The 57671-nt window shown below is 60.2% G+C and carries 37 protein-coding genes, 1 tRNA gene and 2 pseudogenes (1 of these 40 only partly in view); 24 read left to right on the top strand and 16 right to left on the bottom strand.

What is annotated here, in order from left to right:
* The 7 genes from HMPREF1022_RS06455 to HMPREF1022_RS17185 form a co-directional block, all read left to right on the top strand.
* A protein-coding gene (locus tag HMPREF1022_RS06455; protein ID WP_008684438.1) for a radical SAM protein crosses the window boundary here: on the top strand, nucleotides 1-1187 show its 3' portion. It extends 160 nt beyond the left edge of the window; only the last 1187 of its 1347 coding nucleotides appear in the window; the start codon falls outside the window, past its left edge; it ends in the stop codon at nucleotides 1185-1187.
* Nucleotides 1184-2194 (top strand): radical SAM/SPASM domain-containing protein, encoded by a 1011-nt coding sequence (locus HMPREF1022_RS17200; protein WP_008684439.1) that lies wholly within the window; start codon nucleotides 1184-1186, stop codon nucleotides 2192-2194. The genes HMPREF1022_RS06455 and HMPREF1022_RS17200 overlap by 4 nt, the downstream gene beginning before the upstream one ends.
* A complete protein-coding gene (locus tag HMPREF1022_RS17195; protein ID WP_008684441.1) occupies nucleotides 2187-2975 on the top strand; it encodes a TylF/MycF/NovP-related O-methyltransferase in 789 nt (262 codons plus the stop codon). Before HMPREF1022_RS17200 ends, HMPREF1022_RS17195 begins: the two co-directional genes overlap by 8 nt.
* Nucleotides 2976-3075: 100 nt before the next feature.
* Entirely contained in the window at nucleotides 3076-3936 is an 861-nt protein-coding gene (locus HMPREF1022_RS06445; protein WP_198005326.1) for a class I SAM-dependent methyltransferase, read from the top strand.
* A 123-nt stretch (nucleotides 3937-4059) separates the two neighbouring features.
* Nucleotides 4060-5262: a class I SAM-dependent methyltransferase gene (locus HMPREF1022_RS06440; protein ID WP_008684444.1), complete on the top strand. Its 1203-nt coding sequence runs from the start codon at nucleotides 4060-4062 to the stop codon at nucleotides 5260-5262.
* A 134-nt stretch (nucleotides 5263-5396) separates the two neighbouring features.
* Nucleotides 5397-7622: a DegT/DnrJ/EryC1/StrS family aminotransferase gene (locus HMPREF1022_RS17190; protein ID WP_009302401.1), complete on the top strand. Its 2226-nt coding sequence runs from the start codon at nucleotides 5397-5399 to the stop codon at nucleotides 7620-7622.
* An 11-nt stretch (nucleotides 7623-7633) separates the two neighbouring features.
* A complete protein-coding gene (locus tag HMPREF1022_RS17185; RefSeq protein ID WP_008684447.1) occupies nucleotides 7634-9688 on the top strand; it encodes a glycosyltransferase family 2 protein in 2055 nt (684 codons plus the stop codon).
* 351 nt (nucleotides 9689-10039) lie between these two features.
* Here the strand turns inward: HMPREF1022_RS17185 and HMPREF1022_RS17180 are convergent.
* The 14 genes and pseudogenes from HMPREF1022_RS17180 to HMPREF1022_RS06370 form a co-directional block, all read right to left on the bottom strand.
* Nucleotides 10040-10242, bottom strand: a pseudogene (locus HMPREF1022_RS17180) (transposase); the annotation flags it as partial.
* A gap of 532 nt (nucleotides 10243-10774) precedes the next feature.
* Nucleotides 10775-10885, bottom strand: a pseudogene (locus HMPREF1022_RS19165) (hypothetical protein); the annotation flags it as partial.
* A 198-nt stretch (nucleotides 10886-11083) separates the two neighbouring features.
* Nucleotides 11084-11248: a hypothetical protein gene (locus HMPREF1022_RS18865; protein WP_008684449.1), complete on the bottom strand. Its 165-nt coding sequence runs from the start codon at nucleotides 11246-11248 to the stop codon at nucleotides 11084-11086.
* A gap of 345 nt (nucleotides 11249-11593) precedes the next feature.
* Nucleotides 11594-12484, bottom strand: a complete 891-nt coding sequence (locus HMPREF1022_RS06420) for an arginase family protein (protein ID WP_009302400.1) — start codon at nucleotides 12482-12484, stop codon at nucleotides 11594-11596.
* A 13-nt stretch (nucleotides 12485-12497) separates the two neighbouring features.
* A complete protein-coding gene (locus HMPREF1022_RS06415; RefSeq protein WP_009302399.1) occupies nucleotides 12498-13100 on the bottom strand; it encodes a TetR/AcrR family transcriptional regulator in 603 nt (200 codons plus the stop codon).
* A 223-nt stretch (nucleotides 13101-13323) separates the two neighbouring features.
* Complete coding sequence (locus HMPREF1022_RS06410) at nucleotides 13324-15432, bottom strand: sensor domain-containing diguanylate cyclase (RefSeq protein WP_009302398.1); 2109 nt, start codon at nucleotides 15430-15432, stop codon at nucleotides 13324-13326.
* On the bottom strand, nucleotides 15422-17512 hold the full coding sequence (locus HMPREF1022_RS06405) for a GAF domain-containing hybrid sensor histidine kinase/response regulator (RefSeq protein WP_009302397.1): 2091 nt from the start codon (nucleotides 17510-17512) through the stop codon (nucleotides 15422-15424). Before HMPREF1022_RS06405 ends, HMPREF1022_RS06410 begins: the two co-directional genes overlap by 11 nt.
* Before the next feature lie 154 nt (nucleotides 17513-17666).
* Nucleotides 17667-18641, bottom strand: coding sequence for a glucokinase (locus HMPREF1022_RS06400; RefSeq protein ID WP_009302396.1), 975 nt, complete (start codon nucleotides 18639-18641; stop codon nucleotides 17667-17669).
* 65 nt (nucleotides 18642-18706) lie between these two features.
* Nucleotides 18707-20158: a D-glycero-beta-D-manno-heptose 1-phosphate adenylyltransferase gene (gene rfaE2 / locus HMPREF1022_RS06395; RefSeq protein ID WP_009302395.1), complete on the bottom strand. Its 1452-nt coding sequence runs from the start codon at nucleotides 20156-20158 to the stop codon at nucleotides 18707-18709.
* A gap of 47 nt (nucleotides 20159-20205) precedes the next feature.
* On the bottom strand, nucleotides 20206-22173 hold the full coding sequence (locus HMPREF1022_RS06390) for a glycosyltransferase (protein ID WP_009302394.1): 1968 nt from the start codon (nucleotides 22171-22173) through the stop codon (nucleotides 20206-20208).
* Nucleotides 22174-22183: 10 nt separating this feature from the next.
* Nucleotides 22184-23365, bottom strand: coding sequence for an ABC transporter permease (locus HMPREF1022_RS06385; protein WP_232221558.1), 1182 nt, complete (start codon nucleotides 23363-23365; stop codon nucleotides 22184-22186).
* A gap of 724 nt (nucleotides 23366-24089) precedes the next feature.
* Nucleotides 24090-25265: a glycosyltransferase family 2 protein gene (locus tag HMPREF1022_RS06380; protein ID WP_009302393.1), complete on the bottom strand. Its 1176-nt coding sequence runs from the start codon at nucleotides 25263-25265 to the stop codon at nucleotides 24090-24092.
* A 20-nt stretch (nucleotides 25266-25285) separates the two neighbouring features.
* Complete coding sequence (locus HMPREF1022_RS06375; protein ID WP_008684471.1) at nucleotides 25286-25810, bottom strand: hypothetical protein; 525 nt, start codon at nucleotides 25808-25810, stop codon at nucleotides 25286-25288.
* Between the two features lie 7 nt (nucleotides 25811-25817).
* Complete coding sequence (locus tag HMPREF1022_RS06370; protein WP_009302391.1) at nucleotides 25818-26945, bottom strand: glycosyltransferase; 1128 nt, start codon at nucleotides 26943-26945, stop codon at nucleotides 25818-25820.
* Nucleotides 26946-27358: 413 nt separating this feature from the next.
* On the opposite strand from HMPREF1022_RS06370, the gene HMPREF1022_RS06365 reads away from it, so the two are divergent.
* The 14 genes from HMPREF1022_RS06365 to HMPREF1022_RS06300 all read left to right on the top strand — a co-directional run bounded on the left by HMPREF1022_RS06365 (nucleotide 27359) and on the right by HMPREF1022_RS06300 (nucleotide 51797).
* Entirely contained in the window at nucleotides 27359-27658 is a 300-nt protein-coding gene (locus HMPREF1022_RS06365; RefSeq protein ID WP_009302390.1) for an STAS domain-containing protein, read from the top strand.
* A gap of 32 nt (nucleotides 27659-27690) precedes the next feature.
* Complete coding sequence (locus HMPREF1022_RS16535) at nucleotides 27691-30135, top strand: SpoIIE family protein phosphatase (RefSeq protein ID WP_009302389.1); 2445 nt, start codon at nucleotides 27691-27693, stop codon at nucleotides 30133-30135.
* Nucleotides 30132-39236 carry a non-ribosomal peptide synthetase gene (locus tag HMPREF1022_RS06355; RefSeq protein WP_009302388.1) on the top strand — a complete coding sequence of 3035 codons (9105 nt, stop codon included), beginning with the start codon at nucleotides 30132-30134 and terminating at the stop codon, nucleotides 39234-39236. Before HMPREF1022_RS16535 ends, HMPREF1022_RS06355 begins: the two co-directional genes overlap by 4 nt.
* Before the next feature lie 200 nt (nucleotides 39237-39436).
* The gene (locus tag HMPREF1022_RS06350; protein ID WP_050801249.1) at nucleotides 39437-39913 is read left to right on the top strand and encodes a 4'-phosphopantetheinyl transferase family protein; all 477 of its coding nucleotides are present in this window, start codon (nucleotides 39437-39439) and stop codon (nucleotides 39911-39913) included.
* Between the two features lie 17 nt (nucleotides 39914-39930).
* Nucleotides 39931-41316 carry a phenylacetate--CoA ligase family protein gene (locus HMPREF1022_RS06345; RefSeq protein WP_009302386.1) on the top strand — a complete coding sequence of 462 codons (1386 nt, stop codon included), beginning with the start codon at nucleotides 39931-39933 and terminating at the stop codon, nucleotides 41314-41316.
* A gap of 50 nt (nucleotides 41317-41366) precedes the next feature.
* Nucleotides 41367-43151, top strand: a complete 1785-nt coding sequence (locus HMPREF1022_RS06340) for an MATE family efflux transporter (RefSeq protein WP_009302385.1) — start codon at nucleotides 41367-41369, stop codon at nucleotides 43149-43151.
* Between the two features lie 150 nt (nucleotides 43152-43301).
* Nucleotides 43302-44405, top strand: a complete 1104-nt coding sequence (locus HMPREF1022_RS06335) for a hypothetical protein (RefSeq protein WP_009302384.1) — start codon at nucleotides 43302-43304, stop codon at nucleotides 44403-44405.
* The gene (locus HMPREF1022_RS06330; RefSeq protein ID WP_009302383.1) at nucleotides 44405-45175 is read left to right on the top strand and encodes an alkaline phosphatase family protein; all 771 of its coding nucleotides are present in this window, start codon (nucleotides 44405-44407) and stop codon (nucleotides 45173-45175) included. The genes HMPREF1022_RS06335 and HMPREF1022_RS06330 overlap by 1 nt, the downstream gene beginning before the upstream one ends.
* Nucleotides 45176-45207: 32 nt before the next feature.
* Entirely contained in the window at nucleotides 45208-46080 is an 873-nt protein-coding gene (locus HMPREF1022_RS06325; protein WP_009302382.1) for a DMT family transporter, read from the top strand.
* A 10-nt stretch (nucleotides 46081-46090) separates the two neighbouring features.
* Complete coding sequence (gene ade, locus HMPREF1022_RS06320) at nucleotides 46091-47866, top strand: adenine deaminase (RefSeq protein ID WP_009302381.1); 1776 nt, start codon at nucleotides 46091-46093, stop codon at nucleotides 47864-47866.
* 100 nt (nucleotides 47867-47966) lie between these two features.
* Nucleotides 47967-48053, top strand: a tRNA-Leu gene (locus HMPREF1022_RS06315).
* Nucleotides 48054-48631: 578 nt separating this feature from the next.
* Nucleotides 48632-49636, top strand: coding sequence for a TRAP transporter substrate-binding protein (locus HMPREF1022_RS06310; RefSeq protein WP_008684487.1), 1005 nt, complete (start codon nucleotides 48632-48634; stop codon nucleotides 49634-49636).
* 292 nt (nucleotides 49637-49928) lie between these two features.
* On the top strand, nucleotides 49929-50498 hold the full coding sequence (locus tag HMPREF1022_RS06305) for a TRAP transporter small permease (RefSeq protein ID WP_008684489.1): 570 nt from the start codon (nucleotides 49929-49931) through the stop codon (nucleotides 50496-50498).
* Nucleotides 50499-50507: 9 nt separating this feature from the next.
* Nucleotides 50508-51797, top strand: a complete 1290-nt coding sequence (locus HMPREF1022_RS06300) for a TRAP transporter large permease (RefSeq protein ID WP_008684490.1) — start codon at nucleotides 50508-50510, stop codon at nucleotides 51795-51797.
* Nucleotides 51798-51879: 82 nt separating this feature from the next.
* Here HMPREF1022_RS06300 and HMPREF1022_RS06295 read toward each other — a convergent pair whose 3' ends face one another.
* Nucleotides 51880-52659: an HAD-IIA family hydrolase gene (locus HMPREF1022_RS06295; RefSeq protein ID WP_008684492.1), complete on the bottom strand. Its 780-nt coding sequence runs from the start codon at nucleotides 52657-52659 to the stop codon at nucleotides 51880-51882.
* Between the two features lie 242 nt (nucleotides 52660-52901).
* Between HMPREF1022_RS06295 and glpA the strand changes: the two genes are divergently transcribed.
* Genes glpA through HMPREF1022_RS06280 form a run of 3 tightly spaced genes read left to right on the top strand, consistent with a single transcriptional unit; the run spans nucleotide 52902 to nucleotide 57062 of the window.
* Nucleotides 52902-54554 carry an anaerobic glycerol-3-phosphate dehydrogenase subunit GlpA gene (gene glpA / locus HMPREF1022_RS06290; protein WP_009302380.1) on the top strand — a complete coding sequence of 551 codons (1653 nt, stop codon included), beginning with the start codon at nucleotides 52902-52904 and terminating at the stop codon, nucleotides 54552-54554.
* On the top strand, nucleotides 54538-55845 hold the full coding sequence (glpB, locus tag HMPREF1022_RS06285; RefSeq protein ID WP_009302379.1) for an anaerobic glycerol-3-phosphate dehydrogenase subunit GlpB: 1308 nt from the start codon (nucleotides 54538-54540) through the stop codon (nucleotides 55843-55845). The genes glpA and glpB overlap by 17 nt, the downstream gene beginning before the upstream one ends.
* Nucleotides 55842-57062: an anaerobic glycerol-3-phosphate dehydrogenase subunit C gene (locus tag HMPREF1022_RS06280; protein ID WP_008684498.1), complete on the top strand. Its 1221-nt coding sequence runs from the start codon at nucleotides 55842-55844 to the stop codon at nucleotides 57060-57062. Before glpB ends, HMPREF1022_RS06280 begins: the two co-directional genes overlap by 4 nt.
* Nucleotides 57063-57344: 282 nt before the next feature.
* Here the strand turns inward: HMPREF1022_RS06280 and tnpA are convergent.
* On the bottom strand, nucleotides 57345-57671 hold a 327-nt coding region (gene tnpA / locus HMPREF1022_RS06275), incomplete at its 5' end, for an IS200/IS605 family transposase (protein WP_035060928.1).

Genomic DNA, 57671 nt, shown 5'->3' with positions numbered 1-57671 from the left:
GCATACCTCTTCCCGGACGTCATGCGCAGAATATCTGCATTTGGTATAGTGGCGGAGGGCACTATAATCATTGGGGCCAAGCTTTGTACTTTTCCGCATCAGACAATAGCGACCCCAACACAAACAGCAAACATTACACGCTGATGCGCACTCAAAAAGACGAATTTGAGGAAAATATATCTTTTCCACAGCGTGTGCATATTGTTCTTTCTCATTCATGTAATCTATGGTGCAGAATATGTAGAGAAAAATATTTTACCGGACCATTTATGGAAATGAGTCTTTTCGACAAAATTGCAGAAGAGATGTTTCCCCATGTTACAGAACTACGCCTCGATAGTGGTGGAGAAATATTACTGAACAGGAATCTCCCTACTATTCTTCACAAGGTTACAGAATATGCTGTTCCGTTTTTTACGTCCAGCAACGGGATGCTGCTGACCCCAGAAAAATCCCGCCAACTGGCGGAATCAAGCCTGCACCATATTCAGATATCTCTGGATAGCCCCATTAAGGAAACGTTAGAGTGGATACGCAGAGGCGCAAACTTCGAACGCATAATACAAGGCGTCAAACATCTAGTGCAGGCCAGGCGAGATGTGGGCAGGCCGTTTCTTATCACCTTCCATGCCGCAGTCATGCGTGAAACAGTCCGCCAGTTGCCGGCCCTGGTGCGTCTTGCCCACAGCCTCGGCGTAGAGGGCGTAACAGCCTGCCATCTTTATACACACGCCTGCATGGACATAAACTCATCATGTTTCTGGAATCAGACGGAGTACAATGACATGCTTGCTGAAACCATTAACCTGGCCAAAAGCCTGGACGGCTTCTTTTATGGTCCTCAGCCTTTCTCCAGCCACGACGCCGCAACGGATGCAGAGGCCGGTTTATGCGATTATCCTGAATACGGAACCTACATTAATCCCGACGGCACGGTGCTCCCCTGTTGTGTAGCGCCTCGTAAGACTCTCGGCAACATGAACGAACAAAGTTTTGCATCCATCTGGAATGGCGGGGCCTATCGCCAGTTACGCGCCACTTATCGTACGGAGGCGCCCAGCTTTCCCCACTGTAAGAATTGCCTTGCCCGAAAAGACAACTCCAGAAGCTACACGTCTTATTTTGCGCCCGAACATTGGCCCGCCGTGCGGCAGCGCATCGCCACAATAAAAGAGGCTACTCAATGAATATTACTGTGAAGTATCCGCATCAAATCGCACTGGAAGTTGCGAATACATGCAATCTGACCTGCCCTATTTGTCCTTGCTTCCATGGCCCTGCTCCCATGGACCGTAAAATGCGCAAGCCGCAGACCATGACATTTGAGCTGTTCGCTTCGCTAGTGGAACAGATAGCATCATGGCCGACATGGCCCGATAACATTTTTCTCAACATGTTCGGCGAACCCCTCATGGATAAAGGGCTTGCCAAAAAATTGGCACTACTTGAAACCTTGGGGCTAGTGGGGCGCGTGCATCTCCAAACAAACGCATCTCTGCTTGATAAGGATATTGCCGACATGTTGCTAGAACACAAGCTCGGGCGCCTGATTCCTTGTATGGATTCACTAAACCCAAAAACCTTTGAAACTATCCGCAGAGGGACACAGTTTGGTATCGTGCGCGATAATATTTTATCTTTTATTGCTATACGAAACTCTACTCACTCTCAAACTGGAATTAGCCTTCAATATGTACGCACTAAAAAAAACATGGAAGACTTTCATGCTGTGTATAGACTCTTCAAACCCCTTCTGGGCAACAATGACGCATTATGGATCACGACATCCCACTTTTGGGCAGCGCCGTCGCTTTACGATTCCGGTCTAATTATAGCAAAACCCTGTAAAAAGCGTGCCCACACAAGGTGTGACTCTCTGGTGACATCAATGATCGTACTCGCTGATGGTGTAGTTCCAACATGTTGCTTTGATTATAATCTAAAAAATCCTATAGTAGGCCGTGCTGATCAGGAAACTTTACTCAATATTTGGCATGGGCCTCTTCTCAATAGAATGCGAAGTAATGTAGAAAATAAGCATGACCTCCTTCCACCACTATGCCAACATTGTTCGACCATCTATTCCCATTACGAAGTTGACAATGATAATTTGTTCAGATTTCCATCTAGCCTTGTAACCGCAGGACATCACGGTGCTGTCATCAGTTTTAAAAAGGAAACACATAATGGATGATTCCTTTAAAGATTATCTTCTCGAATACATTATTAAACATTGTAACTATGCATTGCCTTGGCCACCAAAAACTCTACATGATAAAGTACAATATCTCGCTTACGCGGGGCGTTTTCTATGCCCAGAATATCATTTCAAATGGCCACAATTGGACTGGTTGACTTCCGAAGAAACTAAACGACTTTGTGAAGAGTATCCGGAAGAATGGCAAGGCTACAACCTTGATCGTCGTCATAATCTGGTGCAGTTCCTTCGGCTTATTAAAGATGTACCGGGGGATACGGCAGAGTGCGGAGTTTTCGAAGGGGTAAGCTCACTGCTCATTTTGCGCCATGCTCCAATTTACGACCAACCGCGTGTACATCATATCTTTGACTCCTTTGAGGGTATTTCAGAGCCAGGGGTATATGATGACCGCCAGCATTGGCATAAGTATTCCCACGCATGTCCAGAAGCGCGTGTACGCCAGCATCTACATGGCTACACCTCCCGCTTCCGCATATGGAAGGGCTGGATCCCTTCGCGCTTTACCGACGTTGCTGATGTGACATTTGCCTTCGTACATATTGATGTGGACTTGTATGAGCCCACTCGGGATTCAATCACGTTCTTTTATCACCACCTGAATCCCGGCGGCATACTGATTTGTGACGATTACGGTTTTGCGACTTGTCCGGGAGCAACCAAAGCTGTGGATGATTTTTTAGCGGATAAGGAGGAAAAAATGCTCCCCTTTGCTTCTGGAGGAGGTTTTTTAATAAAAGGGAAAAAAATTGCCTAATATTCACCTTGAACGCGGCGTAACTGTAAATTATATAACTTTAAAGTATTGTTACACAAATTTTCCAAAAACAGTGCGAGGTTGTACAGGCATGCCCTCCATGGAAGAATTGCATGAAGATATTAAATACGCCTTTTCCTGTATTGACGCTTATCTTGACTCATTTCCGCGTGAACGCGTGCGAAATGCCCACATCTGCGAAATCGGCCCAGGGAAGAATCTTATTGTCGGCCTGACTTTCAAAAGCTTGGGCGCGGCACAGGTATATGTGGCGGACAAGTATTTCAAACCATGGTCCGACGACTACCATGCGCCCCTATATCGGGCTCTGGCAGAAGCCGTCGCCGCGCGCTGGTCTGGCGCCGATCAGAAAGTGTTCCGACAATGCCTGACGCGCGGGGAACATTGCGCTGACGGCATACAGCCAATTGCCGAGGATGCGGAAACGCTGAAAAGCATCCCGGACAACAGCATTGACTTCCTTTGTTCCTGGGCGGCTCTGGAGCATCTATATAGTCCACCTCAAGCCTTTGCTCGCTTTGGGGCTATCACAAAACCGGGAGGTTATGGACTGCATCAGGTGGATTTCCGGGATCATTTTGACTTCAACCGGCCGCTGGAATTTCTGCTGCATCACTATCGCTGGAATGAAAAACCTGATGCGGAAACTTTCGCGTGGATGGCGCGGCGCATGGGCCAGAGTGTCGAACAGGCACATGCCAACGGCCTTGTCCGCCGGGTATGCGGCTACAACGGCAACAGTTACCGTCGCATCGACTATGATGCGCTGTGGCGGCAAAACGGCTTTTCCATCACGGCGTTTGACCACAATATGAGCGCCGGCGCTGATTACCTTGACGATTTCGAGCCTCGGCTCAGGGCGTCGACCACGCGGTGCCGCAATCTTCCGCGCGAGGAACTGGATGTCGTCAGTGGACGGTACGAGGTTCAAAAACGGTGACGTACGGTTAGGGGGGCTTTGGCGTTTCCGATATCTCTATGACATGAATATCCCTTTGGCGCCCTTCCAGGCAACGAGACCGCAAACGGTCTGCCTGTTCCGGGAAAAGAGAAGAAAGGAACAATGAGCGACAGATTCGAATTCGGCGAGAATTGGAGCAAGTTTATTGCTCAGAATCTTTCAGAAGATATCGTGGCGCAATCGGGAACAGCGTTACGCCGCTTTTTGGGTCTGCCCACGCTGAAAAACCTCAGCTTCCTTGATGTCGGCAGCGGCAGTGGGCTGAGTTCTCTGGCCGCATGGCGTGCCGGTGCGACGAACGTCATAAGCTTTGATGTTGACCCTCTGGCTGTACAGACAACGCAAAAATTACGCTCATATGCCGGGAACCCGGAAAACTGGCAGATCATGCAGGGGGATGTCCTGGACGCCGCCTTCATGCGTGCACTTCCAGAGTTCGATATCGTCTACTCTTGGGGAGTTCTTCATCATACGGGACACATGCGCGAGGCTGTCCGCAATGCTGCGTATCCTTGCCGCAAGCGAGGGCTGCTGGCTCTGGCGCTATACAGTTATACCGCCTACGCCAACGGCTTGGCCAGCGGGCTGCCGGGTCCCGAGGAGTGGCTTGAGATCAAGCGGCACTATCTGCACGCGAGAAAGCTACGCCGCCGCTTGATGGAACTGGGCTACCTTTGGCGCTGTCATTGCGCTCCGGCAAGAGGGAATCCGAGAGGCGTCGCCAAGGGGCTGGCCGACATATGGCGATGCTGGCGCGAGTACGACAATTCAGGACGGGGTATGAGCTTTTGGACCGATATCCGCGACTGGCTGGGCGGCTGGCCCATGGAATTCGTCCATGAGGATGAATTATGCCGACAAGTGTGTGACGGTGGAGAATTCTCCTTGGTACGCATGAACACGGGAGAAGGCAACACAGAGTTCCTGTTTCGCCGTTCCGGTGCGGAAAAGGACAAGATTGATGCGGAGAGCCCGGCGAGTTTGGTATGGGACAACATTCTTTCCAGGCGGCAAAGCCTGCCGCTGCAAAAACCATTCTCTCATGTGACCGGACAGATGTTTTGCGCCCCTCTCCCCGCGCTTGCCGCTGACGGAGGCATTTCTCGTTTACGCCTTCTGGAAGACGGCAGTTGGCTTTCTTTTGCCAATGCTCCACATGCGGCGATCGCTGCGGAAGGCAAAGGACGCTATTCATCCTGGTATGGAACCCTGTATTTCAGTACGTCCGACAACACGGATCCCAACAAGAACGGACGTGAATACACCTACTTTATGGATCAGGACGACGCCATAAAAAATCTTTGAGCAGAGCGTTGCCACACTATTTTTCCAAGCGGGAAAGACAGTCAGGTTCGGGTAGGGACTGCAGAAAAATGCGTGCCAAAATGGTGGCAGCCGTATACCGCCGTCACGCGCTGTGGATGACAAAGGACTGAGCGATGAAAAAAGTTTTTATTCATATAGGATTACCAAAAACAGGAACAACGGCGATTCAGACCTATCTTGATTCGCATAGAAGATCTCTGGAAAAAGCGGGATACGACTGCGTGCCGATAGAAATGTGCCATAACTTTGCCATTTCATTACTGGCAAAGAGCCTTAACTGGGATGATTTTTCTTCAAAAAATGAAAAAGATAATATTTTATATCTTTATGACATATTTTCATTGTCAGAAACATATTTAAAACATCATTTAAGTACAGCATATATTAATGATATAAAATATTATATCGAAAATTCAAAATCAGAGAATATTATTCTTTCAAGTGAGTTTTTTTCTTATGCATCTGTGTATGACATTTTACAAAAAAAATTTAATAGTTTAATTTTAAATATATTTTATAAGGTGCATCTTTCATTTATTTGTTATATCAGAAACATTGAAGATCTGGTAGTAAGCTTTTATAAAGAAATAATTAAAGAAGGAATCAACGCTATCCCAGAGCAAAATTCAAATATCCTCTATACACCGAAGGCTGACTGGATTTTCCCCAATTATATATCAGGGCTTGCCAATGGACATTTCAGCAATTTAGTACCGGAGACAATAGTAGACTTCTACACGGAGATATGTGGAAAAGAGAATCTCATTATAAAAAAATATGGCGACAGAGCTTCAGGCTTTGATGTCGTTTCAGACTTTTTATCGATTTTTTCCCTGCAGAAAGAAGAAAAATTTCAAAAGTCCTATCCGATTAACCCAAGTCTGACAAAAGAACTCGCAGCCTACCGTGTTGCGTATGGGAAGGATGATTCTCCACCTGCTGAAGATATTGGTTTTCGAAGCTGTCTGGCGCGTATGGCGTTGGACCATCTTGGAAAAATTGACCCGCAGACCTCGTCACGGCTTGCGGAGAGCGCCGCAGCCTTGCACCGGCGTTATGGAGTGGATTGTTCTTTTTCAGCAGAAACATTGCATAAACAACTGAGTGCGTCTGTTTCTGATTTTGAACTTTTTGTCTGCACGGCGCTCGGCAAACTTTCCAAGCAGAATAATGCCATATTACGCCATCTCCATCAGGAAACCCTTGCATCGCCGCCGGCTCTTTTTTCCGACGATTCCATCTGCCAAGTTTTTTTGTCTCCTGTGCCGGACAAGTATACATATCAAAGGCATGTGGGCAGAATATTCGATAGCCGCTGGCTCACGAGCGGGGGGCCATATGTGCAAGAGCTGGAGCGCGCCCTGACGGACTTTCTGCAGGTGCCTTTTGTGTTATGTTGCGCCAATGACTCCCTGATGCTGATGCTGGTCCTGGAACTGGAGGAACTGGCTGGGAAAAAGATCGCCCTGACGCCCTGTGCCGCACCACGCGTTCTTTCCGTGTTACGCTGGCTACACTGCAGGCCCGTATTCGTCGATATCAACGAAAAAAATCTGAGCATCTCACCAGCGGCCTTGCAAGAGGCCCTGGCACGGGAACCGGACATTGCCGCCGTCATTGCCAGCCATGCTTTTGGCATCTGTTGCGATGTGGAAGCATTGTCCGGACTTTGCCGCCAACACGGCGTCAAACTTATTTTTGATGCCGACAATGCTTTTGGGGCCAACCTCCTCGACCGGAGCCTTCTGGATTTTGGCGACTATGCGATTTGCAGCCTGCACGCATCACATAGCTTCCACGCCGTGGAAGGAGGCTGCATTGTAAGCCACACGGTCCAGGCTCAAAAAAGACTTGAACAATTGCGTTCCGGCGGACAAAGCGGAACAGCGCACCAGTGCTACGGTATAAACGCGAACATGAGCGAACTGCACGCTTCCTTTGGTCTGAGTCTGCTTTCATCTGTTCCCGCTGGTATAAAGCAGCGTGCGGCAATAGTGGCCTTTTACGATGAAAATCTTTTTCGCTGCGATAAAGGGTTACGCATGCCCTCTACCCCTCTTTATTTTCAGAGCAATTATGCCTGTTATCCTGTCATAATGCCGAGTGAAGCTGCGCTTAACGCTGTTGTTCAGCGCCTTAACGCGAAAAATATTTTTCCCAAGCGTCCTTACAGTCCTCTGTTGACGCAGCTGCCATATCTTGAGAGCGAATTATACCACTCCTGCCCTATCGCTGAAGATATCAGTGCCCGAATTCTCTGCCTGCCTATTTTCGCTGAACTGCCGCAGTATCGTTTGCAGACAATTGTTGAAATTATGAGAGCGAACCAAATGCAATGAGGTAGTCTGCCATGCAAAAAATCTATTTGGTGTACAGCATATGGGATGCGGCATACTGGTCGACTGCATACTTTCTCCAATCGGCACGTCAGGAATTTTCCAAAATCAATCTGACTTATAATCCATATTTTTTGCCGATTTCTCAGGTATGGGGACATGATGCGATCACACAGCAATTAAAATGCTATTGGTTCGGAATGCGGAGTCGGGCCGGTGCTGACTATCTGCACGCCGTGGACGCCATTGTGACCTCGCACTTGCAGCAACTTGATGCAGATGCAGCAAGCGGACGGAACATACTCGCTTTTTGCGGCTCCCCCCATCCTGACAGTCTGCCTCTGTTTTTTAGCCGGCTGGCGATGTTTCCGCATCTGAAAGCCTGTGAGTTACATGTAGTTATGCTGCTTGGCCGCCAAGACAGCGAATTACGTACGCGTTTTCTTCGTAACTGGAAAAAACGATCTCCCGATAAAATATATATGCTGCAGCTGCGTGAAGACGGACGCCATCGCATGGATGAAGTCTACAGTATGCTTATGCATCATTGTGGCAAGGAAAATTGCCATCTGCTCCTGCACCAGTCTACCGACCCCCACATGGTGGAGCCGCAACTTCTGATGCAACTGTCCAGCGCGCTGGGTATTCCGGAAGATGTCGCCCCAATCCCGTCGAACGAATTCAGCTTTCCCCTGTCCGCGCCCGGCTTGGACATGTCGCGGGCTCTTTTCGGCTTTCCCTTCAGCTTCAAGCAAAAACCGGTATGGAAGCGCGATGACTTTTACCGCATTCTGCGCAGCGTTGAACAAAAAGAAGGATATGCACCTGTCCCCTTCATGCCTCGCGAGCACGCCCTGGACCTGCTGAGCAAGTGTGTGCCCGGCAATACGCGTCTGGCCGAAACTTTGGGTAAAGAGACCCTCTTTGCTTCTCCCCATCCGCTGGACACATTACCGGATATGCCCTCCACTCTGCCTGAAATGTCTACACAACAGTGCCGCACCTTTGTCAGCGCTTTTTCTTCTGAATGGCGGCAGGCTTTTTTGCGTTATTTCCGGGATCAGAACCGCCCTCTCCATTCTGTTGAACACAGACTTGCCAGCGTACTGGAAGAGTATAGGCAACGAAATCATTCCCAATCGCCTTATACATGGCCACGCACAACTTCCCCCGTCGCGGTCTTGACATTATGCAGGAATCAAGAAGCATTCATTGAACAATGCATGGAAAGTGTCACTGACCAACGCTGCAAGATACCCTTTGAGCATATCATTGTTGATGACAGCTCGAATGACGACAGTGCCTCAATCATTGATAACTATGCTTCACGCCATGCCCATGTCCGCCCTATGTATCTTTCCTGTCATGCCGCGCATGGAGAAAATGTACAGACTCTGTTTTCCCTGTGCCACAGCACATATGTCGCTCTTTGCGATGGCGATGATTACTTTACTGATCCGTACAAGCTGCAAAAGCAAGTCGATTTTCTGGACATGCATCCTCAATGCTCCCTCTGCTTTCACCCTGTTGATGCCATTTATGAGGACGGCTCCCCATCGCGGGTTTATCCTCCGGAAAATCTTTTACCAGGGGGCGTACGTACATTCTATACGGTCAAAGACCTGCTCTTCGCCAATCTGATTCAAACCAATTCCGTCATGTATCGCTGGCGCTTTCGAGATGGGCTGCCGGACTGGTTTGACCCGTCGCTTATCCCCGGTGACTGGTACTGGCATTTACTACATGCGGAAGTCGGGCTTATAGGCTATCTTCAAGAGCATATGAGTGTCTATCGTCGGCATGCCGCCTCTCTCTATGCTTCTGCCGAGGGCGATCATGTAGATCATCGTAACCTACATGGTTTGGAAGAATTACGCATGTACAATACGTGCAATAAACATTTTTCCAATCGCTATTACAAAGATTTTTGCAGGCTGGCTATGGGAGTGTTGACGGACTTCGTACATATTTATGCCAAATCTGGAGATGATACACTGCTTCAGAAAGGGTGCAAACTATGTCCAGAATTTGCCCGTGATTTCTTGTCACAGATAAGAATAGACAGCTGACCCCTACGTGTAGTTCCCCAATAATACATTACAATTCAAGAAAATTTACTGTCCACACAACTAATATAAAACCATGCCACACTTTTCACCTTGGCTGACAACTCTATTTTTCATTAAGAAGTTATGCCTGATTATGAAAAAGAGCAAAACGTGAGTCTAGAAGTTATTTTGCGCAAAGGCGACGCGGACACATGGAGCCCGCGCCCAATGCCTTCTGCGATATGGTCTGCATGGCTTCTTCAATTCATTGGCCGGACTTTGACGCGGCGGTGAAAGAATTTCGGCTTATCCTCAAGACCGGCGAATAGTTCGCCTGCCTCTAGAGTCTGTAGTCACGATATTGACGCCCAAATGAGTGTTGCTCCATCCACCAAAATCAGGTGGAAGGTCTCTCCATGGCACCCCCGTGCGCATAATCCAAAATACCGCATTGATGAAAGTTCGATTGCCATATGCTACCCCCCCCAGCTTCCTTCTCGTCCAGGCAGGTGCGGCGAGAGCTTCTTCCAAACTTCATCTGAAATATCATGCCGTCTGTGTGCTGGAGTTGTCATAGTTCACCTCTGTTGAGGCAATATGACATAAAATTAAATTCTAGAAAATCTCGTGACTACACGCTCTAGGGGCTGTCTCTAAATAAATTATTGTAGCCAAATGAGGCAGACTGCCAGCATGACCGCAGCGTTAAAGGTTATGGCAAGCTTATCATATCAAGTAGCAATTCTGTGGAAGGATTTAAGCTTGACAAAGAAACACTTAACGAGATGACGTCCCTTGTAAACGTGAGTGTCATACTCGCGTTGAACCAACCTGCCTGGCATTGGAAGAATTAACCACAGTATAGTTTTGATGTTCCACCAGAGCGAGCAATTTATTGGCATCATAAGCTCTGTCCGCAAGAAGCTTATTCGCCAATAGACCTTCTATCAGGCCACATGCAGGAACAATGTCATTTACATTTCCTGCCGTGAGATGAATACGCAAAGGATTTTGGTAGTTAATCCTATGCTACACCCAATCTCCTGATTGAAGTACCCCCTTTACGCCGGTAAGGTAGCATAATAATTATGGCCTCGGGGTCTGCGTTTATGGATAGCATGAGCAGGAGCCATCCCATACCTCAAGTTTAGCCCATTCAAGGAAGCGTTTATGTACCGTTCTCCAAGGCCCAGACTCTGGATACAAGTCCCGCCAGGGCGCTCCTGTTTTTCATGATCCGCAGGATGTTAAACATCAGGTGGTCATCCTTACGCTTCCGACCTCTGGTTTCAGTGCTGGCCTTTGTCAACATAGGCCCAATTATGGCCACTTTTCGTCTGAAATGTCGTGTCTACTCATGAAAAACAGCAAAGCAATAGAGCGACGAAAAGTCTAAATTTTATTTAGAGACAGCCCTTAGAGCCAAAATTTGGAGCGTTTGCTCTTGGGAAAAACGAAATTGCTCCAAGGGCTGATGGTGCGGCCGGAAAGAGAAAAAGACGCTCTCTCAACCCGGATACGCCGCAGACCGCCGGTTTGCGCCTTTACCCCAAAGGCATCCGCCCGGTCTGTTGCGTCCATGCCGCCCGCCTCCCCACGGAGTCTCGCGGCCAGGGCTGAGAACTTCTTCCAATGAAACGGGATTACTGGGAATTCAAAAGCAATCGTCATGCCAAAAACACGATTTTAAAAATAATTGTGATTTCAACAGATAAGAGAAAAAGCTCACAAGCGGAAAAAGAGAGTATTCAGAAAAATCTGACAACTGTCATACTATCATGACAAAAATACGCAAAAAACAGAGCCGTGAACGCGTAACGCGCCGTGTCGGCACGGCGCGTTACGAACAAAACGGCGAAGTCGCCCAATCAGAAGAGCGTGAAGGGATAAAGACGGCACATCACCCGCCGCCCGGGATTTCGCCGCTTATTTCATGAACGGCAACCCGGCGAGCATTTTCTTCAGGCTGAGGGCGTCCCAAGGCATGTACTCCGCGAAACTCATTCCGACGACATCAACCCGCGCGGCAATATTCTTGAGGATTTCGGCCACGTCCTGAATCCCGACCTTGCCCCGCTCCGATTCGATATGTTCTTTCACGTTGGGGTTACTGAACAGGAGCGAGCGGAAAACGGTGGGATCAAGCACATCAAGGTCCAGGTGGATGGCCACCCGTTCAAAGCCTTTGTCGCGAATCCACCTTGTCACCGCGTCTCCAGAGCCGGTCATGTCCCTGCTTGGTATGGTCCTGATGCCGTAACGGTCGATGGCCTCCCGCTCGTGGGGGAAAACCCCGTCCACACCCACCAGGAGGACCTGTTCCGCGTTGTAATGTTTCTTCACTTCAGCCGCCATCAACGGTTCACCGCCGCCCAGAAGGTTGCCGAGCACCATGGCGTGGGCGTGGTCAAAATCCTCGGGCGTGGTCACATCAGGGTGCGCGTCAATCCAGATGATGCCGAGTTTCCCCGCGTAGCGTTCGTTCAGATAGGAAAACGGAGCCTGGCTGATGAGGCAGTCGCCTCCGAAGGTAATAATGCGGTCGGGCGCGTATGCCTCAATAATATTTCCGGCCGCCCGTATCTGGCGCAGGATTTCCCTCCGGTAAAATACGCCGCCCTCCTTGACCGGTTCAGCCCCTGTCCAAGGCCCGACGGGCACCTCTACAAGCGGCGCGTCGCTTTGCGGAGCCAGCCAGGCCAGCAGCCTAGCGCCCAGAGGATATATCTGACCGGGAAATTCCGATTCATCGTAACCGCCCTGCCACTGCGGCATCAAAAGCCGTAATGTCTTCATTCTGTTTTGTTCCCTGCTCATGCGCGAACTCCTTTCATGATTGCTGTTGGGGGCAAAGAGCACGACGGACCAGCGTTTCAAAGACGTTCAGGTGGTTTTGAAAATCAAAGTCGGGGTCGTCGGCGGTTCTGGCGATAAGTCCGTCCACCAGGGCGTAGAGCCAGACCGAAACAGCCTCCAAATCCAGGTTGCTGTCGATTTCTCCCGCCTTCGCCGCTTTCCGGAGCAGTTCGACAAAGACGCGGCGCATGGCCCTGTCGCCGGTGGCAAAGGTTTCGCGCACCGCTGGATTTCGTGCGGCCACGGCCAGGATTTCCGTCCATAAGCGGTGATCCACGGGAAAGCCCACGTCCCGGATGCAGTCCGTCATGACGCCGATAATGCCGTTGAGATACGGCGTCACATTTGACGCCCGCCTTGCTTTTTCCGCGCCCTGGGCATGCTCTTCCTCAATCATGACCTTGAAGAGAGCGTCCTTGCTTTTGAAATGCACGTACATGGTGCCTTGCGCGATGTCGGCCCGTTGCGCGATGTCCGAAATCGAGCAGCCGGAATAACCCTTTTCCGCGAAACAACGCGCGGCCGCCGCCAAAACCTTTTCCCGCGTGTTCTGTTTTTGCTCTTTTCTATTTGCCATGTTCGCTTCCAAATTGAATGAATATTCGTTCATTTAATACAGATTCCCTGCCGTGTCAAAGCTGAAAATGAAAAAAGCCTCCCTGACAGGAGGCCATACAAGCAAAATCTTTCGACGCAAAGTGAATCAAGGCTGCCCCAAAGGGGCACCCGCCGGGGCTGGCACCCTCTGCTGCGGCGCGCATGCCCTTAGGGCTTTGCGACATGTGTCGCTTGATGCGACGCTAGTCTTCCAGATCGGGATGATAGATGACAAAACGGTCGCGGCCGCGCCGCTTGGCCTCATAGAGGGCCAGGTCCGCTTTTCTGTAGAGTTCGTCGAAGGTTATGCCGTCCTGGGGATAGCGGGCGAGCCCCAGGCTGCCGGTGATGCTCAGGCCCTCGCCGTAGTCCCTGGCCGCCGCCCCGCGCAGCACTTCCAGGCGTTTTTCCAGTTCCGGGCCGACGGGGATATGCGGCAGAAAGACCACGAATTCGTCGCCGCCGAGCCTGCCGCAGAGGTCTTGGCGGCGCAGCACGTCCCGCAGGGATTCCGCCACTTCCCTGAGAACCTCGTCCCCGAACTGATGGCCCCGGCTGTCGTTGAGCAGCTTGAAGTTGTCCAGGTCCAGCATGATCAGGCCATGTTCGGCTCCGGTCGGGCTCTGGCGCAGCAGTTCCGTCACCCGGCTGACCACGGTGCCCCGGTTCAACAGCCCGGTCAGCGCATCCAGCTCGATAAGGCTGCGCAACTCCAGGTCTTTCTTCTTCTGCGCGTCAATGTCCTTGACCAGAATAAAAGCCTTGACGTCCTTGGTGAAAGGGTCCGGAATGAGCTGAATGCTGGCCACCACCCAGAAGAGACTGCCGTCGGCATGAAAGCGCCGGTGTTCGATCTGTATTTCGCGCTGGCCGCTGTAATATTTCCCCAGCAGTTTTTCCCGGTCAAAGCTACTCAGATACTCCGGCAGGTCGCCCTCATAGACATAATGGCTTGAAATATACTCCACCGTGCCGGAAAAGGACTTCACGTCTTCCGGAAGCGCGCCGGAGTTGCGGCGCTCGTTGCCTTCGTAAATATTCTTGGTCAGATTGAATTCATAATAGCCGATGCTGTTTTCCTGCTGATCCTTGAAGGTCTGGATCCATTTCTGGTAGGCCAGCTCTTTTTCGTGCTGTTCGGTGACGTTTTCATAGGAAATGATTGAGCGCTGGGGCTTGCCTTCGGCGTCGAATATCAGCGTGTACCTGCCCGTGAACCATTCAAAGCGGCTCCCGGTCTTCAGCTTCACGCTGGCGCTGCCGCTGGGGATGCCCTGCTGCATGGAATGATAAAAGTGGAGCAGACTTTCAACGCTCTCCCCGGCCACAAGGCCGTTGGCCACGAAACTTTCGGGCACATCGGGCATTTCCGTGGGCACGCCCAGAACGGCGGCTGCGTCTCCGGTCTGGAACAGGGTATGGCTGACCGGATCGTACACGGCCATGATCTTGTCCGTGTGCTGAAAGGCGATACGGCTTTTTTCCTCGCTGAGGCGCAGATCCTCTTCCATCCGCTTGCGCAAGGTAATGTCAAAGAGCACGCAGGTCAGGTAGCCGGGTTCCGCCGGATCATGGTGGCAGCGGACCAGAACCCAGACCAGTTTTCCGGCCCTGTTGACAAAACGGTGTTCCAGTTCAAAGGCCGCGCGGCCGCGCGCGATGCTTTCCCGCACCGTGCTCCGGATCATCTCCAAGTCCTGCGGATAGCTGTACTTTTCCACGCTGGTCAGGCCCAGTTCAACGGCCTCGGCGGGCGAGCAGCCCATGATGGAATAAAAATAGGTGTTGGCATAGACAAAGGACATTTCTTCGTCAGCGGTCACCCGGCAGATGCCGCAGGGCAGGGAATTCATCAGGCTCTGCAACTCCCGGCCGCGCCGCTTGACCTGCTCCCGCAGCGCCACTTCCCCGGTCATGTCCAGGCAGACGCTGACGGTGATGGCCTGTCCGTCCCCGGAGACGGTTTCCCTGCCCATCTCGCGCAGCCAGACCGTGCCGCCGTCTTTTTTCAGAACCCTGTATTCCGCGCTGAACTCCCGCCGCTCGCGCGCGGCCTCGTCCACGCTCTTTTGCACCAGCTCCCGGTCCCCGGGATGGATGATTTCGGCATAACGGCCGCCGGTTTTTTCACAAAATTCCGCATAGTCATAGCCCACATAGGCCAGGAAGGCCCTGTTGACGTAGATCAGCGGATAGTCCGGCTCCGCGCGGCAGATCACCAGGGCGCTGCTGAGCCCGTCGCCGCTGATCCGTAAAGGGTTGCCGGGCCGGGCCCGGCCGGAGGTAAAGTCAATGTCCAGTTCAGCAGTCATGATCCTTCCGTTGCCGGGCCTCGTCCCCGGCAAGCCAGTGGTTCAGCTTTTCCCGCAGCTCCCCGGGGTCCAGCGGTTTGCTGATATGATCATCCAGGCCCCCGGCCAGGCTGCGCCGCACGTCCTCCGGCGTGGCCCCGGCCGTCATGGCGATGACGGGAATGCGGCTCACGGCTCCGGGCATGGCCCGGATGCGGCGGGTGGCCTCCAGGCCGTCCATTTCCGGCATCTGGATATCCATCAGCACGCAATCGTAACGCTCCCGGCTGATCAGGTCCAGCGCCCGTCGGCCGTTTTCGGCCACAGCGCAGTCCACGCCCAGACGGCACAGTAATTCCCGCACGATTTCCTGATTGATGGCATTGTCCTCGGCCAGCAGCACACGCTTGCCGGGCGGCAGCGCCTCCATGGGTCGGCTTTCGGCGTCCGGGCCGGGCCGGGCCCGCGCGGCCAGGGCCAGGGGCAGCAGAAAATGAAAAACACTGCCCTTGCCCGGCTCGCTCTCGCACCACAACTTCCCGTCCATCAGCCGGGCCAGTTGCCTGCTGATGGCCAGGCCCAGGCCCGTGCCGCCGAAGCGGCGGGAAATGCTGCTGTCGGCCTGGGTAAAGGGCTGGAAAAGATTCTCAAGCTCGCCGGCGCTGATGCCGATGCCCGTGTCCCTGACCATGAAGTGCAGAAACACGGCGCCGTCCCGGCAATCCGTGCCCACATCCAGGCTGATGCCGCCTTGGCTGGTGAACTTGAGGGCATTGCCCAGCAGGTTGATCAGCACTTCTGTGATGCGCAGGGCGTCGCCCCTGAGCCAGAGCGGCACGTCCCGGGCAAGATTGACCGAAAAGGAAAGCTGTTTTTCGTGCACCTGGGCGCTGAGCATGGCCCGCAGATTCTGCACCAGTTCATCCAGGGCAAAGTCTTCCTCGCTGATATCGAGCTTGCCCGCCTCGATTTTTGAAAAATCCAGGATATCGTTGATAATGCCCAGCAAACTTTTGGCCGAGAGCCTGATTTTGCGCAGATACTCGCGCTGGCGCGGCGCGGGATTATCGTCCAAAGCCAGATAGGTCATGCCCAGAATGCCGTTCATGGGCGTGCGGATCTCGTGGCTCATGCGGGCCAGAAATTCGCTCTTGGCCCTGGTGGCGGCCTCGGCCAGCTCCTTCTCGCGCTGGGCCTCCAGCACGTCCGTGACGTCCATGGCAATGGAAAGACGCACCCTGCGGCCGTCCTCCCAGCGGATGAGCCGGTCCACAATGGTGTAGGTATGGTTGGACAGGGGATTGACGTGGACCCAGTGGTGGGGGCTGTCCGGATTGTCCCGGCCGCGCAGGAAGGCATTAGTGCAAAACGGGCACGGCGCGTCCAGGCCCTGGAAGCGGGCAAAGCAGCGCTGGTCCCTGCCCGGACGCAGTGGGAACTGTTCGTTCAGGGCCTTGTTGGTGAAAAGCACCTCGTAGGTATCCATGTCGGAGATATAGACCGGCTCCACAAAGGCATCCAGAATATCGGCCAGCTGTCGGCTTTTGCGGGCCAGACCGGCGCGCTGCCTGAAATTCAGGTCCGCGCCGCACAGCACATTGGCCACGGCCACGGCCATGTTGACCATGCTCTCGGTCCAGCTCACATGGCGGTTGCAGATATCCACCCCGAAGAAACCGTTCAGCGCGCCGTCATGGCGCAGGGGCACGGCCAGAAGCGAACGGATGCCCTGAAGCAACAGCAACTCGCGGGTCCGGTCATGGGGGACGCGGCGCACATCCTCGATACGCAGGGGCCGCCCCTGCTCGAGATCGCTCACGAACCAGCCGATCTCTTCGGGCGGGATATTCTGAAGCGCGGGCGACTGCGGCGGGACGCCTTCGGCGCACCATTCGTAGGTATTGTGCCAGAGGCCGTTATTTTTCCGGAAAAGATAAGCCCGGCTCGCCTCCAGACACTGCCCCAGCTCCCGCAGGGCGTTGTTGAAAAAAACATCCCGGTTCTGGCTGACCAGGGCCTCGCTGGAGACTTTGGCCAGCAGCAGGGAAAACTTCTCGGACGCGGCGGCTTGCGCAAAAGCCGCACTTGTGGTGTCGGACATGTTTTCTCGCTCTCGTGAGTTCAGGCCGAATGCCCGCAAGCGGGCATCCGGCGGCAAGGCTACGTGGACAGACCTTGCCGGGACTTCAGCATGTCAAGTTCAAAATGCCATCAGCTCCGGAGCGTGTGGACAGCACGTTTCCGCAGCCGCGCCTTCAACGCGCCTCGCGGCGCAACACCTCCAGACCGGCCTGGGCAGCGCCCCACAATCCACTGTTTTTATTCTCAACCAGATAGATGGGCACGGAACGGATCAGGGAGGCGAACTGCGGGGTGGTGTACAGCTCCCGCAAAAAATAGTCGCTGGTGACGCAAAGGGGATTGCGGCTGGCAATGCCGCCCGCGATCCACAGGCCGCCACGGCACAGGGTAGTCAGAATCCAGTTGCGGCAGGCCCGGGCATAGAAGCGCGAATACCAGCGCAGGGTGGGGGTATCCCGGCTGAGGGCGCTCTCGCCCACTTCGCGGGCTTCCAGAGTTTCACCGCTGAGATAGCGGTGCAGCAGGCCAAGCCCCCTGCCGGTGAGAATGTCGTCGCCGCGCGCGAAAGGATAGCCCAGTTCCCGGCAGACGAATTTGTGAAAATCATTTTCCTCGTCGCCCACAAAGGGAAAGGAGGCGTGCCCGCCTTCGGCGGCCACCGGCAGCCAGCCGCCGCGCCCGTCATGCACCAGGGAAGCGGTGCCCAGACCCGTGCCCGCGCCCAGCACGCCCCGGCTGGCCGTGGGCGGCACCTCAGCCTGCTCCGTGGGCCTGACCACGCAACGCGCCTGCTCCCCGATTTCCGTCAGGCAGCCGTAGGCTTCGGCGGTAAAGTCATTGATGACCAGAGCGCGGGGAATGCCGTAGCGCTGTTCCAGGCCCGTGAGATCCACGCGCAGGGCGCCGTTGGTCAGGCCGCCGCGCAGGCCGTCGCTCACCGGCCCGGCCAGGCCCAGAACAAGCATGTCCGCCGTGCGCAGGGGCGTTTCCAGCTCGCGCTCCAGGGCGACAAGCACCATGTCCGTATCCAGCAGGCCCGCGGACCTGATCCAGACCACCCGCTCCTGGCGGAGACGGCCCTGATCCAGGCTGAAGGATGCGAAACGGCAATTGGTGCCGCCGATATCGGCTGCGAGAATGCGCTGCATGGGGTCTCCCGGCTGCAATGCGGTCAAAGCGGGCGGAACAGGGTTCGGGCCGGATTTCGTCAGGCTCAGCTCCTGTCCGAGCCCATCCGGCGTACCAGATTGGTGGTGCTGCACCCGTCCACCAGCCCAGCCAGATGCACGCGGCCGCCATATTCGCGCACCAGCTCCGCGCCCACCACGGTTTCCACGGTATAGTCGCTGCCCTTGACCAGCATGTCGGGCCGCACCCGACGGATCAGCTCCAGGGGCGTGTCCTCGTCAAAAAGAACCACCGCGTCCACGCCCTGCAACGCGGCCAGAAGCAGCGCGCGGCTCTGCTCGTTCTGGATGGGACGGCCGGGGCCCTTGAGACGGCGCACCGAGGCGTCGCTGTTCAGACCCACCACCAGGCGCTCACCCAGGGCCGCGCACTGGCGGATCAGGGAAATGTGGCCGGGATGAAGCAGGTCGAAGCAGCCGTTGGTGAACACGATGCTCGCGTTTCCGCGCCGCCACTCCTCCAGTTTTTCCAGCAGGCCGGGCAGGCTGTACAGTTTGGGATTGTCGGCGTTCTCGCGCAGGGCCAGGTTGAGTTCGCTCAGGGCCACCGGCGCGGTGCCCGGCTTGCCCACAGCCACACCGGCCGCCGTATTGGCCACGAGCGCGCTTTCCTCCCAGTCCAGGCCCTTGGCCACGCAGGCCGCCAGAGTCGCGATGACTGTGTCGCCCGCGCCGGACACGTCGGCCACCTCGCGCACGGCGGCCCGGATGTACCGCGGCGGCCTGTCCGGGCTGAACAGGGCCATGCCCTTGGGGCCGCGCGTAAGCAACAGGCGCTCCAGGCTGTGGCGTTCGCGCAACGCGGCGGCCAGGTGTTCCCGCTCCCGCTGATCCGGGCTATCGCCCGCTTCCAGGCCGCAGGCCAAGGCGAACTCCGCGCTGTTGGGCGTCACGCACTGCGCCCCGGCATAGCGCCGCCACTGCCCGCCCTTGGGGTCCACCAGCACGGGAATGCCCCGCTCGCGGGCCGCCACGATGACCGGCGCGCACAGGCTGTGGCCGTCCGGGCCGTCCAGCAGCACGCCCTTGCCGTAATCGGAGAGCACCAGCGCGCCGCAGCCCGGCAGGCGTTCCAGAACTTTTTCTCGCAGCAGCGCTCTTTCCTCCGGCCGCGGCGGGACGATCTCTTCTTCATCCAGGCGCAGCAATTGCTGCCCCTGGGCAATGATCCGGGTTTTGCGCGTGGTGCTGCGCGCGGCGGAATACACAAGGCCGTCGCCGATGCCTTCGGCGGCCAGTTCGCGGCGCAGGGCCTCTCCGGCCTCGTCGCGGCCCGCCAGGCCGACCAGTTCAACCCCGACGCCCAGCCGGGCGAGATTACGGGCCGCGTTGGCCGCGCCGCCCGGCACGGTCCAGCGTTTCCGCACGCAGGCCACAGGCACCGGCGCTTCCGGCGAAATGCGCCGCACCCGGCCGGAAATGTAGTGGTCGAGCATCACATCGCCCAGCACCAACACGCGTACTCCGCTAAATTCCATAGCTCATTCCTGTTCCCGTGGATTGCCGACATGCGGGCGGAGCCGGTTCAGGCCCCACGGATGGCCCGGCTGAAGAGCGCGCCCAGGGGGCTTTCATCTTCCTGCGCATCCAGCAGGTCATGGATGCGCGTCCGGGCCGCGTCGCCCAGACGGCGGCGTTCCTCGGGATCCCCGGCCAGGCGTTCCAAAGCCCGGGCCAGGGCCGCCGCGTCATTCCGGGGCACCACCAGACCGCTTTTCCCGTCTTCCACGGCTTCGGTCAGGCCCGGCAGATCGCTGACCACCACGGCCAGGCCAAAGGCCATGGCTTCCGCCAGGGCCGAGGGCAGGCCGTCCACATCGCCCTGGCTGGTTTTGCGCCCCGGCGAGACGAAGATGTCGGCCTTTTTATAGAAATCGGCCATGTTTTCATGCGGCATCTGCCCCGTAAACTCCACCAGCCTGCGCAGGCCCAGACGCCAGGCAAGCCAGCGCAGCCGCAGGCGCTCCGGTCCCTGGCCCACGATCTTGAGACGGAAATCCAGCCCCTGGGCGCGCAATTGGGCACAGGCCCGTAGCAGGAGGTCATAGCCCTTGCGCTTGCTGATGGTGCCCACGGCCAGGATTTGCAGGGGCTGGGCCTCCTGGGCGCCGGAAGGCAGGGGAATGTCCGCGTCGTCCTCGGGCGGGGTCAGGGTCAGGGGATCGCGCAACAGAATCAGCTTCTCGGCGGGCAGTTCCGGCAGCATCTCGCGCAGGGTCCGCAGGGTGGCCTGGGTGTCGCAACGCACAAAGACCGCCTGCGCCGCCTTGACGGCCCAGTCCTTGCCGGGCCGGGCCAGATCCTGGGCGCGCATGGAAAAGGCGAAAGGCACGCCCAGCAAACGCGCGGCCACCCAACTGGCCGTGGCTTCGCTGTGCGCGCCCGTGGCATATAGAAACTCGATTTTTTCCTCCAGGCCCCAGCGGGCCAGCAGGGCCCCGCAGCCGAAGGCCCAGAGATGGCTCAGCAGGCCCCGGCCCCAGCGGGAACGGGTGGGCAGATCGCGCCAGAGATCCCATAAGGAATGGGACGAGCCCCGCAACTGCCGGAACAGGGACGCGCAGACGGAGAAAAAATGCCACGCGCCGATGCGGCGCACGGCCAGCGGCAGGGCGTAGCCCTCGGGATTGCCCAGCAGGCCGCTGCCCCGGATGGCGTAAATGCGCGAGAGCAGACCCGCGGCGTGCAGGCGGTGGGCCTCTTCCATCAGGTTTTGGCCCGAGGCCTCGGGAAAACGCTCGGCCACCAGCGCGCCGCGCACCACCGGCGGCGGGGGCGAGAGCAGGCTTTGCGCGTCATGCTCCGGAAGCGGCGGCAGCTCATGGCGGCGGCAGTGCAGGATGCCGTCCTCAAGCGTATAGATGCTGTCGCAGTATTCGGCCATCTTGGGGTCATGGGTAACCATGACCATGGACACCCCGCCGGTGTGGCAGAGCGTGCGGAAATTCTCCATGATCAGGCGGCTGGTGCGAGCGTCCAGCGCACCCGTGGGCTCGTCGGCCAGCAGAATGCGCGGATTGTTGACCATGGCGCGGGCAATGGCCACGCGCTGCTGCTCGCCGCCGGACAGGCGGTTGCTGCGGTAATGCACCCTGGCCGAAAGGCGCACCAGTTCCAGGGCGCGGATCACCCGCTCCCAGCGTTCCTGCGGCGGTATGCCTTCATAAATCAGGGGGAATTCAACATTCTCAAACACCGTGGAGTGCTCGAAAAGATTGCTGGACTGCATCACAAAGCCCATGTTCCCACGCCGGAAGGCGGCGGTCTGCTCGCGGGTGAAGGTGAGCACATCCGTGCCCAAAATGTTCAGCGAACCGGCGTCGGGCGCGTGCAGCATGCCCAGAATGTGCAGCATGGTGGACTTGCCGCAGCCCGAGGGGCCCATGATGGCCACCAGTTCACCGGCCTGCACTTCAATGTTCACGCCGCGCAGGACCGGCGAGAACCCGGCGTAACACTTATATAAATCCTTGGCGACGATAACCGGAGCCATGTTTCACCTTTTATTCAAAACGCAGTGCGGTAACCACGTCCATACGGCTGGCCTGAAGGGCCGGATACAAGCCGCCGGCCACGCCGATGAGCGCGGAGAATACGATGCTGCCCAGACTGCTGGCGACCAGCAGGGGGTAGGAAATGCCCGTGCCCAGCGACCACGAACCGATTTCGACCAAGGTGACGCCCACCACAATACCCAGAATGCCGCCGGCCACGGATTTGCACAGGGCCTCGGCCAGGAATTGGGCCAAGATGTCCGTATCGGAGCCGCCCATGGCTTTTTTGAGGCCCACTTCGCGGGTGCGCGCGCGCACTGCGGCAAAAGTGCCGTACCAGATGCCGAAGCCGCCCAGCATCAGCGACGCGGCGATGCCCAGCCAGAGCAGGGCCTCCACCCACATGAAGGTGGTCTTGATGCGTTCAAGCTGCTCTTCCTGGGTGCGGATGACCAGATAGGGCGCGGCCTGATGCTCGCGCACCACTTCCGGGATCAGGCGGATCAGGGGCGGCACGTCTTCCCAGCCGACGGCGCGCACAAACAGGCGCGTCACCTTGCCGTCGCCCCAGTTGCGGTCGATCATGGTGGTATAGGGCAGAAAGCCGCCCTGGCTCCAGCTGCCCAGCATCACGCCGCTGACCACGCCCACAACTTCAAAAACGTCCTTTTCCAGAAACAGCAGTTTGCCCACGGCCTTGTCCGGGTCACCGTAGAGATTGCGGGCGGCTTCGCGGCCCAGCATGCAGACCCGGCTGTGACGCTCCATATCCGCGTCGCTGAACAGCCGGCCGGCCGTGAGGGACAGGGAATAGACCTCGGCGAAATACTGGTCGATGCCGATGAAATAGACGCTCAACGAGCGTTCGCCCTCGCCGCGCAGGAGGAAGCCCTTGCCGTCGCGCACGTTGCGGCTGACCATGCCCACGCCCGGCAGGGCGCGCAGGGCGTCCACGGTGGCGGGAAAGAATTCGCGTACGGGCTGACCGGGGTACTGCTTGTCATCCATATAAACCTGGATGACGTTGACCCCGCCCATGAGCACCATATCCTGGCCCACTTTATACCGGATTTCGCGGCCCAGCACGGAAAGGGCAATAAAGGCGGTGATGCCCAGAGCGATGGACAAAATCACCCCGAAGCCGCGTTGGCGCACAACCTGCCTGAGGCTGACGCGAAAAAGGTCGGACATGGCGATCATAGCGCAACTACCACATATCCATAAGAAGACGATAAAAAACCGCGCCGCGCGGCCGCAATACCGAAAATCAGCCGACAAGCGTCAGTACAACACATCCATTATTACGCCGGGCCGGGACAAGTGTCAAAACAGCCGCCCGGAGCCCGGACCAATCCGTTCTCCGCACGTTGTTTTATCCCGCCCTGCGGGCATCAGGGGCTTGCGGCGTGCTCGCCGTTTGGGCCCCTGTCGCTGCTACCTTTATCCGTACGGCGGCCTTGCCGCCAACGGCTGAAACCCGGCGCGGGCAGGGGCCTGCCAAGGGGCTGCGCCCCCTCCGAGGCCCTCTTGCCCCCCGGAACACCCCGCTGGACTGATTACGGCGTCAGCGTAAAGCGGGGTTTGTTCGTACACTCCCGTCGCCCCTAGGCGCTGCCGCCGGGCCGACAAGCGCCGTATAGGCCGGAAGGTCGCTTCTGGACTTCCTTATCTCCCGCGAACGTGGTCGGCGCAGCCGACAAGTGAGCGGGAGCTGGTTTTGCGGGAATTTTGCAAAATTGGCGATTTTTTCGTGCGGGCAAGGCAGCGGCACGTTTTTGAGCGGAGCATACTCAGATATGTGAGCATCAAAAACGCGCTGATAACGCCGCCCGCGCGGAACAGGCGGATTTTACAAAGTAACCGCAAAAGTACACAAAGCCTGAAGCAGGAACGCTGCTTCGCCTCTACCTCGCGGTCAACGCCGCCGCACGCCGAGCACCGTGCCGCCCTGCCCCACAGTATAGGCCGTATCCCGCCAGACAATCTCCCTGGCGGGAATGGTGCGCAGATAGACCAGAACAAACATGCCCACCGCGCAGACAAAAGCCCAGAGCCAGCGCCCCAGGGGCACGGACCGGGGCAAAAAGGCCCGCCAGGGCCCCAGCGCAGCCGCCAGCGCGGCCAGCCAGAGCAGGGCCAGCAGCACGGCCGCCCCGTTGCCCAGGCCCAGCAGGCCGCCGAGCAGGGCCAGAGCCGCGCCCAGCGGCGGCACGGCCATCAGGACGGCCAGCACCCCGAGCAGCAGCCATTGGCCGGGTATGCAGAACTTGAGAAACAGCACCTGGCGTTCCATCCAGGCCCGCCAGACCGGCAGGGCGTGGTCCGCGGCCTCGGTGCGCAGCAAGGCCCCGGCGCACAGACGCACATGCACGCCCCGGCCCTGCAGCAGCGCGCCCAGGGAACAATCGTCCACCACATTATGGGCCCAGAGTTCGGCCACGCCGTAGCGTTCAAAAGCGGCCCGGCTCATGGCCATGGCCCCGCCCCAGGGCTGGGTGAAGGCCGAGAGGGCCTGCAAAAAGCGCATCAGCAGCACGCTGAGCGCATAGGCCAGGGTCACCGGGCGCTGGTCGCGCGGCTCCACCGTATGGTAGCCGGTGCTGAACGCCGCCTCTCCCCTGGCCACGGGTCCCACAAGGCAACGCACGAAATCCTCTGCGGCCAGATGGGTGCTGTCGCAGAACACATAGACGTCCGCCGCGTCGCCCACGGCGGCCACGCCCTGCAAACTGTTGTGGTTTTTCTGGCCGCAACCGGCGGCCGGACCGGCCACAACATGCCGCAGGGCCGGGAAATCCTCCCGCAGCGTGCGGATCAGCCCGGCCGCCGGTTCCTCGGCCGTGGCCGTCACCAGCACCGGCAGTAGATCCGGATAATCCTGACGCAGCAGGCTGCTCAGGGCCTCGGTCATGCGCGGATGCGCGCCCGCCACCGGAATGATCATCGCCGCCCTGGGCCAGCCGCCCGGAGGCGTGAAACGGTTCGCCTCGCGCTCCTCTCCGGCCTTCCGGACCAGGGAACGCCCGCAACGGGCCAGAAGAAAGAGCAGGCCGCACTGAACCAAGGCCACGCAGAACCAGAACATCAGCATGGAATTACTCCTGAAATAACCTAGTCCGGCAGAGGCGCGCAGTCCCCGGACGCCAGCGGCACGTCCTGGACGCGCTTGCCTTCGAGCTTGATCTTCATGCCGTTTTTAAGGCTGATTGTGCCTTCCACCTTGTCCGGCGCGCTCAGACGGCCCTTGAACCTGTGGCCCGAGGAATGGGAGGCTTCAATGGCGTTGTCTTTCACGCTGCCCTCAAAGTGGTAGACATCCACCTGGCCGTTGGCAAGACGCAGATGCAGCACGCCCCTCACCTTACCCTGGGCCGAAAAACACAGGCCCACCCGGAAGGTGGAGGTATACAGCGAACCGGTCCAGAGTTCCGTCACTTCCGCGGGCGCGTCCGCCGATGCCGCCGGAAGCGACGGGGACGACGACGCGGGGACGGCCTTTTCCCCGGCGGCCGGAGCCGCGGCGCCGGACGGGGATTCGTCGGCCAGGGCCGGGGCGGCCCCTGTCGGGGACATGGCCAGCAGCACGATCAGAACGCCTGTTGCCCATGACCTGGAAAAAGAAAAAAAGTTGTTCATGGCGTGTCTATGTTCCAGCTTGGGCTTCTCGCTGGCCGGCTGACGGCGTTTTCCGGCTGTGCTCCCGCCAGAGGCGCTCGAAAAGCTCCTGATGCGCGTCCACCATGGCCGTAAAGGAGAAATCGCGCTCCACGCGCAGGCGTCCGGCCCGGCCCAGAGCGTCGCCGGACTGCGGATCGTCCAGCAGGCGCAGGCAGTTGCGGGCCAGGGCCCGGTCATCGCCCGCCGCGGACAAGAAGCCGTTGCCGTTTTCCTCCACCAGACGGGGAATGCCGCCCACCGCCGTGGCGCAGACCGGCAGGCCGCAGCTCATGGCCTCCAGAATGACATTGGGCTGGCCCTCGCGCACGGAGGCCAGGGCAAACAGCCGGGCCGCCGCGTAGTGTTCGCGCATGTCCATGCCGCCGGGGAAAAAGTCCACCCGCGCGCCCGCCGGATGCTCACGCGCCCATTGCTTCAGGGCCGCCTCTTCCGGGCCGTCGCCCACAATGCGCAGGCGGGCCTCCGGACGGCTTTGCAGAATCAGTTCAAAGGCCCGCAGCAGGGCCAAATGATCCTTGTCGCGCGCCAGGCGCGCCACGCACAAGACCACCGGCTCCCGCGCCGAAGGGGGATTTTCGCCGGGCCGGAAAAAGTCCACGTCCACCCCGTTGGGAATGTAGCTCAGATGCCCGGCGGGCACGCCCAGGCCCTGGAGCGTCTGGAACAGGGCTTCGGAATTGCAGACCAGATGCCGGGTCAGACGCCAGAGCCAGCGCTCGTGCTGGCGTTTGGGGCCGCCGCCGCCCCGGCAGGTGCCTACGACCACGGGCACGTCCAGCGCCCGCCCCCAGATCCGGCCCCAGATGTTGGGCAGGGCCGTGCAGGGCACCAGAATATCTGGAGCGGCCCGCCGCAGGGCTGGGGCCAGGCGCAGAAAAAAGAAGGGGGCCGCGCTGCGGGACGCGCCCAGATGCGTCAGGCCGATGCCCGCGTCACGGGCCGCGCTGTCCAGATCCGTCGCGCCGGTGAGGGTGAGCATGGCCGGGGAAAAACGCTTCCGGTCCAGGCGGCGGGCCAGCTCCAGAGTCTGGCGCTGGGTACCGCCGAAACAGAGATCTTCCATGAGAAAAAGCACGTTCAACGGTCGCGTCATAGGGCTCCTGTGGGAAACGCGCGCCGTAACAGGTTACGGCTTGCGGTTGCCAGCATACTATGCATTCCGCGCGCTTTTGCAAGCTCCGGAGCAACCGCATGAATTTTTAGAAAAATCTGTAAAACTGGCCTGTTGCCGATGATCTTTTCTATACAGGGAGGACCGATGAGCCCCAAACAGCATATTCCAGTATCGGCGTTTTTTAAGGGACCTCCAGACTCAAGTCAGCAGTCAACAAGGCGTTATCCTTTAAAATCATGGAAGGTAGGCGGAGCGGCGAGAACGGTCCCCACGCCTTGCAGTTCCATATGAAATGGAGTGTCCCCGCTTTCAGCAGCGGCCCTCACTTGCCCCCTCATCTGATTTGTGCCAAAATTATTGGCACTTCCTTCTTTCAACATCGGATGACAGCGATGAACACAGAGATACAGCATCAGGGCCAGAAGCTGCTTGTCACGCTTCAGGGCCGACTGGACACGGTCACGACGCCCGAGGTCAGCGAAGCGCTCAAAGATGTTCCTGAAGGCGTCAGTGAGTGCATTCTGGAAGTGAACAATCTTGAGTATATCTCCAGCGCGGGTTTGCGTCTTCTGCTTCTTCTGCACAAGCGCATGCTGGCTTCCGGCGGCCGTCTGCTGCTGCGCAACGTGCAGCCCGGCGTCAAGGACATTCTGGAAATGACGGGTTTCGCAAGCTTTTTGTGTATGGAATAAATCGGCCGAATCCTTTTTTCAGGTCTGACGACATGCCGATATTCGCGACCATCCGGTTCAAGATGCTCTGCGTCGTTGTGATGCTTGCCGTACTGCTGGGCCTTGCGGTCTTTTTGGTCGGCAAAGGCACATACCGCAACTACAAGACGCTGCAAATCTCCCAATGCCGGTCTCTGGTCGCGGAAGAAACGGCAAAAGTGGAAGACACCATCCAGGATCTCCAGGCCAATGCCAGAGAACTGGCCATGATCGGCGAGCTCTTGTTTCAAGCTGCCCCCGACCGTTTGACTCTGTACGGCCCATATGCCGTTCTGCGCAATTTTCAGATCAACACTGCGGCTGTGGGCGGCGGCATCTGGTATAAACCCTACCTTCTGGACAAAAAGCGCGAGCTGGCCTGTTTTTACGCGTACTCGCAAAGCGGGGGGGCCGTTTTTGACGAAAGCTTTTCCAGCCCGGAATATCACTACCCGACCCAGAGCTGGTATCTTGACGTCACACGGCAGTTGGACGCGCTAGGGCCCGGTGCTCGCGAGACCGCGGTCTGGAGCCGCCCCTACGTTGACGCCACGGGCACGCACGCGCTGATGACCACCGTCAGCAGCGGCATGTACGATCAGCAAGGCGCTTTTCTCGGGCTGGCCACGGTTGACTGGCAGCTTGGCGACATCGCCCGCCAGATCGCGGACATCCGGCCCACGCCGAACAGCATTATTCTGTTTGCCGATACCGCCCATGACGTCATTCTGAACCTCAGCGACCCCTCCCGCTCTCAGGGGTTCACGAATGTCTCGCCGCGCTCGATTCCCTGGTTTGAGAGCAATGCGCCGTCGGAGCGCATTCTGGTTCACAACGGCGCCTCCTACCTCTCCTTCTTCAAAAAACTGAGCAACGGCATGAGCGTGGTGGTCAATGTGCCGGAAGAGGATTTATTCCGCACCATCAACCGGGCATTGCGGCTGACGCTGCTGATTCTGGCCGGGATCATACTGCTGGCCGCGGGTCTTACCTGGGCGCTGCTCAACCGCTTTATCAACAGGCCTGTGGCCGTACTTTCCCGGGCCGCCGCCGAGGTCGGGGCCGGAAATCTGAACGCCGAATTTCCGCTGCGCTCAAAAGACGAACTGGGGGTTCTGGCACGCTCGTTCAGCACCATGACCCGCAGCCTGAAAAGCCATATCGAACATCTCGGAACGGTCACGGCGGAAAAGGAACGCATCGCCACCGAGTTGCACATTGCCAGAGATATTCAGGCCTCGATGCTGCCCTCGATTTTTCCGCCCTGTCCGGAGCGGGACGAGTGCGACCTCCGGGCCTTCATGCTGCCCGCCAAAGAAGTGGGCGGCGATTTTTTCGACTTTTTCTTTGTGGACGATACCCGGCTCGCCATCGTGATCGCCGATGTTTCCGACAAGGGTGTGCCCGCCGCGCTCTTTATGGTGATCGCCAAGACCCTGCTCCGCAACAACGCCCCTGCCGGCGCGAACCCCGGAGAAGTGCTGGCCGCAACCAACGTCCAGTTGTGTGAAAATAACAGCACAGGCATGTTTGTCACCGCCTTTATCGGAATTCTCGATGTGCGCACCGGCGCTTTTGAGTATGCCAATGCGGGGCACAATCCATTCTTCGTCAAACGGCCCGGCAAGCCCTTTGAACGGATCGCGCCTAAGCCGGGGCTGCCCCTCGCGGTCATGGACGATACGCTTTTCCAGACGGAAATGCTGAATATTGAGCGCGGGAGTTCCCTGTTCTTCTACACGGACGGGGTTACCGACGCCACAAATCCCGAGAATGTCTTTTTCGGCGAAGACCGTCTGCGGGACACGCTGACCGGGCTCGGAAATCTGCTGCCCGGCGATCTGCAAGGCTTTATCACGGGCGTCAAGAACAATCTGGACCGTTTCGCACACGGCGCGCGGCAAAACGATGACATCACCATGCTGGCCTTGGCCTATATCGGTCCCCAACGCACACAGGTTCAGGAGCTGACCGAAACCGCTCCCGCTCCTGCCGGTAAGGATGCAGCGGCGGGCAATGCCACAACGCTCGTGCGCGAACGGCATTTCCCGGCACAGGTAGCTGCCATACCGGAATTTATGAAGCTAGTAGAAGAAAACCTCGCGGCAAGTCCGTTTACCCAGCGCCAGCGTATGCGTTTTGCCGTGGCGGCCGAGGAAGTTTTCGCCAATATCGCCAATTACGCCTATGCCGGCCGCTCCGACCACGGGCTTGTGGAAGCGCGCCTTGAACTCAGGCGCGATCCCGCCGCTCTGACCCTTCAACTGGCCGACTCCGGGCAGCCGTTCAATCCGCTGGAATGCGGCGCCCCGGACGTCAGCCTGCCCGCCGAGAAACGGACGCCCGGCGGCCTCGGCATTTTTCTTGCCGGTCAGGGCACGAACGCCATGACCTATGCGCGGCGGGAAGGGAAAAACGTACTGACCATGCTGCTTGAGCCGGAACAGGAGCCTTCATGAACAACTGCGCGGCATTGATTTCCAGCACCGCAACCCGCCTGCCGGGGAAAACGGCGCTTGTCTGTGGCGATCATTCCATGAGCTTTGCCCAGTTGGAACACAAAGCCCGGCGGCTTGCCTCCGGTCTGCAAACCCTGGGGCTGGAAAGAGGCTCCATTCTTCCCATTCTGCTGCCGCGCGACCTTGAGGTCGCCGTAGCGCTGCTGGGAGCCTGGAAAGCCGGTCTCGCGCCTTGCATTCTCGACACCGGCTATCCGCCCGACCGCCTCGCTGCCATCCGCGCGCAATGCGGCACAAAGCATCTGCTGGATGTCGGGATGTTGCAGCGGCTGGAGGCCCTTCCGCCCGCCCCCTGCGCGCCCCTGGCAAACCCCGCTCCGACGGATCCCGGTCTGGCGGTCTTCACCTCCGGCTCCACCGGCAGGCCCAAGGGCGTTCTTCTGCCGCACAGAGCGCTGACGCTGGCGACCCAAGGCAACATGACCATGCTGCGCGAGGATGACCAGACTCTGTCCACGGCCTCGCACTCCTTCATCGCAATCATGGTGGACCTCGTCGCGCCTCTGGCTCTTGGCGCAACCGTGCACATAGCCGGAGACGACATCCGCAGGGACGCCGCCCTGATCGCCGCCTATGTGCGATGCCACGGCATCACCGCGGCCCTTCTTTCTCCGCAGATGGCCGCTCCCTTCCTGGAGTTGGCCGACGACTGCCTGCGCTGCCTGTTCACCGGGACGGAACGGGTCCGGCGGCTCTGGAGCGAGCGCACCCGTATCGTCAACCTGTACGGGGCCAGCGAAACCTGTGGCCCGCTCGCCAGCTTCCGCATTGACAAAGCTTACGACAATACGCCGCTGGGCATGCCCTATCCCGGCAGCCGGATCTTCGTGCTTGACGAGGAGGGGCGCTCCGTGCCGGAAGGGGAGGAAGGCGAAATCTGCGTTTGCGGGCAGACGGCGCTCGGGTATCTGCAATCGCCGGAACTCACGGCCGAGCGTTTCGTTCCGAACCCTTACGCCGCGAGCGAAGCCGACGCCGTCCTGTTCAAGACCGGCGATATCGGCCGGATGCTCCCGGACGGAAATCTTGAATATGTGCAGCGCAAGGACTGGCTGCTCAAGATCCGGGGATTCCGCGTGGAACCCGGTGAAATCGAAGCTGTCATGCTCCGGACCGCGCCTCTGGAAAAGGCCGTGGTCACGGGTTTTGAAGACAGCTCCGGTCAGATGCGCCTGTACGCCTGCTATACCGCCGCCGCTCCGGTGGATGCGGGCACTGTGCTGAACGGTCTGGCCGCTGTGCTGCCCGACTACATGCTGCCTTCCTTTATGGAGCAGGTGGACGCGCTGCCTCTGAACGCCAACGGCAAGATTGACCGCTCGCGCATCGCGCCGCCGGATATCGAGCGCTACCGGGCGGTGTTCGCGGCTCCGGAAACAGAGCTCGAAAACGCGCTGTGCGTGGCCTTCGGCCGGGTTCTGGGCCTTGAAAAGATCGGCCTGGACGACGATTTTCTGCAGCTCGGCGGCGATTCCATCAGCGCGGTACGCCTGCAGGCCCTTCTGCCGGATACCGGCATTTCCGCCGCCATGCTGTTTACGGAACGCACGCCCCGCGCCCTGGCCGAGGCCCTGTGCCGCCTTCAAACCGCCGCGCCCGCCGCACCCCTGCGGGAAGTTCCGGACAGAGAGGCCTGGCCCCTGACCTTTGCCGAGCGCCAGATGGCCGCAGAGCAGACAATGGATCCGTCATCCGTGGCCTACAACGTCAACCTGGCCCTGAGCATTGAGGGCGGCCTGGACGAAGCCCGGCTGGAACGCGCCCTGGCATCCATGGTCCGGCGGCAGCGCATTCTGCGTTCCTTCTACCCCATGTGCTCAGGCGGGCACGTCCACTGCCTGGATGAAAACATCCATGTGCGGCTGGGGCGTGAAACATGCCCGGAAGAAGCCGTGGCGGACCGCATCCGGGCTTTAAACACGCCCTTTGATTTGGCGCATGCGCCGCTCTTCCGTTTCACATTGTTTGAAACAGGCCCGGACACGCGCATCCTGCACATGTGTTTTCATCATATCATCATGGACGGCCTGAGCGCTCCCCTTGTGCTGGCAACCCTCTGGGAAGCTTACGAAAAAGATACTTCGCCCGAAAGCGTGCTTCCGGCCCGGCCCGATTATCTGGACTTCGCCGTGCGCCAGCAGGAGGAAGGAGAACCGGACACCGCCTTTTTCAGCGCGCTGTTTTCAGATGGCGTGCCGGAAAACGAAATGCCCACGCGGCCTGTGCGTCCGGAGCGGCTCCCCTGCGCCAACGCCTCCGTCGCCCGCCGCATTCCCTTTGCCGGTCTGGAACGGGAGGCCCGTCGCCTGGGCGTCACCCCCTATACCCTGCTTATGGCCGCTTTCAGCCTCACCCTGGCCAAATACTGCGGCAGCGAGGACGTGGTGCTGGGCGCGGCCATGAACTGCCGCGATCTGCCGGAAACCGGCGCTATGGCGGGGATGTTCGTGAACACTCTGCCCGTGCGTCTGCAGCCCGCGGGCACGCTCGGCCTGCATGACTACATTCGGCAAACGGGAATATTGCTGGGGAACATACGCGCGCACCAGTCCTGCCCTTTTTCCCTGCTTGTGCCCCTGCTCGCGCCGGAAAGAAACGCCTCCCGCGCGCCGGTGTTCGACGTGATCGTCAACTACCTTGAGGAAGCGGCCTATCCGGATGCGGCGGGGCTTCGCATCAGCCCATACCCCGTGCGCACGCAGGAGCTGGCCATTGATCTCACGCTGGAAATGCGCCGCCGGGATGACGCTCTGAACATGGAGCTCCTCTATTCTGACGAATTATATGAGAGCGCGGTCGTTTCCGGCATGCTTGAGCATTTCGCGGCCGTGCTTGAGCGCGTGTGCGATGGAACAGACATGACCCTGGCGGACGCCGCTGAGTTGGCCGCCGGGCAGCGTCGTCAGATTCTTGAAGATTTTGCCGGACCGGACACGGGCCCGGCGCCCGGCCGGACCGTGGTGGACGCGTTCATCGAGCAGGCCCGCGTCCGCCCGGACAAGCGCGCGGCGGCTTTCGGCGAAGAGGTTCTGAGCTATGCGGAGATGGACGCTCTGACCGACAGGCTGGCCCGCCTTCTGGCGGACAAGGGCATCGGCGGTGGAGCCACCGTGGGCATTCTTGTCCGGCGGGGGCTGATGATGCCTGTGGGGGCCTTGGGCGTGCTCAAATCCGGCGCGGCCTATGTGCCCCTTGATCCGACCTACCCGACGGAACGCCTGGAGTTCATGCTCCAGGACTCCGGCGCCGCGCTTCTTATTGCTGATGAAGGCCTGGAAGGACAGGTCCCGGGCTTTGCCGGGGAAATTCTGGCCACGGGCGTGGTGTGGGCCTTGGCCAAGGAAACTCCCGCCCCTGATCCGCTTCCGGTTCATCTCCCCAGGCCGGACGATCTGATGGTGCTGCTCTATACCTCCGGCACCACGGGCAAACCCAAAGGGGTCATGCTTTCCCATGCCAATCTGACCAACTTTTGCGACTGGTTCGCGAGCCGTTACGACCTCGGGCCTTCCGACGCCGTGGCTGCCTATGCCAGTTTCGGCTTTGACGCCTGCCTCATGGACATGTTCCCGGCGCTGAGCCGCGGAGCCTGCATCTGGATCATTCCGGAAGAAATGCGCCTGGATCTTCCGGCCATGAACGCCGCCTTTGAGGAACAGGGCGTGACGCTGGCCTTCCTGACCACCCAGTTGGGTCGTCAGTTCGCCGCAACCATGCGCAACCGCAGCCTGCGCGCGCTTTCCACGGGCGGTGAAACGCTCGTGCCCGTGACCCCGCCGGACGACTACGCCCTCTGCAATCTCTACGGCCCCACGGAATGCACGATCTGCATCAGCTCCTTCCGGGTGGACAGCTTCCGCGACAGGGTTCCGCTCGGCAAAGCTCTGGACAATACCCGACTGTACATTCTGGACAAACACGGACGTCTCGCCCCCGTGGGCACGGCGGGAGAACTCTGCGTGGCCGGACGCCAGGTAGCCCAGGGCTATCTGAACCGCCCGGAGCTGACGGCGGAAAAATTCACGCCCAATCCCTTCAGCGACGCTCCTGACTACGCCCGGATATACCGTACCGGCGACATGGTGCGCTGGCTGCCGGACGGAAGCCTGGACTTCGTGGGCCGCCAGGACTTCCAGATAAAAATCCGGGGGTTCCGCGTGGAGCTGACTGAAATTGAAGGCCGCATCCGGCAACATCCGGATATCGTCGACGCGGCTGTGGTGCCCATGGACGCGCCCGGCGGCGGCAAGTGCGCCGTGGCCTATGTGGTCACGAAAACGCCGGGAGCCTTCAACGCCGAGGACCTGAACGCTTTTATCGAAGAGCAGTTGCCGCCGTATATGGTCCCGGCGGCGACCATGCGGCTGGAACATATTCCCCTGAATCCCAACGGCAAGGTGGACCGCAAAAAACTTCCCCCGCCGGACTTCAGCGCCGACGAGAAAGCCGGGGAAGACCGGACATCAGGGCCCGAAACACTGCTGGAAAGCACGCTGAAGGATATTTTGCGTCAGGTGCTCGGCCACGCCCAGTTCAGCCTGACCTCAAACCTGTTGCGCGCGGGCCTGACCTCCCTTTCCACCATCAGGCTGGCCGCGCTGCTGGATGAACGGCTCGGCATCGCGCCTTCGGTGCGGGAGATTTTGGCCGATCCCAGTATGATCGGCCTGGAAAACGCGCTTGTCGGCGCGCTGTTGCGGCGGGCCGAACAGAGCGCGACAACGGAGCAGCAGGAAGACGAGGCGGCCGTGCCTTCCCCGGCCTCGCCGTCTGGAACGGGCTGCCCGCTGACGCACAACCAGCTCGGCGTCTATTTCGACTGCCTGAAACGTCCGGACACCCTGGCCTACAACATTCCGCTGCGCCTGGATCTGCCGGAAACCGTAGACGCCGGGCGTCTGGCCGTGGCCGTGGCGGCCGTACTGGACGCTCATCCCGCGCTCAAGACCCGTTTGTCCGCCGAAAACGAACGCCCCGCCTTCATCCCCCTAGAGGCGAAGGCAAGTGTTCCCTGCCTGGAAATGAGCGACGAGGAGCTGGAGGCGCATGCCTCGGCCTTCACCCGTCCCTTTGATCTTTTCGCAGGCCCGCTGTACCGGGCTGAAGTCATCCGCGCGCCGCGCGGCGTCAGTCTGCTTCTGGACGCCCATCACCTTGTCTTTGACGGCGCTTCCCTGGATATTTTCCTGCACTCGCTGGGCGCGGCCTACGAGCGGGGCGAATTGCCGCGCGAACTGCGCGAAAAGCTCACGGCCCAAGACTGGGCGCTGGAGGAGGCGCGACAAGAAGACGGTCCGGAATGGCGGGAAGACAAGGCCTATTTTGACAGCCTGCTTGAAAACTTCGAGGCGGCCAGCGAGCTGCCGTCCGACCTTCCACCCACCGGAGAAATCGGAAAACTGGCCGAAGCCGTGCGCGCCGTGGACGGTCCGAAGGTGGAACGTTTCTGCCGGGAGCACGGCCTGACCCCGGCCGGGCTCTATCTCGCGGCCACGGCCTATGCCGTGTCCCGCTGGACCCAGAGTCCGGACGCATGGCTTTCCACTATCAGCAGCGGCAGAAGCGACGCGCGTCTGCGCAACACCTTCGGCATGTTCGTGCGCACCCTGCCCGTGCATCTGGGGCTGGGCGAAAATCTCAGTCGCCTGGAATACATGCGGGCCGCGCACAAGGCTCTCTCCGGTTCGGTCAGCCATGAAAGCTACCCTTATACGCGCATCTGCGAGGAACACGGCTTCGCGCCTGCGATCATGTACGCCTGTGAACTGGGCGTGACCGGCGGCTGCCGCCTGGAGGGCCATCCGCTGTCCGTCACGCCGCTTTCCATGCCGGAACCCAAATTCAAACTATCCGTGCATGTGGAGCGACGCGGCAACGAAACCGTCTTTGCCGTCCAGTACGATGACGCCCGTTATTCGCCGTGGCTGATGACGCGTTTTGCCGACACCCTGGCCACGGCTCTGGACAATCTCATTTCCGAGCCTGATGCCCCGGTGCGCGGCGTGTCCCTGGTTTCCGAGGAACAGGCGGCGCTGCTGGCGCGCTTCAGGATCACGGAGGGCGAGCTCCCCGAGCCGGTGCTGCACCGGATGTTTGAAGCCGCGGCGGCGCGTTGTCCGGATAGCCCGGCCCTGATCGCCGGTGAGGAACAATACGACTATGCCCGGCTGAACGCCGAAGCCAACCGCCTTGCGCACGGCCTGCTGTCCCTGGGCGTACAGCCGGAGGACCGGGTGGCCTTTGTGCTGCGCCGTACCGGGCGCATCCTGATCGCCATGCTGGGCGCGCTCAAGGCCGGATGCGCCTACATCCCCATGGATCCCGAGTACCCGGCCGAGCGCATAGCCCATGTTCTGGATGACAGCGGCGCGCGTTTCGTGTTGACCGATGCGAAAGACGCCGAAACCGCCGCCCGCCTCGCCGGCATGCCCGGCCTGCTTGACATTGACGGCTTACGCGCCGGGCGCGAAACGCATAATCCCGATCTGCCCGTGACGCCGGAGCAGCTGGCCTATCTTATCTATACTTCTGGCTCCACCGGCAAACCCAAAGGGGTAATGCTGCGGCACGGGGGCATCGCCAACTATGTGACCGCGCACCCGCGCAATCTTCATGTCGCCGCGCTGGCTTCGGACGCGCGGGCCATGCTGTCCGTGACCACGGCGGCCTTCGACATGTTCCTGAAAGAAAGCATGACCGCGCTGTGCAACGGGCTCACTCTGGTTCTCGCGGATGACGACGAGGCCCGCGATCCCGTGCGTCTGGCCGAGTTGTTCGCCCGCACGGGCGCGGACGCCTTCAACGCCACGCCGTCGCGGCTGCTGGAATACACGGAATATCCCCCGCTGCTGGAAGCGCTTTCCCGCTGCCGGGTTCTCATGGCCGGAGCCGAGAAATACCCTGACGCGCTTCTTGCAAGGCTGCGCCAAGGCCGAGCCCGCCTGTTCAACACCTACGGACCGACGGAAATCACGGTTTCCTGCAACGGCAAGGAACTGACCGGCACGGACAGAGTGACGGTCGGCGCGCCGCTTCTCAATGTGCATGAATATGTGCTGGATGACGACGGCAATATGCTGCCCTGCGGCATGATCGGCGAACTGCTGGTGGGCGGCGCGGGGGTTGCGCGGGGGTACAACAACCTGCCGGAGCAGACCGCCGCGCGCTTTGTCACCTTTAACGGCGAACGGGTCTATAAAACAGGCGACTACGCCCGCTGGACCGGGGACGGAGAAATCGTCATCCTCGGCCGCAACGACAACCAGATCAAACTGCGCGGCCTGCGTATCGAACTGGGCGAAGTGGAAAGAGCTCTGGCCGCGCTGACGGGCGTCAAGGCTTGCGTCGCGGGAATCCGCACCCTGAACGGCATGGAGCACTTATGCGCCTGGTACACGGGCGGCGATCCCGATCCCCAGGCCCTGCGCGAGCAACTGGCGTCCACATTGCCCCCGTACATGGTGCCCACGGCCTGGGCCCGCCTTGACGCCATGCCCACCCTGCCCAACGGCAAAACCGACGCCCGTTCCCTGCCGGATCCGGAACCCTTGCGCACCACGGGATACGTTGCCCCTGAAACCGAACTCGAAGGCCTGTTCTGCTCTATTTATGCCACGGTGCTGGGCCTGGAACGCGTGGGCGCGCTCGACAGCTTCTTTGAAATCGGCGGCTCGTCCCTGGCCGTCACCCGCGTGCTGATCGAAGCCGGGCGTCTGGGCGTCCGGGGATCGGGCGGGGAGGCCATCGCCTACGCGGACGTGTTCGCGCATCCGACGCCGCGCGCCTTGGCGACGCTGCTGACCGGCAACACGGCAAAATCCTGTCCCGCGCGGCAAACCGCCGTGAAAGAAACATACGACTACGACGCCATACATTCACTGCTGGCCCAAAATACTCTGGACGCCTTTCGCACCGGAACTTCCCGGCCCTTGGGCAATGTGCTGCTGACGGGCGCCACCGGCTTTCTCGGTTCGCATATGCTGCATATCCTTCTCCAACAGGAGCAGGGGAAGATCTGCTGCCTGCTCAGACGCGGCCGCTATGACTCCGTGGAAAAACGCCTCAAGCAGATTCTGTACTACTATTTTGAGGACACCTTCGACGAACTGTTCGGCAGACGTCTGCTCGTGCTGGAAGGCGACATCACGGACGCCGCAACGCTGGCCCGCGTCGAACGCCTGTCCGGTTTCAGTCCGGACACAATTATAAACTGCGCGGCCAACGTCTCCCACTTTGCCGCGAACACCGGCATCAGCGACGTCAACCTCGGCGGCGTGCAACAGCTTGTGGGTCTGGCCCTGCGCACCGGCGCGCGTCTGGTACAGATCTCCACAACCAGCGTGGCCGGATTTTCCATCGACGGCACGCCGCCGCCCGACACGTCTCTTTCCGAACAGGATATCTTTCTGGGACAAAGTCTTGAAAATCAGTATGCGCACAGCAAATTTCTGGCCGAGCGGACCATGCTTGAGGCTGTGCCGCGAGGGCTTGACGCCAAGATCATGCGCGTGGGCAACCTGATGGCCCGCAACCGTGACGGCGAGTTCCAGATAAATTTGCGTTCCAACAGTTTCATCGGACGCCTGCGCGCCTATCATGCCATCGGCTGTTTCCCGTATTCATCATTCCTGCATCAGACGGAACTCGCCCCCATCGACAGCACGGCCAGGGCGGTCCTGCTGCTGGCCACGGCGCCTTCAGCCTGCCGCATTTTCCACCCCTTCAACAATCACAGCCTGTTCATGGGCGATATAATCGCTTCCATGCAGGCGGAGGGGCTGGAAGTTCCCATGGTCGAGGACGACGTCTTCGAGCGGGCCATGGCCGAGGCCATGCTTGACCCGGACCGGGCCGAGCGCCTGGTCAGTCTGGTGGCCTACCAGAATATGGCGGGCGGCAAAGTAGTGGCGCCTCTGGCTGCGGAAAGCGCCTACACGGCGCAGGCCCTGTTGCGCCACAACTGGCGCTGGCCCGAAACAGGCAGCGCTTATCTGCGCGGCTTCATTCAGGGCCTCGCGGGCATGGGCTTTTTTGACCTCTGAGGCATGGCTGCGCCGTGATTAGCGGAAATGCGCAAAACGAGCCAGAGCATACGGACACGCGTTGCTACAGTGCGGACATCCGCGAGCTGCCTTCACTGAGCGGGGAGCTGATCCGGGAAATGCCGTGTAGGCGCGCCCGGGCACTGCACGCCTGCCAAAGGCCGGAAGACAAGTTGCGTGGCCTGGTCGGATGGCTGCTCATGAAGCGTTTCCTGGGCGCGGACGCGGCCCGGCGTCTTGCTTACGGCCGCTACGGCAAGCCGTATCTGCGCGGCGGCCCGTATTTCAACCTGTCGCATTCCGGACATTACGCGGTGCTTGTCGTCAGCACCGTTCCCGTCGGCGTTGATGTGGAACAGAGGCGTGACGATGACGACTGCGCGGCGCTCGCCGCCGCAGCCTTTCATCCTTCCGAACGCGAGCACTACGCCCGTCATCCTTCCGTACGGACCTTCTTCGACATCTGGACGCTCAAGGAGAGTTATTTGAAGCTGCGCGGCACGGGACTGTCCGTGGAGCCGTCGTCCTTTGCCCTGACCCTGGAACGCGGCGGAGCACGGCTTCACGGGCGGCCGGAAATCCGCTTTCGTTTGTACGACGATTTGCCGGGACACAGTCTGGCCGTGTGCCTGATGGGCGGCAGTGCCCCGGACGCTGTGACCATGACGCATTTTTAACCCGCAAGGAGAAAATGATGCCTCACGATCCCCACGCCATGACGCCGGAACTGGCCCTGCGGCTTGTACGCGAAGCTGAAAGCATGAACAGGGACGGCATCGCGCGTCTGCAACGCGAGCGGCTGCGCACCCTGCTTGCCTATGCCCGGACGCATTCGCCGCTGCTTGCCGAAAAATACCGCGACCTGCCAGCGCAACCGGAATTGAGCGAAATTCCTCCCCTGCTCCGTTCCGAAGCCGCGTCCCGCTTTGACGACTGGGTATGCGACAGGGAGATCTCCAGCCGGGGGGTAAAGGCGTTCCTGGCGACCCCGGACAATCTGACGCGGGACTACCTCGGGCGCTACCGGGTGCTGACCACCTCCGGATCCACGGATGTGCCCCTGATCATGGTGCGCGATGACCGCCACAATCTGGTCAACGGCGCGCTCATGCAGTCCCGCCTCTGGGGCGGCTCCAAACTCGGAAAACTGGAACGCCTCAGGCAGCCCTGGCTGCGCGCCTGCGCCGTCACGACCGGCGGAGGCTATCACTCCTCCTATCTTTCCTTTCTGCGCATGCAGCAGGCATATGAAAAAAAGGGCCTGGGCGACCGCATTGCCTTTTTTTCCATCGACACCCCCCTGCCGCGCATGGTGGAGGGGCTCAACGCCCTGCAACCCGAGATCATCGGCGCCTATCCCTCAACCTTGCAGATTCTGGCCCGCGCCCGGCAGGCGGGCCAGCTCGTCGTCAGTCCTCTGGCCCTGTTCAGCTCCGCCGAATATTTGTCCCCGGAAGTAATGGAGATGCTGGAAACAACCTTCCAGTGCCCGGTTATGGACAACTACTGCTCCACGGAAGCCGGAGAGGTAAGCATGCTCTGTTCGGCAAACCGCATGCACGTCAACAGCGACTGGATCATCGTGGAACCCGTGGACGCCGACAACAGGCCCGCGCGGGAAGGTTTCAGCGACGGAGTGCTGATCACCAATCTGGCCAACCTGGTGCAGCCCGTGATCCGCTACCGTATTTCGGACAGGGCGATTCTGCGCCATGAGGCCTGCCCTTGCGGTTCGCCTTTTCCCAGCCTGGAAATTGAGGGCCGCAAAGAGGACATTCTGGAATTCGCCGGCGAAGAAGGCCCCTTCCTGGTGGCCCCTCCAGTGCTGATGACCTCGGCAATGCATGTAACCGGCTGCCTGACGGGCCAGTTTATCCAGCGTTCGCCCACGGACCTGGAAGTGCGTTGCGAAAGCCTGGACAATGCCGACAAAAGCGCGGTGACCGCAGAACTGCTGACACGGGTGCGCGGCATTTTCGCTAAAAACCACGCCTCCAATGTCCGCGTTTACGGCTCTGACGAGCCGGTGATTCGGGGTAAAAGCGGCAAGCTGCGCGCTCTGCTCAAGGACTTTTCCTGAGCCGCGCCGATCGTTCGGGACACGGACCGGACATGGGAAAAGGATATCCGATGTTTGAGAGAAACGGCAGACTGCTGTTAAAACGCTTCAGCAACTATTTTTTTCCGACCATTCTCATGAGCATGGCGCTTTCCATGAGCATTGTCGTGGACGGCATCATCGTGGGCAATATGCTGAGCCCCGAAGCCTTCGCCGCCGTGAACCTGGGACTGCCGCTGATGCAGGGCTTCGCCGCTGTTTTCGTTTTTTTCGGCATCGGCGGCTCGGTGCTGGCGGCGTGGTACATGGGCAGGCATGAGGCGTCGGCGGCCAATACGGTCTTTACCGTCTCCGTGCTCGGCCTGCTGGCGGCCGGAGCGGTCTGCGGCGTGCTCGGAGCGGTCTTTCTGGACAAGTTGACCAGTCTGCTCAGCGGCGACAACCCTGCCCTTCAGGCTCTGCTTTACCGTTTCATTCAGCCGCTGGTCTACGGCGCTCCATTTCTGATCGTCGTTCCCGGGCTGACCTATTTTGTGCGCACGGACGGCCGCCCGGGGCTGGCTTCCGCGATTCTGATCACCGCCAACCTGGTCAACCTGGCGTGTGACGTGCTGTTTATCCATCTGCTCGACGACGTCCGCGGCGCGGGTCTGGCCACGGTCACCGGTTACGCCGCGGGCGTCGGCCTGCTGCTGGCCTATGCCGTCTCACCGCATCGGACATTTCGCTTTGCCTTGTCACGCGGCGCGCTTCTGCCGCTTGTTTTGCAGACGCTCAAATCCGGTCTGCCCAGCGGACTCAATATCGGCCTGCAATTTCTCAAGCTGCTCTGCCTCAACGCTCTGGTCCTGTCGGTCGCGGGCAAAAGCGGCATGGTCGCCTTTTCCGTCTGCCTGGCCTGTCTTTCCCTTGCCTCCATGTTCATTTCCGGCGCTTCGCAAACCATGATGCCCATCATCGGTGTGCTCTGCGGCGAGGAGGACTACGCGGGCATCCGCTTCGTGTTCCGGCGGGCGCTGACAATCCTGATGGGTTCCACCGCGATTCTGGTTTGCGGATTACTGCTGTTCCCCCAACAACTGCTCGCTCTCTTCGGCATTTCCGGCGGTCAGGATATGGAAATGGGCACCCGCGCGGTTCGCCTGTTCGCCCCAAGCCTGTTCGGGGACGCCTTCGCCATGCTGATGATTTATTACGCACAAACCATACAGCGCCCCAAAGTCGCCATCACGGCCACTGTCATTCAGAGTTTCGCGGTGGTGGCGCCCTGCGCCTGGCTGCTCTCCCGCTGGTGGGGGCTCGACGGCATATGGCTTTCCTTCAGCGTCGCGGGTCTAGCCACGGCTCTGGCGCTGCTCCTGATGACGCGAGGCATTGCGGCTCGTTCGGGCGGCCAAGTGCGGGGCCTGCTGATGATGCCGCAAAACGGCCACAAAGCCGCCTTGCTGGATGTTTCCATCAAAAATACGCTGCATGAAGCCGTGGGGCTGTCCGCAGCGGTGGCGGCTTTTTGCGGGGAGCACGGCGTACATGAAATCACAGCCATGCGGGCGGGCGTCATTGTGGAGGAAATGGCGGTCAATACCGTGCGCTACAGCGGCAATCCGCCCGGCGCCAGCAGCCTGGATATTACGGTATCCGTCAGTCAGGATTCGATCCGCATCACCTTCCGGGATGAAGGCAAGCCGTTCAGCCCGTTGGATTACCAGATATCGCCGCAAGCGCAGACACAGCAGCATACCGGCCACATTCAGGGCGGCATCAATCTGATCCGGGCCATGGCCGCGCACATGGAATACAGCTACGCACTGGGCTTCAATACCAGCGTGATTGTGCTGCCCGACGCACGCAATTAGAGCGGATTGATTTTGAGAATTGATATTCTCAAAATTGACGCGCTGCCAGTCTATCCTTGCTGTCATCATCCGCAGCACTGCCACGGCTCAAGTAAGTCGCCAGCGGCAACGGCTGACGCACGTATGGATCAGATGAATATCCGGTGAGGCGTGCATTCGTATGCCCTGTTGCAAGCCCCGCCCGGCATTGCCTTGCCGGGCATCCCGGCTTATTATGCGCCGATGAGCACTATCGCCTCCGAAGCGCGCGCGGACGCGCCCGCCCTGCGCGTCGTCGTCAGTCTGGATGTGGAAGAGGAAGGGCTGTTCTCCGGCCGCTACGCCGCCTCGGATTGCGGCGTGCGCAATGTGGCCCTGCTGCCCCGCCTGGCCCCGCTGAGCCGGGAGCTGGGCTTTCCGCTGACCCTGTTCTGTGCCCACACGGTCTTTGCCAGCGCCGAAGCCCGGCCCGTGCTGGCCTGGATGCGCGACCACTGCGGCGCGGAAATCGGCGCGCATCTGCACCACTGGAGCACCCCGCCCCTGGTTGAAAACCGGGCCGGAACCGGGACTGCCGCCCATAAGGCCGACGGTCCGCCCACGCGCACCGACCGCCTGCCGCGCGACCTGCTGCGCCGGCGGCTGCGCACCCTGCTGGACGCCGGGCGAGACTTCCAGTCAGCGCCCCTGACCAGTTTCCGCATGGGCCGCTGGGATCTGAAAGCCGTGGTGCGGCCGCTGCTGGCCGAGGCGGGCATCAGCGTGGACAGCTCCGTCTGCCCGCTACGCGCTTTCAGGGACGGGCCGGACCATTTTCTGGCCCCGGCCGATCCCTACTGGGCCGAGGATCTGCCGGGCCGCCGTCTGCTGGAAGCGCCCATCACCCAGATTCCGCTCTCGCCCGCCCTGGCGCGGCTCTGGTACGGCCTGGCCCGCCGCAAGGCCGGTCTGCTGGATTCCTTTCATTTCTGGGGCGCGCTGAGCCCCAATCCGGTCTGGCACAGTCCGCGCGTCATGCGTCTGGCCAGCCGCCTGCACGCGCGACGCGGCGGCAAGGTGCTCAGTCTGTTCTGGCATTCCTCGGAAATGCTGCCCGGCGCGTCGCCCAACGTGCCGGATCAGGCCGCAGCCGACGCGCTGCTGCAAAAAATTTACGGCTATCTGCGCTGGCTGAGGGAAAACTTCAAGGTCCGGGGCGTCACCGCCGCCCAACTCCATGCGGAAGCCGGGACCCTGGATTTTCCCCAACGCCCGGCGGGCCGGGGGGACTGGTAATGTCCCGTCTGGTCTTTGTGCTGCTGGACGGCCTGGGCACGGCCACGGCCCGGCGCTGCATGAGCTGCCTGCGCGCCCTCACCGAAGCGGGGCAGGCCCGCTTTACCGAGCTTGAAGCCGAGCTGCCCCCGCTGTCCCGCCCGCTCTACTCCACCCTGCTCAGCGGCCTGAGCCCGGCGCGGAGCGGCATCCTGCGCAACGACGACGCCCGCCTCTGCCCGGCGCCGACCATTTTTCAGCGTGCGCGGGACGCGGGCCTGAGCACGGCGGCGGCCGCCTATTCCTGGATAAGCGAACTCTGCAACCGCGCGCCCTTTGAACCGGAACGGGACCGCCTGACCGACGACCCCGCCCTGCCCATCGGACACGGCCTGTTTTACAGCCAGGACGCCTATCCCGACGACGAACTGTTCCGCGACGCCGAGGCCCTGCGGCTGCGCTACGGGCCCGATCTGCTGCTGGCGCATTCCATGGGCATTGATTTCGCCGGGCACGCGGCCGGAGCGGACGCGCCCGCCTACCGCGAAGCCGCGCGCGCGGCCGACGGCCTGCTGGCCCGTTATCTGCCGCGCTGGCTGGACGCGGGCTATGCCGTGCTGATCACCAGCGACCACGGCATGGATGCGGATTGCGGCCATTACGACAATACGGAGCCGGTCCGCCGGGTGCCGCTCTGGCTGGCAGGGCGGGCCTGGAATGGTCTGCCCCTGCCCGCGCGCCAGACCCAGGTGGCGGATCTGATGCTGGCGGTTCTGGGCCTAGCGGAATGAACGAATCCCCCCAAGCCTCACGGAGTCTTCCCATGCAGCGCAACGTCCGTCTGAGCGGCTATGTCTGGATTCTGCTGGCGGCTTTTTTCTGGTCGCTGATCGGGGTGATTTCCAAAATCTGCATGAGCGCCGGGGTCAGCCCGCTGGAAACCGCCTTCTGGCGCGCGGCCTTTGGCGGCGCGTTGTTCCTGGTCCACGCCGCGCTGCACAAGGGCCTGTTCATCCGGCTCCGCGACGCGGGTATTTTTCTGCTCTTCGGGGTCTGGGGCGTGGGCGTCTTTTTCGGGGCCACCCAGTACGCCATCCAGCTCAGCGGCGCGGCCATGGCCGTGGTGCTGCTGTATACCGCGCCGGTCTGGGTGGCCGTGTTTTCCCGCCTGCTCTTCAGGGAAAGGATCTCGCCGCGCAAGATCGGGGCCATCGGCGTGGCCCTGACCGGCACCACCCTGGTCTGCTTTTCCGGCGGCAGCCTGCCGGGGCGGACCTCGCTTTTGGGCATCGGCTGCGGGCTGCTGACCGGGCTCTGTTACGCCTCGCACTATCCCTTTTACCGCTGGTGGCAGAACCGTTACGCCACGGCCACCATTTACGGCTTCATGCTTGCCGGGGGCGTGCTCGCGCTCTGGTTCTGCGTGCCCGTGAGTCTCAACCATGAGCCGCGCGTCTGGTTCTGGCTCGCCGTGCTGGGCGTGACCAGCACCTTTTTCGCCTATACCTGCTACGGCCAGGGCCTCAAACGCATCAGCCTGGTGCGCGCGGCGGTCACCTGCCATCTGGAGCCGGTGCTGAGCACCCTCTGGGTCTGGCTGTTCTGGCAGGAAAATTTCAGCCTCGGCGGCTGGCTCGGCAGCGGCCTGGTGCTGGCCGCCGTCCTGCTGCTGACCACGGACAAAAGCCGTGATTGAGGAAGCGCCCATGTCTCCGTCCCCCCGCACAAGCGAATCCCTGGCCCGGCGCATCCGCATGGCCCGAGGCCTGGAACCGGCCGATCTCTGCGTGGAACACGTGAATGTGGTGGATGTGTTCAGCCGCACCCTGCTGCGCGACATTTCCGTAGCCGCGGGCGACGGGGTTTTTCTGGGTTTCGGCCCAAGCGGGCTTCCGGCCCGCCGCCGCATGGACGCGCGCGGGCGTTTCATGCTGCCCGGCCTGATAGACGCCCATCTGCACCTGGAATCCACCATGCTGACCCCGGCGGAATTCGCCCGTCTGGTCGTGCCGCACGGCACGGCCGCAGTGGTGGCCGATCCACATGAAATCGCCAATGTTCTGGGTCTGGCCGGCCTGCGTTATCTGTTGGAAAGCTCGCGGGACCTGCCCCTGGATTTGCGTCTGGCGCTGCCCTCCTGCGTGCCCTGCACGCCCTTTGAGGATTCCGGCGCGGTCCTGGCCGCCGCGGATCTGGCTCCGCTCATGGGGCACGAACGGGTCTGCGCCCTGGGGGAAATGATGAACTATCCCGGCCTGCTGGCCGGAGATCCCGCCGTGCTGGACAAAATCGTCCTGGCCCGCGCCTCGGGCAAGCGCCTGGACGGCCATGCCCCCGGCCTGCTCCAGGCGCGGCTGGACGCCTACTGCGGCACGGGCGTGGCCAGCGACCACGAATGCGAAAGCCCGGAGGAGGTCGTCCAGCGCCTGGTGCGCGGCATGTACGTTTTTGTGCGGCACGGCTCGGCGGCGCGCAATCTGCCCGCCCTGCTGCGCGCGGTGCATGTCAACAACGCCCACCGCTGCTGCTTCTGCACGGACGACAGCAGCCCGGCGGACCTGCTGGAACGCGGGCATATGGACGAAATCCTGCGCCTAGCCGTGGCCGAGGGCCTGGACCCGCTGCTGGCCGTGGGCATGGCCGCGCTGAACGGCTGTGTGTTTTACGGCATGCGGGACCGGGGCGGCATTGCGCCGGGCTGGGCGGCGGACTTCTGTCTGGTGGACGATCTGCGTGGATTCCGGGTCCGCGAAGTGTTCAGGGCCGGACGCCAAGTGGCCCAGGAAGGACGTCTCTGCGTGGAACTTCCCGCCGCGCCGCCGCCTTCGGACGTGCTGGACACGATCCATATCGCGCCGCTGACACAGGAGGCCCTGCGCCTGCCCGTGCCCTCGGGCCGGGCGCGGGTCATGGGCCTGACCCCGCAATCGCTGATCACGCGCGCTCTGATCCTGCCCGTGGCGCTGGACAGGGGCTGTTTTGATCCGCAACAAAACCCCGGTCTGGCGAAAATCGCCGTGGTGGAGCGCCACAAGGCCACAGGCAAGGTCGGCGTGGGCATCCTGCACGGCTATCTGCGGCCGGACGCGGTGTTTGATGGGGCCATTGCCACCAGCATTGCCCATGATTCCCACAATATCGTGGTGGCGGGCGGCAATGACCGGGACATGCTGGCCGCCGTGGAAAGCCTGTGCGCCATGGGCGGCGGCATCTGCTGCCTGCAACGCGGGCGGACCTTGGCCGCCCTACCCCTGCCCGTGGCCGGACTGATCAGCCCGGAGCCGGGCCGGGAAGTGGCCGCGCGCAAGGCCGCGCTGTTGGCGACCGCGCGACGGCACTTCTCGCTCAACCCGGACCTGGACCCGGTCATGGCCCTGAGTTTCATGGCCCTGCCGGTCATTCCGGAACTCAAGCTCACCGCGCGCGGCCTGTTCGACGTGCAAGGCTTTTCGTTTGTGCCGGTGGATGCCGAAAAAGCGTAGGGCCAGGCCTCTTGACGGAAACAGCCGGTCTGGGCTAAAAGATTTGCTCACGTTGTCACGGCATCGCGCTTTTCAGGGCGCGCCGGAAACGCGTGTTCCTGCCGGGATGGTGGAATTGGTAGACGCAGCGGACTCAAAATCCGCCGACCGCAAGGTCTTGCGAGTTCAAGTCTCGCTCCCGGTACCAAACAAATTCAGGCGGTTACGGGAAGGTAGCCGCCTTTTTTGTGCCACCACTGCATCACCCGCACCACTGTCGCCAAATGCAACCAAGTCCAGAAAGGACGGATTGTTAAGGCACGCTCGGTATCGGCAAATCCTCACCTCCGAAAAATAAGTATGCCCCCAAGGTCTTGCCTCTCATGGGCAGGGACGCTGCGTTTCTGCCGTCCGCCGTCTTGCCGCGCGGCATGGCAGGAAAATCCGCCTGAACCAAGCCGTCCCGCGATCAGCTCCGAACCGCGCGGGACGCGCATTTCCGGCCCAAGCAAAATTTTGTGAAAAAAAACATTGAATTTTATCGGCCACGTCAAGTAAGTTTTACCCAAGCGGATAACGCCGGATAACGGGTGCATCGAGGACGGCATGGGGGCATGCCCATCGCCGTGCCCGGACGGAAGGTGCCGGACGCCGCCGATTTAGCGGCTGTAGCGGCACGGTTGTGTCATAACGCACGCCCGCCGGGCGACGTAAAGCGCCGCTGACGGCCAGCGCGGGATATGTACGAGAACAGATAAGGATTCCAAACCAACAGGAGGATCTCTGATGAAACGCATTATTGCGCTCTTTGTGGCATTCGGCCTCATCTGCGGCATGGCGCTGGGCATGGCGCCGTCGGCCGATGCCAAAACCGTGATCAAAATCGCGGGCATGAAGCCGGAAGGCGAGCCGGAAACCATCGGCATGCATCAGTTCGGCAAATATCTGGCGGAACTTTCCAACGGCAAATATGAAGTGCAGGTCTTCCCCAACAGCCAGCTCGGCAAGGAAGACGCCTACATCGCCGCCACCCGTAAGGGCATTATTCAGATGTGCGCCACCGGCACGCAGACCTCGGCACTGCATCCGGCCATGGCCATGCTGGAAACGCCCATGCTCTACGACGATCTGGACCATGCCCGCCGTGCCATGGAAGGCAAGACCTTTGAGCTGATCAACCAGGGCTTCACCGAAAAATCGGGCCTGCGCACCCTCAACGCCTTTCCCCTTGGTTTCCGCCATTTTTACACCAAAAAGCCGGTGAAAACCATCGCCGACCTCAAGGGCCTGCGCATGCGCGTGCCCAACATCCCCCTGTACACCAATTTCGCCAAGGAATGCGGCATCAGCGGCCAGCCCATGCCCTTTGCCGAAGTGCCCGGCGCGCTTGACCAGGGCGTCATCGACGGCGGCGACAGCCCGCTGGCCGACATCGTGAGCCTGAAGATGTATGAGATTACCCCTGAAATCACCCTCACCGGCCATATCCTGGTGATCCATTCCTTGTACATCAACGAGAAATTCTACAAGTCCCTGCCCGAACAGGACCGCAAGTGGGTTGACGAAGCCGCCAAGCGCTCCGCCGACGACATCTGGAAGATGGTGGCCGCGGGCGACGAAAAAGCCAAGCAGACCATCATCGCCGCCAATGGCCACATCACCACGCCCAGCAAGGAATTCCACGACTACATGGCGGAAGCCGGCAAGCGCAGCTGGAAGCTCTTTTACGACACGGTGCCCAATGCCCAGGAAATCTTGGACAGCGCCGCCAGCTATCGCCAGGCCAAGTAACAAGATCAGCACGATGTAACGCGGGCCGGGGGCGTAAGGCTTCCGGCCCGTCGCGCAACGCGCTCGGCGGGAAGGCCCCGCAGCACTAGAGGGTGTCGTCATGAGATGGATTTTTGTGTTATATCAGGGAGAAAGAGCCTTTTATGAAGGGAGTGTACTCTGCTGGTACTCGACCGGAATAAAAGGCGAATTTCAACGCGGAGATAACCGAAAAGACGCTCGTGACGACAGCCTCTAAAATTTTCCGCACAAGTCCATATTCCGTCAGGGCATTGTTCCCGCAGAGGTCAGTATGCACGACGAGACACAGCAAAACCTTCCATCGGCGTCCGTCCCGGACGCCGACAAGCCGTGTGATCCGCATGCGGATCACGGCAAAGCGCAGTCCGAACCCCTCGGCCGGCTGCTTTTTGAGATTTTTTGCGCCGTCATCTTCCTCGGCATGATCGGTCTGGTCTTTTACAACGCTTTTCTGCGCTACGTCTTTTCCTCCAGCTATCCCCCCAGCGAGGAATGGGCGCGCTTTCTCTTCATCTACATCACGTTCTTCGGGGCCATTGAGGCTTTTTACCACAAAAAGCACATTGCCGTGGACATGTTCGTGGACCTGCTGCACGGCGCACCCCGCAAATACGTGGACATCGCCGCCACGCTCCTGGGCATGGTCGCCATGGGCCTCCTGCTCTACGGCGGCGTGATCAACGTGCTCCAGACCGTGGACACCTATTCCGTGGCCACCAATGTGAACATGGCCCTGATCAACGGCACATTGCCCATCATGGCCTTCGCGGCCCTGATCATGCAGGTGCGCGACCTCGTGGCTCTCATCCGTCGTCCGGCATCCTCTTTCACCAAGGCATAGGGGGAGAACGTGGAACTTTTCATCTTTCTCGGCACCCTATTCTTCTTCCTGGCCTTCGGCATTCCCATCTGCCTGGTGCTGGTGCTCTGCGCCATGGTGCTCATGTGGCACTCCGGCATGTGGGACGCCATGATCATTCCCGGCAGCATGCTGGACGGGGCCAACAACTACCCGCTGATGGCCATCCCCTTCTTTGTCTTTGCCGGTGAAATCATGGCCGCGGGCGGACTTTCCAAACGCGTGGTGCAACTGGCCCAGCTGATGATCGGCCGGGTGCGCGGCGGCCTGGGCTATGCGGCTGTGGTGGCCAGCATCATTTTCGCGGGTCTCATGGGCAGCTCCGTGGGCGAGGCCGCCGCTCTGGGCGGTCTTTTGCTGCCCATGATGAAGGAAGTGGGCTACAAGCCGGGACGCGCCGGGGCCGTTATCGCCTCCGGTGCCATTCTGGGCCCCATCATTCCCCCCAGCACCAACTTCATCCTGCTCGGCGCCACCATCAGCGGCCTTTCCATCACCAAACTGTTCATGATCGGCCTAGTCCCGGGCATTTTAATCGGTCTCGCGCTGATGGTGGTCTGGTTCTTTGTGGTGCGCAAGGACGGCTACAACGAAACCATCACCTTCACCCGTGAGGAAAAGTGGAAGATCCTGATCGACTCCACGCCCGCCTTCCTCATGCCCGTGCTCCTGCTGGGCGGCATCCGCTTCGGCGTTTTCACGCCCACCGAAGGCGGCGCCTTCGCGGCCATTTACGCCATTGTGGTCTGCGTGCTTTACTACCGCGAGCTTTCCTTCCGCGAGCTGCTGCGCGTCAGCGCGCGGGCGGCCACAACCACTTCGGTGGTCATGCTCATCGTGGCCACGGCCACGGCCGTGGGTTGGTTCATCACCATCGCCCAGATTCCCAATCAGATGACGGCGCTCTTTTCGCCGCTCATCGACAGCCCCGTTCTGCTGCTGTTGTGCATCAACGTCTTTCTTTTCCTCATCGGCATGGTCATGGACCTTACGCCCAACATCCTGATCTTCGCGCCGGTGTTCTATCCGCTCATCACCCAGGCCGGTATCGACCCCTACTATTTCGGTCTGCTTTTCATCCTGAACCTGGGCATCGGCGTGATCACGCCGCCCGTGGGCACAGTGCTTTATGTGGTGTGCGGCATCGGCAACATCAAGATCACCCAGCTGATCCGTAACCTGGTCCCCTTCATTCTGGTGGAAGTGGTCATGCTCTTCCTGCTGCTCTTCTTCCCCAAACTCTCGCTCATTCCGCTCGACTGGCTCATGGGCGGGAAATAAGCCGCCGCGAGCTCGCACAGAAAAGCCGCCCCTGCACAGGGGCGGCTTTCGATTTTCCAAACGGCTTCCGAACGGTGGGCATTCAGCGCCAATCCCTCTCGGCCTGCCCGAGATCCTCCAGCACCAGAGTGGGCTGACGCTCCTCCTTTGCCAGGTCTTCGCGCGTGGCCTCGCCGCTGAGCACCAGAATGAAATCAATGCCCGCGTTTTCAGCCAGTTTCTTGTCCGTGCTCAGGCGGTCGCCCACCATAACCATTTCCTCTTTGGCGTAGCGCCGCAGCAGAGGGGCCAGCACGGTCGGGTCGGGTTTGCCGAAAATATGCTGCGGGCGGCGGCCCGTGGCTGTGGCGTAGAGTTCAATCATGCTGCCCACATCAGGCAACGGCCCCTCCGGAGAGGGACAGACCAAGTCCGGATGGGTAGCCAGAAACAGGGTTTCAGGTTTTTGCAACAACAAGGCTGAACGGGCCAGCTTGTGGTAGGTCAGCTCCGTGTCATAGGCCAGAATCACGGCCTGTGCGTCCTCCTCCACCTGCTGAAGTTCGGGCATACGTTGACGCAGATCCTGTTGAAAATCAGTGTTGCCCACAGGATAGGCCCGGCTGATGCCGCGCGCCCGTAAAAAATCCACCAGGGGCGTCACCGGTGAGAGCAACAATTCCCCGCGCGCCGGAATGCCCATGCCGTTGAGCTTGTCCACATAGGTCTGCGGCGATTTGGAGGTATTGTTGCTGAGAAAGAAAAAATCCAGATCTCGCCAGTGATTTTGAATAAAACCGACAGCGCCCTTGATGGGGATATGCCCAAGATAAACCGTGCCGTCCATGTCCAGGACGACACAGCGTTTCCGCGACCAGTCCATATGCTTCCTTTTTTCCAAGGAAATAGCCGCGTTCGGCCGTCTTGGCAAGAATAGAGGGGTTCCCTTCGGCGGACGTTTCCTCCGCTGACTGTCCATTAGGGCAATGCCCGACCCTTGACGAACAGCGGCAAAAGAATGAAAATTTTTATTTGGATTTGTTTATGTTGTACTGAAGCCATTGCCGGGAAGACAACGCCCGTTACGGACGCGGCCACGGCGAAATGGAAATATCAGGAGGCCCCATGCTGGAAACCACGGTTGTCGTCATCGGCGGCGGCGCTACCGGCATGGGCACGCTGCGCGATCTGTGCATGCGCGGCGTGCCCGCCATTCTGCTGGAACAGGGCGGCCTTGCCCACGGCACCAGCTCCCGTTTTCACGGCCTGCTCCACAGCGGGGGTCGCTACGCTGTCAATGACAACGAATCCGCGCGCGAGTGCATTGAAGAAAACATGATTGTGCGGCGTATCGGCAGACAGTGTGTGGAGGAAACCGAAGGCTTTTTCGCACTGACGCCCGGTGACGATCCGGCCTACGTGGCTCCCTGGGCCGAGGCCTGCCACAAGGCGGGCATCGACGCGCAGGAGCTGGACGTGGCCGAAGCCCTGCGTCTGGAGCCCAATCTCGCGCCCGACATCCGGCGCGTCTTCCGTGTGCCTGATTCCTGTGTGGACGGCTTTCGCCTGGTACTGCACAACGCCATGTCCGCCAAGCGTTACGGCGGCCGGGTGCTGACCTATCACGAGGTCACGGCCATCCACCAGAACAACGGAACAGTCTGCGGCGTAACGGCTCTTGACCGCATCAGCGGCGAAATGGTGGAAATTTCCTGTCAAAGCGTGGTCAACGCCGCCGGTTCCTGGTCGGGCCGCATTGCCGGGCTGGCCGGCCTGGATGTGGCCGTTTCTCCGGACCGGGGCACGCTCATTGTCTTCAATCACCGCTTTACCTCGCGCGTGGTCAACCGCCTGCATCCCGGCGCGGACGGCGATATTTTCGTGCCCCACGGCTCCATCACCATTCTCGGCACCACATCCACGCCCACAGACCGGCCCGACGACACCACGCCCACCTATGGAGAAGTGCTGCGCCTGCTGGATCTGGGCGAACCGCTTTTCCCGGCGGTACGCCAATACCGCATCCTGCGGGCCTTCGCGGGCACGCGGCCTCTGTACACGCCGGGAAATGCGGCGGGGCGCAAGGCCAGCCGCAATTTCCATGTGGTGGACCACGCGGAGCAGGGCCTGAAGGGCATGGTGTCCATCTTCGGCGGCAAGCTGACCACCTACCGGCTCATGGCCGAACGCGTCAGCGACAACGTCTGCGCCAGACTCGGCGTACATGCGCCCTGTCGCACGGCGGATGAAGCGCTGGTGTCCGATCCCGATAAAGCCGTGCTGCGCCGCGCGGCCCGCTATTTCCCCATGCGGGGGCTCACCATCATGGCGGACCGGCTCGGCGACGATCTGCCCGCCGTGCTGCAACAGGCTGAACTGGCCGGACTGGCGGAAAAGCAGGCCGAACAGGAACATGCCGGTGGGGGTGACGGCAACCCCCTGCTCTGCGAGTGCGAAATGGTCAGCCTGGCTGAAATCGAATGCGTGGCGCGCGATCCCTCCACTCACTCCCTGTCCGACATCCGGCTGCGCACGCGCCTGGGCATGGGCACCTGCCAGGGCACTTTTTGCTCCCTGCGGACCATCGGCGCATTGGTGGAGCACGGTGTGCCTCTGGAGCTTTCGCCCACGGACAATGTGCGGCGTTTTCTACAGGAGCGCTGGCGGGGCCTGCGTCCGGCCCTCTGGGGCACGCAGGCGCGCGAAATGGAACTGGGGCGGGCCGTGTACGCCGGAACCCTCAACCTCGACGGAGCCGCGGATGAGCAGGACAATTGACGTACTTGTGGCCGGTTCCGGCTTGGCCGGGCTTATGGCCGCGCTGACCGCCGCTCAGGATGGGCGCAGCGTGCGGCTGGTGACCGACGGCATGGGCTCGCTGGCTATCAGCGGCGGTTGCGTGGACCTGCTGGGCTACGCCGGGGGACGGCGGCTGGATGATCCCTGGAACGGCATGGATCTTCTGCCGCCGGAGCATCCCTACCGCCTGCTCGGTGCGGGCAATATCCGGACGGCCCTGGACATGCTGCGCCAATGCGCGGCGGAACAGGGCTGGCCCCTGCACACGGCCGTGTCGCCGCAGGGCGCTCCCTGCAACGCGCTGCTGCCCACCATCATGGGCACGCTCAAGCCGAGTTATCTTTTGCCCGCCGGTCTGAACCCCACGGCCCTGACCAGGGCCAAGCGCATTCTGGTGGCGGGCGTGCGGGGCCTGCGCGACTGCCGTCCCGCGCTGATCGTCAGCCAGTTGGGCCGCTATAGGGACTGGGTGGACAAAAACTTTATCCAGATATTGCTGCCCTCGCCCTTGGGCGAAACCCATCGCAGTCTGAGCGCTCTGGATCTGGCCCGTCTGGTGGACAAGCCGCAGGGCCGGGACTGGTTGATCCGGGCCCTCCGGGAACACGCCGGACAGTGCGATGCCGTGTTGCTGCCGCCCATCTGCGGCAGCAGGGCCGATGCCTCGGTCTGGCATGAACTCAGCCAGGCCGTGGGCTGCCCGCTGGTGGAAATGCTTTCCATCCCGCCGGGCGTGGGCGGTCTGCGTCTGCGGGACGCGTTGCTGCGCGAACTACGCCGCCACGATTTTGAACTGGTGGAAAACGCCCGGCTGATCCGCGCCGAAACCAACGGGAAGCAATGCACGGCGCTGGTGGCTCTGGCAGCCGGGCAGGAACGCCGCCACAGAGCCCGGGCCTTTGTACTGGCCACGGGCGGCATCCTGGGCGGAGGCGTGGAACTCGCGCCGGGCAAGGTCCGTGAAAGTGTGTTCGGACTGGATATTCCCGTGCCGCCGGACGTCACAGAATGGTCCGAACCGGAAATTTTCGGCAGCCATGTCTTTTCCCGTCTGGGCGTCCGGGTGGACGGCGAAATGCGTCCCCTGGACGAGGCCGGACAGACCCGCTGGGAGAATGTCTTTTTTGCCGGGCGCAGCCTCGGCGGTTATGATTTCGCAACCGAAAAAAGCGGCCACGGCGTCGCCCTGACCACCGGCTGGCAGGCGGGCCGCATGGCTGCCGCCATTGCCGGAAAATCCGGCGGACCGGCGTCCGGAGAGCGCATATGAGCGTACGCATCAATCCCGACAAATGCATCGCCTGCACCACCTGCGTGGTGCACTGCCCGGTGGCCGAGGCCACGCCCAAGTTCCTGGGCCCGCGCATGATCGGCCCGGCCTATGAACGTTTCCGCCTGCTGGGCCTGGCGGAAGATCCGTCTCTGCACTATTGCGCCAACTGCAAGAACTGCGACATTTCCTGCCCGCACGACGTACCTGTGTCCAGCATCAACATGCTGGCCCGCGCCGAGCAGTGCAAACATCAGAGCCCCGGCCTGCGCGACTGGGTGCTGGCCCACGGCGAACTTCAGGCGCACTGGCTACGGCTGATCCCGGCCGGGCTCAAAAACTTCGGCATGCTCAACCCCGTAACCCGCGCATTACTGGATGCCTTGGGCATCGACAAGCGCGCTCCCCTGCCCCGCTTTGCCGCTCAAACTTTCCGGCAGCAGATGCGCAATGTCCGCCAGCCCGCCCAAACGCGCAAAGCGGTCTTTTTTCCGGGCTGCTACGTGGACGTGTACGATCCCCGTACCGGCCTGGATATGGTCTGGGCACTGAACAGGGCCGGGTATGAGGTCATTGTGCCGGACGATTTCGTCTGCTGCGGTCTGCCCATGATCGCCAACGGCTTCTGGCAGGACGCCCGCGCCAATGCGGACCGCAACCTTGCCGCACTGGCCCGCTGGCGTGAACAAGGCATTCCGGTCATCACGGGCTGCCCCAGCTGCGCCCTGATGTTCCGGACCGACCTGCCGGAATTTTTTCCGGATCTGGCTGAAAAGCACGGCGCTACCCCGCTGGAGGACGCCCAGGAATTTCTGCTGGACTGCGCGGAACGCGGCGAATTGCAACTGGACGCCGGAACGAGCAGCGCCTGCCTGCCCGAATTGCGCGCCATCTACCACGCGCCCTGCCATTTGCGCGCCCAAGGCAACGGCCTGCCGGGTCTGGAGCTGCTACGCCGCCTGCCGGGCGTCATGGTCCGGAATGCCGATGCCGGATGCTGCGGTATCTCCGGCAGTTATGGTTTCAAAAAAGAAAAATACGACATCGGCCAGGAAATCGGCGCGGCTCTGTTCAAAACCATACGCGAAAGCGGGGCCCATATCGCCGCTTCCGAATGCGGCACCTGCCGCGTGCAGATTCTGCACGGCAGCGGCCTGCCCTGCCTGCACCCCGTGAGCATCGTCCGTCAGCGCCTGGAGGCCCTGCGCCCCGCGTAACACGCTGCAAGCAGCAATGTTAACCGGATCAAAAGACGGCCCGTCCTCTCAATCTTGGAGGGTGCGGGCCATCTCTGCCTTTCGGAGCAGAACTTTCCGAAAAACCACAGCCCTTACGGCGGCTGCATATATGGTCGCCGATCTTGCCGGAACCGCAGACAAAAATCAAAACCACCCGCATAGCGGGTGGTTTGCTCCAGCCCTATAAGGGCTTGTTACCGGCCAGCGTCTAAAGGCGCTGGCTTTCACTTTGTTCAAGCCCAGTGCCCTTGCCGCTTTGGCTTACCCCTGGAAGGGGTTTTGGTATTCTCGGGTACTTACTCGATCTTGCAGAATATCATGCTTCTCTTGCTGCTGAATGTATTTTTTGACCGTTACCTCATTGAGTCCTACCGTACTGACGAAATATCCTTCCGCCAAGAATTTCCTATTGCCAAATTTGTACTTCAGGTTTGCATGCTTATCGAAAATCATCAATGAGCTTTTTCCTTTCAGGTACCCCATGAAACTTGATACACTGATTTTTGGAGGAATACTCACCAGCATGTGCACATGATCCGGCATGAGATGGCCCTCGATAATTTCAACACCTTTATATTTGCATAAGTC

This window comes from Desulfovibrio sp. 6_1_46AFAA, assembly GCF_000224635.1.
In the GTDB taxonomy this organism is placed as follows: domain Bacteria; phylum Desulfobacterota; class Desulfovibrionia; order Desulfovibrionales; family Desulfovibrionaceae; genus Desulfovibrio; species Desulfovibrio fairfieldensis.
The sequence above is the reverse complement of the archived record's forward strand: the minus strand, read 5'-3'. Positions and strand labels throughout refer to the sequence as shown.

Bases quoted from the DNA above. Each gene is read 5' to 3' on its own strand.
- HMPREF1022_RS06340 (WP_009302385.1), top strand. From the start codon at position 41,367: ATGTTTGAGAGAAACGGCAGACTGCTGTTAAAACGCTTCAGCAACTAT.
- HMPREF1022_RS06365 (WP_009302390.1), top strand. From the start codon at position 27,359: ATGAACACAGAGATACAGCATCAGGGCCAGAAGCTGCTTGTCACGCTT.
- HMPREF1022_RS06345 (WP_009302386.1), top strand. From the start codon at position 39,931: ATGCCTCACGATCCCCACGCCATGACGCCGGAACTGGCCCTGCGGCTT.
- HMPREF1022_RS06375 (WP_008684471.1), bottom strand. From the start codon at position 25,810: ATGAACAACTTTTTTTCTTTTTCCAGGTCATGGGCAACAGGCGTTCTG.
- HMPREF1022_RS06420 (WP_009302400.1), bottom strand. From the start codon at position 12,484: ATGAGCAGGGAACAAAACAGAATGAAGACATTACGGCTTTTGATGCCG.
- HMPREF1022_RS06405 (WP_009302397.1), bottom strand. From the start codon at position 17,512: ATGTCCGACACCACAAGTGCGGCTTTTGCGCAAGCCGCCGCGTCCGAG.
- HMPREF1022_RS17195 (WP_008684441.1), top strand. From the start codon at position 2,187: ATGGATGATTCCTTTAAAGATTATCTTCTCGAATACATTATTAAACAT.
- HMPREF1022_RS17200 (WP_008684439.1), top strand. From the start codon at position 1,184: ATGAATATTACTGTGAAGTATCCGCATCAAATCGCACTGGAAGTTGCG.
- HMPREF1022_RS06445 (WP_198005326.1), top strand. From the start codon at position 3,076: ATGGAAGAATTGCATGAAGATATTAAATACGCCTTTTCCTGTATTGAC.
- HMPREF1022_RS06400 (WP_009302396.1), bottom strand. From the start codon at position 18,641: ATGCAGCGCATTCTCGCAGCCGATATCGGCGGCACCAATTGCCGTTTC.
- HMPREF1022_RS06415 (WP_009302399.1), bottom strand. From the start codon at position 13,100: ATGGCAAATAGAAAAGAGCAAAAACAGAACACGCGGGAAAAGGTTTTG.
- HMPREF1022_RS06310 (WP_008684487.1), top strand. From the start codon at position 48,632: ATGAAACGCATTATTGCGCTCTTTGTGGCATTCGGCCTCATCTGCGGC.
- HMPREF1022_RS06380 (WP_009302393.1), bottom strand. From the start codon at position 25,265: ATGCTGATGTTCTGGTTCTGCGTGGCCTTGGTTCAGTGCGGCCTGCTC.
- HMPREF1022_RS06305 (WP_008684489.1), top strand. From the start codon at position 49,929: ATGCACGACGAGACACAGCAAAACCTTCCATCGGCGTCCGTCCCGGAC.
- HMPREF1022_RS06385 (WP_232221558.1), bottom strand. From the start codon at position 23,365: ATGTCCGACCTTTTTCGCGTCAGCCTCAGGCAGGTTGTGCGCCAACGC.
- HMPREF1022_RS06390 (WP_009302394.1), bottom strand. From the start codon at position 22,173: ATGGCTCCGGTTATCGTCGCCAAGGATTTATATAAGTGTTACGCCGGG.
- HMPREF1022_RS18865 (WP_008684449.1), bottom strand. From the start codon at position 11,248: ATGGACGCAACAGACCGGGCGGATGCCTTTGGGGTAAAGGCGCAAACC.
- HMPREF1022_RS06280 (WP_008684498.1), top strand. From the start codon at position 55,842: ATGAGCGTACGCATCAATCCCGACAAATGCATCGCCTGCACCACCTGC.
- HMPREF1022_RS06295 (WP_008684492.1), bottom strand. From the start codon at position 52,659: ATGGACTGGTCGCGGAAACGCTGTGTCGTCCTGGACATGGACGGCACG.
- glpA (WP_009302380.1), top strand. From the start codon at position 52,902: ATGCTGGAAACCACGGTTGTCGTCATCGGCGGCGGCGCTACCGGCATG.
- HMPREF1022_RS06355 (WP_009302388.1), top strand. From the start codon at position 30,132: ATGAACAACTGCGCGGCATTGATTTCCAGCACCGCAACCCGCCTGCCG.
- HMPREF1022_RS17185 (WP_008684447.1), top strand. From the start codon at position 7,634: ATGCAAAAAATCTATTTGGTGTACAGCATATGGGATGCGGCATACTGG.
- HMPREF1022_RS06330 (WP_009302383.1), top strand. From the start codon at position 44,405: ATGTCCCGTCTGGTCTTTGTGCTGCTGGACGGCCTGGGCACGGCCACG.
- HMPREF1022_RS17190 (WP_009302401.1), top strand. From the start codon at position 5,397: ATGAAAAAAGTTTTTATTCATATAGGATTACCAAAAACAGGAACAACG.
- HMPREF1022_RS16535 (WP_009302389.1), top strand. From the start codon at position 27,691: ATGCCGATATTCGCGACCATCCGGTTCAAGATGCTCTGCGTCGTTGTG.
- HMPREF1022_RS06440 (WP_008684444.1), top strand. From the start codon at position 4,060: ATGAGCGACAGATTCGAATTCGGCGAGAATTGGAGCAAGTTTATTGCT.
- glpB (WP_009302379.1), top strand. From the start codon at position 54,538: ATGAGCAGGACAATTGACGTACTTGTGGCCGGTTCCGGCTTGGCCGGG.
- HMPREF1022_RS06350 (WP_050801249.1), top strand. From the start codon at position 39,437: ATGAAGCGTTTCCTGGGCGCGGACGCGGCCCGGCGTCTTGCTTACGGC.
- HMPREF1022_RS06325 (WP_009302382.1), top strand. From the start codon at position 45,208: ATGCAGCGCAACGTCCGTCTGAGCGGCTATGTCTGGATTCTGCTGGCG.
- ade (WP_009302381.1), top strand. From the start codon at position 46,091: ATGTCTCCGTCCCCCCGCACAAGCGAATCCCTGGCCCGGCGCATCCGC.
- HMPREF1022_RS06410 (WP_009302398.1), bottom strand. From the start codon at position 15,432: ATGACTGCTGAACTGGACATTGACTTTACCTCCGGCCGGGCCCGGCCC.
- rfaE2 (WP_009302395.1), bottom strand. From the start codon at position 20,158: ATGGAATTTAGCGGAGTACGCGTGTTGGTGCTGGGCGATGTGATGCTC.
- HMPREF1022_RS06370 (WP_009302391.1), bottom strand. From the start codon at position 26,945: ATGACGCGACCGTTGAACGTGCTTTTTCTCATGGAAGATCTCTGTTTC.